At 66.1% G+C, this 55605-nt stretch carries 58 protein-coding genes and 1 pseudogene (1 of these 59 only partly in view); 14 read left to right on the forward strand and 45 right to left on the reverse strand.

All coding sequences use genetic code 11. The annotated features are described in order from the left end of the window. Positions 1–276 precede the first annotated feature (276 nt). The 11 genes and pseudogenes from AVAK2825_RS03535 to AVAK2825_RS03585 form a co-directional block, all read right to left on the reverse strand. Positions 277–1986, reverse strand: coding sequence for an ATP-dependent DNA ligase (locus tag AVAK2825_RS03535; protein ID WP_284394452.1), 1710 nt, complete (start codon positions 1984–1986; stop codon positions 277–279). A 377-nt stretch (positions 1987–2363) separates the two neighbouring features. Then, positions 2364–3407 (reverse strand): annotated as a pseudogene (locus AVAK2825_RS03540) (ligase-associated DNA damage response exonuclease); the annotation flags it as partial. 305 nt (positions 3408–3712) lie between these two features. Next, positions 3713–4129, reverse strand: a complete 417-nt coding sequence (locus AVAK2825_RS03545) for a F0F1 ATP synthase subunit epsilon (protein WP_092745245.1) — start codon at positions 4127–4129, stop codon at positions 3713–3715. Positions 4130–4250: 121 nt separating this feature from the next. Beyond that, positions 4251–5657 carry a F0F1 ATP synthase subunit beta gene (gene atpD, locus AVAK2825_RS03550; protein WP_272565773.1) on the reverse strand — a complete coding sequence of 469 codons (1407 nt, stop codon included), beginning with the start codon at positions 5655–5657 and terminating at the stop codon, positions 4251–4253. A gap of 36 nt (positions 5658–5693) precedes the next feature. Continuing rightward, positions 5694–6560 (reverse strand): F0F1 ATP synthase subunit gamma, encoded by an 867-nt coding sequence (gene atpG / locus AVAK2825_RS03555; RefSeq protein ID WP_284394457.1) that lies wholly within the window; start codon positions 6558–6560, stop codon positions 5694–5696. Between the two features lie 18 nt (positions 6561–6578). Beyond that, on the reverse strand, positions 6579–8132 hold the full coding sequence (gene atpA, locus AVAK2825_RS03560) for a F0F1 ATP synthase subunit alpha (protein WP_272565775.1): 1554 nt from the start codon (positions 8130–8132) through the stop codon (positions 6579–6581). A gap of 43 nt (positions 8133–8175) precedes the next feature. Continuing rightward, complete coding sequence (locus AVAK2825_RS03565) at positions 8176–8718, reverse strand: F0F1 ATP synthase subunit delta (protein WP_272565778.1); 543 nt, start codon at positions 8716–8718, stop codon at positions 8176–8178. Between the two features lie 11 nt (positions 8719–8729). Next, the gene (locus AVAK2825_RS03570) at positions 8730–9200 is read right to left on the reverse strand and encodes a F0F1 ATP synthase subunit B (protein WP_272565779.1); all 471 of its coding nucleotides are present in this window, start codon (positions 9198–9200) and stop codon (positions 8730–8732) included. A gap of 34 nt (positions 9201–9234) precedes the next feature. After that, the gene (gene atpE, locus AVAK2825_RS03575; protein ID WP_092745139.1) at positions 9235–9483 is read right to left on the reverse strand and encodes a F0F1 ATP synthase subunit C; all 249 of its coding nucleotides are present in this window, start codon (positions 9481–9483) and stop codon (positions 9235–9237) included. Between the two features lie 51 nt (positions 9484–9534). Next, positions 9535–10413, reverse strand: a complete 879-nt coding sequence (gene atpB / locus AVAK2825_RS03580; protein WP_092745138.1) for a F0F1 ATP synthase subunit A — start codon at positions 10411–10413, stop codon at positions 9535–9537. A 21-nt stretch (positions 10414–10434) separates the two neighbouring features. Continuing rightward, a complete protein-coding gene (locus AVAK2825_RS03585; RefSeq protein ID WP_284394464.1) occupies positions 10435–10902 on the reverse strand; it encodes an ATP synthase subunit I in 468 nt (155 codons plus the stop codon). A gap of 236 nt (positions 10903–11138) precedes the next feature. Here AVAK2825_RS03585 and AVAK2825_RS03590 point away from each other — a divergent pair, with 236 nt between their 5' ends. The 3 genes from AVAK2825_RS03590 to lipA are packed head-to-tail and all read left to right on the forward strand — an operon-like array spanning position 11139 to position 13154. Further along, on the forward strand, positions 11139–11453 hold the full coding sequence (locus tag AVAK2825_RS03590) for a YbeD family protein (RefSeq protein ID WP_272565783.1): 315 nt from the start codon (positions 11139–11141) through the stop codon (positions 11451–11453). 5 nt (positions 11454–11458) lie between these two features. Then, the gene (gene lipB / locus AVAK2825_RS03595) at positions 11459–12160 is read left to right on the forward strand and encodes a lipoyl(octanoyl) transferase LipB (RefSeq protein ID WP_284394471.1); all 702 of its coding nucleotides are present in this window, start codon (positions 11459–11461) and stop codon (positions 12158–12160) included. Positions 12161–12173: 13 nt separating this feature from the next. Next, the gene (gene lipA, locus AVAK2825_RS03600; protein ID WP_284394473.1) at positions 12174–13154 is read left to right on the forward strand and encodes a lipoyl synthase; all 981 of its coding nucleotides are present in this window, start codon (positions 12174–12176) and stop codon (positions 13152–13154) included. Between the two features lie 45 nt (positions 13155–13199). Here lipA and AVAK2825_RS03605 read toward each other — a convergent pair whose 3' ends face one another. Beyond that, entirely contained in the window at positions 13200–14537 is a 1338-nt protein-coding gene (locus tag AVAK2825_RS03605) for a heavy metal sensor histidine kinase (protein ID WP_284394475.1), read from the reverse strand. After that, the gene (locus AVAK2825_RS03610; RefSeq protein ID WP_284394477.1) at positions 14534–15211 is read right to left on the reverse strand and encodes a heavy metal response regulator transcription factor; all 678 of its coding nucleotides are present in this window, start codon (positions 15209–15211) and stop codon (positions 14534–14536) included. The genes AVAK2825_RS03605 and AVAK2825_RS03610 overlap by 4 nt, the downstream gene beginning before the upstream one ends. Before the next feature lie 165 nt (positions 15212–15376). Between AVAK2825_RS03610 and AVAK2825_RS03615 the strand changes: the two genes are divergently transcribed. The 5 genes from AVAK2825_RS03615 to AVAK2825_RS03630 all read left to right on the forward strand — a co-directional run bounded on the left by AVAK2825_RS03615 (position 15377) and on the right by AVAK2825_RS03630 (position 22360). After that, positions 15377–15706 carry a DUF4148 domain-containing protein gene (locus AVAK2825_RS03615; protein ID WP_272565794.1) on the forward strand — a complete coding sequence of 110 codons (330 nt, stop codon included), beginning with the start codon at positions 15377–15379 and terminating at the stop codon, positions 15704–15706. Between the two features lie 114 nt (positions 15707–15820). Next, positions 15821–16186: a cation efflux protein, CzcI family gene (gene czcI, locus AVAK2825_RS24775; protein ID WP_349817156.1), complete on the forward strand. Its 366-nt coding sequence runs from the start codon at positions 15821–15823 to the stop codon at positions 16184–16186. A 105-nt stretch (positions 16187–16291) separates the two neighbouring features. Next, positions 16292–17593 carry a TolC family protein gene (locus AVAK2825_RS03620; protein WP_284394479.1) on the forward strand — a complete coding sequence of 434 codons (1302 nt, stop codon included), beginning with the start codon at positions 16292–16294 and terminating at the stop codon, positions 17591–17593. A 9-nt stretch (positions 17594–17602) separates the two neighbouring features. Then, positions 17603–19177, forward strand: a complete 1575-nt coding sequence (locus tag AVAK2825_RS03625) for an efflux RND transporter periplasmic adaptor subunit (protein ID WP_284394481.1) — start codon at positions 17603–17605, stop codon at positions 19175–19177. 9 nt (positions 19178–19186) lie between these two features. Further along, positions 19187–22360 (forward strand): CusA/CzcA family heavy metal efflux RND transporter, encoded by a 3174-nt coding sequence (locus tag AVAK2825_RS03630; RefSeq protein WP_284394483.1) that lies wholly within the window; start codon positions 19187–19189, stop codon positions 22358–22360. A 41-nt stretch (positions 22361–22401) separates the two neighbouring features. On the opposite strand, the gene AVAK2825_RS03635 is transcribed toward AVAK2825_RS03630, so the two are convergent. From AVAK2825_RS03635 to kdpF, 7 genes are all read right to left on the reverse strand, one after another. Further along, positions 22402–23553, reverse strand: a complete 1152-nt coding sequence (locus AVAK2825_RS03635; RefSeq protein ID WP_284394486.1) for a pectate lyase family protein — start codon at positions 23551–23553, stop codon at positions 22402–22404. A gap of 162 nt (positions 23554–23715) precedes the next feature. Beyond that, entirely contained in the window at positions 23716–24426 is a 711-nt protein-coding gene (gene kdpE / locus AVAK2825_RS03640; RefSeq protein ID WP_272565805.1) for a two-component system response regulator KdpE, read from the reverse strand. Continuing rightward, positions 24423–27185, reverse strand: a complete 2763-nt coding sequence (locus AVAK2825_RS03645) for a DUF4118 domain-containing protein (RefSeq protein WP_284394488.1) — start codon at positions 27183–27185, stop codon at positions 24423–24425. The genes kdpE and AVAK2825_RS03645 overlap by 4 nt, the downstream gene beginning before the upstream one ends. A gap of 68 nt (positions 27186–27253) precedes the next feature. Further along, on the reverse strand, positions 27254–27826 hold the full coding sequence (gene kdpC / locus AVAK2825_RS03650; RefSeq protein WP_272565807.1) for a potassium-transporting ATPase subunit KdpC: 573 nt from the start codon (positions 27824–27826) through the stop codon (positions 27254–27256). Positions 27827–27847: 21 nt separating this feature from the next. Next, positions 27848–29944: a potassium-transporting ATPase subunit KdpB gene (kdpB, locus tag AVAK2825_RS03655; RefSeq protein ID WP_284394491.1), complete on the reverse strand. Its 2097-nt coding sequence runs from the start codon at positions 29942–29944 to the stop codon at positions 27848–27850. Position 29945: 1 nt separating this feature from the next. Continuing rightward, positions 29946–31760: a potassium-transporting ATPase subunit KdpA gene (gene kdpA, locus AVAK2825_RS03660; RefSeq protein WP_284394493.1), complete on the reverse strand. Its 1815-nt coding sequence runs from the start codon at positions 31758–31760 to the stop codon at positions 29946–29948. A gap of 1 nt (position 31761) precedes the next feature. Then, entirely contained in the window at positions 31762–31860 is a 99-nt protein-coding gene (kdpF, locus tag AVAK2825_RS03665) for a K(+)-transporting ATPase subunit F (RefSeq protein WP_272565812.1), read from the reverse strand. Between the two features lie 312 nt (positions 31861–32172). Here kdpF and AVAK2825_RS03670 point away from each other — a divergent pair, with 312 nt between their 5' ends. Then, on the forward strand, positions 32173–32982 hold the full coding sequence (locus AVAK2825_RS03670; protein ID WP_284394496.1) for a TorF family putative porin: 810 nt from the start codon (positions 32173–32175) through the stop codon (positions 32980–32982). A gap of 98 nt (positions 32983–33080) precedes the next feature. On the opposite strand, the gene ptsP is transcribed toward AVAK2825_RS03670, so the two are convergent. The 4 genes from ptsP to AVAK2825_RS03690 form a co-directional block, all read right to left on the reverse strand. Further along, positions 33081–34835, reverse strand: coding sequence for a phosphoenolpyruvate--protein phosphotransferase (ptsP, locus tag AVAK2825_RS03675; protein ID WP_284394498.1), 1755 nt, complete (start codon positions 34833–34835; stop codon positions 33081–33083). A 78-nt stretch (positions 34836–34913) separates the two neighbouring features. After that, the gene (locus AVAK2825_RS03680; protein ID WP_272549631.1) at positions 34914–35183 is read right to left on the reverse strand and encodes an HPr family phosphocarrier protein; all 270 of its coding nucleotides are present in this window, start codon (positions 35181–35183) and stop codon (positions 34914–34916) included. After that, positions 35152–35607, reverse strand: a complete 456-nt coding sequence (locus tag AVAK2825_RS03685; RefSeq protein WP_272565817.1) for a PTS sugar transporter subunit IIA — start codon at positions 35605–35607, stop codon at positions 35152–35154. Before AVAK2825_RS03685 ends, AVAK2825_RS03680 begins: the two co-directional genes overlap by 32 nt. Before the next feature lie 97 nt (positions 35608–35704). Next, entirely contained in the window at positions 35705–36250 is a 546-nt protein-coding gene (locus AVAK2825_RS03690; RefSeq protein WP_284394507.1) for a hypothetical protein, read from the reverse strand. A gap of 248 nt (positions 36251–36498) precedes the next feature. Here AVAK2825_RS03690 and AVAK2825_RS03695 point away from each other — a divergent pair, with 248 nt between their 5' ends. Together AVAK2825_RS03695 and AVAK2825_RS03700 are read left to right on the forward strand one after the other, a co-directional pair. Beyond that, positions 36499–37002 (forward strand): TlpA disulfide reductase family protein, encoded by a 504-nt coding sequence (locus tag AVAK2825_RS03695; RefSeq protein WP_272565820.1) that lies wholly within the window; start codon positions 36499–36501, stop codon positions 37000–37002. A 103-nt stretch (positions 37003–37105) separates the two neighbouring features. Further along, positions 37106–37597 (forward strand): GNAT family N-acetyltransferase, encoded by a 492-nt coding sequence (locus tag AVAK2825_RS03700; protein WP_284394511.1) that lies wholly within the window; start codon positions 37106–37108, stop codon positions 37595–37597. 209 nt (positions 37598–37806) lie between these two features. On the opposite strand, the gene AVAK2825_RS03705 is transcribed toward AVAK2825_RS03700, so the two are convergent. From AVAK2825_RS03705 to AVAK2825_RS03805, 21 genes are all read right to left on the reverse strand, one after another. Beyond that, on the reverse strand, positions 37807–38313 hold the full coding sequence (locus AVAK2825_RS03705; protein WP_272565822.1) for a peroxiredoxin: 507 nt from the start codon (positions 38311–38313) through the stop codon (positions 37807–37809). A gap of 131 nt (positions 38314–38444) precedes the next feature. Then, entirely contained in the window at positions 38445–38714 is a 270-nt protein-coding gene (gene rpsQ / locus AVAK2825_RS03710) for a 30S ribosomal protein S17 (RefSeq protein WP_092745113.1), read from the reverse strand. 9 nt (positions 38715–38723) lie between these two features. Beyond that, entirely contained in the window at positions 38724–38921 is a 198-nt protein-coding gene (gene rpmC / locus AVAK2825_RS03715) for a 50S ribosomal protein L29 (protein WP_272549639.1), read from the reverse strand. A gap of 16 nt (positions 38922–38937) precedes the next feature. Then, positions 38938–39354, reverse strand: a complete 417-nt coding sequence (gene rplP, locus AVAK2825_RS03720) for a 50S ribosomal protein L16 (RefSeq protein ID WP_056662458.1) — start codon at positions 39352–39354, stop codon at positions 38938–38940. Positions 39355–39356: 2 nt separating this feature from the next. Continuing rightward, positions 39357–40241 (reverse strand): 30S ribosomal protein S3, encoded by an 885-nt coding sequence (rpsC, locus tag AVAK2825_RS03725; protein ID WP_272565825.1) that lies wholly within the window; start codon positions 40239–40241, stop codon positions 39357–39359. A 16-nt stretch (positions 40242–40257) separates the two neighbouring features. Continuing rightward, the gene (rplV, locus tag AVAK2825_RS03730; protein ID WP_005796970.1) at positions 40258–40590 is read right to left on the reverse strand and encodes a 50S ribosomal protein L22; all 333 of its coding nucleotides are present in this window, start codon (positions 40588–40590) and stop codon (positions 40258–40260) included. A gap of 9 nt (positions 40591–40599) precedes the next feature. Beyond that, the gene (gene rpsS / locus AVAK2825_RS03735; RefSeq protein ID WP_272565826.1) at positions 40600–40878 is read right to left on the reverse strand and encodes a 30S ribosomal protein S19; all 279 of its coding nucleotides are present in this window, start codon (positions 40876–40878) and stop codon (positions 40600–40602) included. Positions 40879–40888: 10 nt separating this feature from the next. Continuing rightward, complete coding sequence (gene rplB / locus AVAK2825_RS03740; RefSeq protein WP_092745109.1) at positions 40889–41713, reverse strand: 50S ribosomal protein L2; 825 nt, start codon at positions 41711–41713, stop codon at positions 40889–40891. Positions 41714–41715: 2 nt separating this feature from the next. Beyond that, a complete protein-coding gene (gene rplW / locus AVAK2825_RS03745; protein ID WP_272549645.1) occupies positions 41716–42030 on the reverse strand; it encodes a 50S ribosomal protein L23 in 315 nt (104 codons plus the stop codon). After that, complete coding sequence (rplD, locus tag AVAK2825_RS03750; protein ID WP_092745107.1) at positions 42027–42647, reverse strand: 50S ribosomal protein L4; 621 nt, start codon at positions 42645–42647, stop codon at positions 42027–42029. The genes rplW and rplD overlap by 4 nt, the downstream gene beginning before the upstream one ends. After that, positions 42647–43318 carry a 50S ribosomal protein L3 gene (rplC, locus tag AVAK2825_RS03755; RefSeq protein WP_272549647.1) on the reverse strand — a complete coding sequence of 224 codons (672 nt, stop codon included), beginning with the start codon at positions 43316–43318 and terminating at the stop codon, positions 42647–42649. Before rplC ends, rplD begins: the two co-directional genes overlap by 1 nt. Before the next feature lie 218 nt (positions 43319–43536). Continuing rightward, entirely contained in the window at positions 43537–43848 is a 312-nt protein-coding gene (gene rpsJ, locus AVAK2825_RS03760; RefSeq protein ID WP_005796953.1) for a 30S ribosomal protein S10, read from the reverse strand. 24 nt (positions 43849–43872) lie between these two features. Then, complete coding sequence (gene tuf / locus AVAK2825_RS03765; protein WP_272549654.1) at positions 43873–45063, reverse strand: elongation factor Tu; 1191 nt, start codon at positions 45061–45063, stop codon at positions 43873–43875. Positions 45064–45282: 219 nt separating this feature from the next. After that, positions 45283–47385, reverse strand: a complete 2103-nt coding sequence (gene fusA, locus AVAK2825_RS03770; protein WP_272565827.1) for an elongation factor G — start codon at positions 47383–47385, stop codon at positions 45283–45285. A gap of 151 nt (positions 47386–47536) precedes the next feature. Further along, on the reverse strand, positions 47537–48010 hold the full coding sequence (gene rpsG, locus AVAK2825_RS03775) for a 30S ribosomal protein S7 (protein ID WP_056668881.1): 474 nt from the start codon (positions 48008–48010) through the stop codon (positions 47537–47539). A gap of 170 nt (positions 48011–48180) precedes the next feature. Continuing rightward, the gene (rpsL, locus tag AVAK2825_RS03780) at positions 48181–48558 is read right to left on the reverse strand and encodes a 30S ribosomal protein S12 (protein ID WP_010104110.1); all 378 of its coding nucleotides are present in this window, start codon (positions 48556–48558) and stop codon (positions 48181–48183) included. A gap of 135 nt (positions 48559–48693) precedes the next feature. After that, complete coding sequence (locus tag AVAK2825_RS03785) at positions 48694–49863, reverse strand: D-alanyl-D-alanine carboxypeptidase family protein (protein WP_284394566.1); 1170 nt, start codon at positions 49861–49863, stop codon at positions 48694–48696. A 100-nt stretch (positions 49864–49963) separates the two neighbouring features. Continuing rightward, positions 49964–50605, reverse strand: a complete 642-nt coding sequence (locus tag AVAK2825_RS03790) for an alpha/beta hydrolase (RefSeq protein WP_284394568.1) — start codon at positions 50603–50605, stop codon at positions 49964–49966. Positions 50606–50692: 87 nt separating this feature from the next. Beyond that, positions 50693–51052, reverse strand: a complete 360-nt coding sequence (locus AVAK2825_RS03795; protein WP_284394570.1) for a (2Fe-2S) ferredoxin domain-containing protein — start codon at positions 51050–51052, stop codon at positions 50693–50695. A gap of 9 nt (positions 51053–51061) precedes the next feature. Next, the gene (locus AVAK2825_RS03800; RefSeq protein ID WP_272565830.1) at positions 51062–52198 is read right to left on the reverse strand and encodes a VanZ family protein; all 1137 of its coding nucleotides are present in this window, start codon (positions 52196–52198) and stop codon (positions 51062–51064) included. A 23-nt stretch (positions 52199–52221) separates the two neighbouring features. Then, positions 52222–52650: a CopD family protein gene (locus tag AVAK2825_RS03805; protein WP_272565831.1), complete on the reverse strand. Its 429-nt coding sequence runs from the start codon at positions 52648–52650 to the stop codon at positions 52222–52224. A gap of 127 nt (positions 52651–52777) precedes the next feature. On the opposite strand from AVAK2825_RS03805, the gene hemB reads away from it, so the two are divergent. The 3 genes from hemB to AVAK2825_RS03820 form a co-directional block, all read left to right on the forward strand. After that, a complete protein-coding gene (hemB, locus tag AVAK2825_RS03810; protein ID WP_284394575.1) occupies positions 52778–53785 on the forward strand; it encodes a porphobilinogen synthase in 1008 nt (335 codons plus the stop codon). A 69-nt stretch (positions 53786–53854) separates the two neighbouring features. Beyond that, positions 53855–55033, forward strand: coding sequence for a magnesium transporter CorA family protein (locus tag AVAK2825_RS03815; RefSeq protein WP_284394577.1), 1179 nt, complete (start codon positions 53855–53857; stop codon positions 55031–55033). 107 nt (positions 55034–55140) lie between these two features. Continuing rightward, positions 55141–55605, forward strand: the start of a protein-coding gene (locus AVAK2825_RS03820) for an ABC transporter ATP-binding protein (RefSeq protein ID WP_284394579.1). It continues 531 nt past the right edge of the window; 465 of the gene's 996 nt are visible here — the first part of the coding sequence; its start codon is at positions 55141–55143; its stop codon lies beyond the right edge, outside the window.

The raw sequence follows: 55605 nt of genomic DNA on the forward strand, positions 1-55605 counted from the left end.
GCAGCGGCTGGCGCACGAACGGCCGCACCGGACGGAACGACGACCACCCGCCCGGCCGCGCCGCCGCGGAGCGCGCAGGCACGGCCCCCGCTCGCCGCGCGCACCGCAGGCAGCCCGCCGAAAAGCGCAGGCAAGCCGGGTGCGCCGCCTTGGCCCGGAGCGTTTTCTTGGGGTGCGTCACCGCAGGGTGCGCCGGCCGCCGGCCCACCGCCCGGCCCAGGAACGCCGCGGGCTCACGGCCATCGTCAATGCGCGGCATGGACGGGCCTCCCGCGATCACGCATCCGACCTCGGCAACAGCGCCGCCAGGGTGTCCACCGAATCCGCTTCGTCCACGGGCTTGTCCTCGCGCCAGCGCAGCATGCGCGGAAAGCGCACGGCGATCCCGCTCTTGTGGCGGCTGCTGCGGGCGATGCCCTCGAACCCCAGTTCGAACACCAGCGTGGGCCGCACGCTGCGCACCGGGCCGAAGGTCTCGACGGTGGTCTTGCGGATGACCGCATCCACCCGCGCCATCTCCGCATCGGTCAGGCCGGAATAGGCCTTGGCGAACGGCACCAGCGCGCGGCCCTCCGTGCCCGGCGGGCCGTCCCACACCGCGAAGGTGTAGTCGCTGTAGAGGCTGGCGCGCCGGCCGTGGCCGCGCTGAGCATAGATCAGCACCGCATCGATGCTCAAGGGGTCGATCTTCCACTTCCACCACGTGCCCACGTCCTTGGTACGGCCCACACCGTACTCGGCATCGCGGGCCTTGAGCATCATGCCCTCCACACCCAGCGAACGGGCCTGCTCGCGCTGGACCGCCAGATCCTGCCAGCTGTCGCCCTGCAGCACCGGGCTGGCCACCAGCGCCGGGTGCGCCACGCGCGCCAGCAGCGCATCGAGCCGCGCCCGCCGTTCGTGCTGGGGCCGCTGGCGCAGGTCCTGGCCGCCCTCCTCCAGCAGGTCGTAGGCGAGCAGCACCACGGGCAGCTCGCGCAGCAGCTTCGGTGTGAGGGTCTTGCGGCCGATGCGCTTTTGCAAGTCGGCGAACGGGCGCACGTGGGCCGCGGCATCGCCCTCGGCAGCGCGCCAGACGACGATCTCGCCATCGAGCACCGTGCCGTCGGGCAGCGCTTCCCCGAGCGCCTGCAGCTCTGGGAAGCGGTCGCTCACCAGCTCCTCGCCGCGCGACCAGACCCAGGTGCCGGCGCCGTCGCTGGCGCCCTCGGCGCGGGTGCTGCGCCGCACGATCTGGGCGCGGATGCCGTCCCACTTCCACTCCACGATCCACTGCGCGGGCGGGCCGAGCACCGTGTCGAACTGCGACACCGGCAGTTGCAGCGGGTGCGCCAGGAAGAACGGATAGGGATGGCCCCGGGCTTCGCCCTGCGCCGCGTCATCGCCGCCTTCGCCCTCGGCCGCGACCAGGCGCAGGTAGTCGGCCTCGCCCGGACGCGCCCCGATGTGCGTATAGCCCATGAGCCGCTGCGCGACACGCTTGGCATCCACGCCGCTCACCGCCGCCAGCGCCTGCGTGACCTGCAGGCGCGACACGCCCACGCGGAACGCCCCCGTGATGAGCTTGAAATACACCAGCCGCTCTTCGGGCGCGAGACCCGCCCACTGGGCCCGCAGCGTGGTCTCCAGCGCCTCGGGCGGCATGCCGCGCAGGGGCAGCAGGTGGTGCTCCATCCACTCGGCCAGCCCCAGCGCCTGCACGGCGGTGGGCGCGGGCAGCAGCAGCGAGATGGTCTCGGCCAGATCGCCCACGGCCTCGTAGCTCTCGTCGAACAGCCATTCGGGCAACCGGGCCGCATCGCGCGCCAGGGTGCGCAGCAGCTTGGTCGGCACCAGCTGGCGTGGCTTGCCGCCGGCCAGGAAATACACCGCCCACGCCGCATCCGCCGGCGCCGCGGCGCGCAGGTAGGCCTGCAGCGCGGCCTGCTTGGCCAGGCTGGAGGTGCTGGCGTCGAGCGCGCGGTAGAGCGCGGCGAAGTCCTTCATGGCGCAGACGAAGGGGGTCGGCGGGGCGCAACGGAGGACAGGGAGGGGGACTCGGCCTCGGAAGGGGCCGCGCCCTCCCCAGCGGCCGGCTCCGTGAGGGCGCCTTGATCGGGATCGATGGCCGCAGCGGTGCGTTTCGATCGGCCCCTGGGGCGGGGCCTCGGAGCACCGGACACGCCGTCCAGCGCTGCGGCCTGGGCGGCTGCGGCCACATCGCCCGGGCCTTCGCCGGCCTGCGCAGCGGGGTCGCTGGCATCGGACGGTGACCGGGCAGACCGCGCACCGTCGATCACCGGGGACGCATCTCCACCGGGCTGGGCGATCGCGGGCGTAGCCGCCTGCGCGGCACGGGCCGCGTCCACCGCCTCATCGGCCTGCGCGGGCACCGGCACGGCCGATGCCGGAGCGGCCTCCTGGTCATCCTCATCGCCGTATTCCGTGTGGAACGACTGCGCATCCAGCCCCTGTTCGCACAGCCAGCGCACCAGCACCGCCACGCTGCCATGGGTCACGAAAACGCGTTCGGCCCCGGTGGCCCCGATCGCCCGCTGCAGGCCGGGCCAGTCCGCGTGGTCCGACATCACGAACCCCCGGTCCACGCCCCGGCGGCGGCGCGTGCCGCGCAGCTGCATCCAGCCGCTGGCGAACGCATCGGCATGGCGGGCGAAGCGGCGCATCCAGGGCGTGCCCTGGGCGGACGGCGGGGCCAGGACCAGCGCGGTCTTGAGCATTTGGGCATCCACCCCCGGATCGGTCACGCGAAAGGTGGGCGGCAGGTCCACGCCGGCCGCGCGGTACACCGCATTGAGCGGCTCCACGGCCCCATGCACCACGATCGGACCGATGCTGCGGTCCACGCCGTGCAGGATGCGCTGCGCCTTGCCGAAGGCATAGCACAGCAGCACCGAGGGCCGGCCCTGGGCGGCATTGGCGCGCCACCAAGCATCGATGTCGGCGAACAGCACCGGCTGCGTGGGCCAGCGGTAGATGGGCAGGCCGAAGGTGGATTCGGTGATGAAGGTGTCGCAGCGCACCGGCTCGAACGGGGTGCAGGTGCCGTCGGCCTCGGTCTTGTAGTCGCCCGATGCGACCCACACCCGCCCGCCGTGCTCCAGCCGCACCTGGGCGGATCCGAGCACATGGCCGGCGGGGTGCAGCGACAGGCGCACGCCGTGGTGTTCGATGGCCTCGCCATAGGCCAGCGTCTGCAAGGCGATGTCGGCGCCCAGCCGGGCCCGCAGGACGCCCTCGCTGTCGGTATGGGCGAGGTAATGGGCGTGGCCCACGCGCGCATGGTCCGAATGGCCGTGCGTGATGACCGCCCGCTCCACCGGCCGCCAGGGGTCGATGTAGAAATCGCCCGCGGTGCAGTACAAGCCTTCGGGGCGCGCGACGATCAGATCGACGTCACCGCGCGCCATGTCCGGTGTCTTTCGCGAAAGGGGAGAAGCGCCTACGGGCGACCTGTCTGACCCCGTCGCCCAATGCGCCGTGCGTAGAAGGAAGTGCTGTGTGCGCTTGCATGCCGAATGCTATCGCCCACCCCTCTTTCGCCCGGGTGCGGAACGCCGCATGCCCGTGTCAGCCGACGCCTACCGTGCTGGTGGTGCCCCGGCCGCCCGGCCCGAGCCCGCCTGCACCGCCCTTTTGGCTCATTCATCACGGCCATGAAAAAAGCCGCCCACGGGCGGCTCTGTCGCGGACGGCAGGCAGGCCGTTCGTTCGGTCAGCGCTTTTGGCGGAACTTGCGCAGCGCAGCGATCTGCGCGGCCATCACGGCCAGTTCCGATTGCGCCTTGGCCAGGTCGAGTTCGCTCTTGGCGTTCTTGACGGCTTCTTCGGCCGCGGCCTTGGCCTGGTTGGCCTTCTCGTCATCCAGGTCCTTGCCGCGCACCGCGGTATCGGACAGCACCGTCACGCGGTGGGGCTGCACTTCCAGAATGCCACCGGCCACGAAGACGAACTCTTCGCCGCCATCGGCCATCTCGATGCGCACCGAGCCGGGCTTGATGCGCGTGATCAGCGGGGTGTGGCGGGGGTAGATGCCCAGTTCACCGGCTTCGCCGGGCAGAGCGACGAACCGCGCTTCGCCGGAGAAGATGGACTCTTCGGCGCTGACGACATCGACGTGAATGGTGTTCATGGGGTTCCTTCCAAAAGTCGGGAAAGCTGGAAATCGGCAGTCTGCTCGGTCGGCGCTCCGCAGGTGCCTGGAAGCACCCGCATGGCACGCTCACCCGTGGCAGGCCGCCGACCGCGCCGCCTTACGCGACCTTCTTGGCCTTTTCGAAGGCTTCGTCGATCGTGCCGACCATGTAGAACGCCTGCTCGGGCAGGTGATCGCACTCGCCGGCCACGATCATCTTGAAACCACGGATGGTTTCGGACAGCGGTACGTACTTGCCTGGCGAGCCCGTGAACACTTCGGCCACGTGGAACGGCTGCGACAGGAAACGCTGAATCTTCCGGGCGCGGGCCACGGCCAGCTTGTCCTCGGGAGCCAGTTCGTCCATGCCCAGAATGGCGATGATGTCGCGCAGTTCCTTGTAGCGCTGCAGCGTGCCTTGCACACCGCGGGCCACCGCATAGTGCTCTTCGCCCACGACTTGCGGGTCGAGCTGGCGGCTGGTGGAGTCCAGCGGGTCCACGGCAGGGTAGATCCCCAGGGAAGCGATGTCACGCGACAGCACCACGGTGGAGTCCAAGTGGGCGAACGTCGTGGCGGGCGATGGGTCGGTCAAGTCATCCGCTGGCACGTACACGGCCTGGATGGAGGTGATCGAGCCCACCTTGGTGGACGTGATGCGCTCTTGCAGGCGGCCCATTTCTTCTGCCAGCGTGGGCTGGTAGCCCACGGCGGAAGGCATGCGGCCCAGCAGTGCGGACACTTCGGTACCGGCCAGCGTGTAGCGGTAGATGTTGTCCACGAAGAACAGCACGTCGCGGCCTTCGTCGCGGAACGACTCGGCGATCGTCAGACCGGTCAGCGCAACGCGCAGGCGGTTGCCTGGGGGCTCGTTCATCTGGCCGTAGACCATGGCCACCTTGGACTCTTCGAGCTTCTCGAGATTCACCACGCCGGAATCGGCCATCTCGTGATAGAAGTCGTTCCCTTCACGGGTCCGCTCGCCCACCCCTGCGAACACCGACAGACCGCTGTGGGCCTTGGCGATGTTGTTGATGAGTTCCATCATGTTCACGGTCTTGCCCACGCCGGCGCCGCCGAACAGACCCACCTTGCCGCCCTTGGCGAACGGGCACACCAGGTCGATCACCTTGATGCCGGTTTCCAGCAGTTCCTGCGAAGGCGACAGTTCGTCGTACGCAGGGGCCTTGCGGTGGATGGACGCCGTGAGGTCCTGGCTGACCGGACCGCGCTCGTCGATGGGCGCGCCCAGCACGTCCATGATGCGGCCCAGGGTCGCCTTGCCCACGGGCACGGTGATGGGGTTACCGGTGTTGGTCACCACGATGCCGCGGCGCAGGCCGTCGGACGAGCCCAGGGCGATGGTGCGCACAATGCCGTCGCCCAGCTGCTGCTGCACTTCCAGCGTCAGGGTGGAACCGTCGAGCTTCAGGGCGTCGTAAATCTTGGGCATCTGGTCGCGCGGGAACTCCACGTCCACCACGGCGCCGATACATTGAACAATCTTGCCTTGCACTTGAGCCATTTTTTGCTCCAAATAAATGTGGGTTGAGCTGTCTGTTTACACAGCAGCAGCACCGGACACGATTTCCGAAAGCTCTTTCGTGATCGCTGCCTGGCGCGTTTTGTTGTAGACCAGCTTCAACTCGCCGATGACGCTGCCTGCGTTGTCGGTGGCAGCCTTCATGGCCACCATGCGCGCGGACTGCTCGGAGGCCATGTTTTCTGCCACGGCCTGGTAGATCAGGGATTCGACATAGCGCAGCAGCAGCTCGTCGATGACGCTCTGCGCATCGGGCTCATAGATGTAGTCCCAGCCGTGCTCCGTCTTCTCCGCTTCCATCTGCGAGGAAGACAGGGGGAGCAGACGCTCCACCACAGACTCCTGCCGCATGGTGTTGATGAACTTGGTGTACCCCAGGTACACCGCGTTGATCTTGCCTTCGGCATAAGCGTCGAGCAGCACCTTCACGGGGCCGATCAGCTTGTCCAGATGCGGGGTGTCGCCCAGACCGGTGACATGCGAAACCACCTTGGCACCGACGCGGTTCAGGAAACCCAGGCCCTTGTTGCCAATGGCCACGGCCTCGGTGGACACGCCAGCAGACTGCAACTCGCGCAGCTTGGTGGTCACGGCACGCAACATGTTGGTGTTCATGCCGCCACACAGGCCCTTGTCGGTCGTCACCACGATGACACCGGCCACCTTGGCATCGTTTTCCTTCATGAAAGGATGAACGTACTCCGGATTGGCCTTGCCGAGGTTGGCGGCGATGTTGCGGATCTTCTCGCTGTAAGGACGGGCCGAGCGCATCCGCTCTTGCGCCTTGCGCATCTTGGACGCGGCCACCATTTCCATGGCCTTGGTGATCTTCTTGGTGTTTTCCACCGATTTGATCTTGCCGCGTATTTCCTTGCCTGCTGCCATGATGATTCCTCGTTCGGTTTAGGCGAACGACTTCTTGAACGCGCCGATGGCGGCGGTCAATTCGGCTTCAGCGTCCTTGTCCATGGCCTTCGCCTGTTCCAGCTTGGCCAGCAGAGGGCCGTGGCTGGACTTCAGGAACTGGTGCAGGCCGTGTTCGAACTCGAGCACCTTCTTGACTTCGATGTCGTCCATGAAGCCCTTGTTCACTGCGAACAGCGTCGCACCCATCAACGAGATGGGCAGCGGGCTGTACTGGGCTTGCTTGAGCAGTTCGGTCACGCGGGCACCGCGATCCAGCTGCTTGCGGGTGGCTTCGTCCAGGTCGGAAGCGAACTGCGCGAACGCAGCCAGTTCCCGGTACTGGGCCAGGTCGGTACGGATACCGCCGGACAGGCTCTTGATGATCTTGGTCTGGGCCGCACCACCGACGCGCGACACCGAGATACCGGCATTGATGGCGGGGCGGATACCGGCGTTGAACAGGCTGGTTTCCAGGAAGATCTGGCCGTCCGTGATCGAGATCACGTTGGTCGGAACGAAGGCGGACACGTCGCCGGCTTGCGTTTCGATGATCGGCAGCGCGGTCAGCGAACCGGTCTTGCCCTTGACTTCACCCTTGGTGAAGGCTTCGACGTAGTCGGCGTTCACGCGGGCGGCACGCTCCAGCAGGCGGCTGTGGAGATAGAACACGTCGCCTGGGTAGGCTTCGCGGCCTGGCGGGCGGCGCAGCAGCAGCGAAACCTGGCGGTAGGCCACGGCTTGCTTGGACAGGTCGTCATAGACGATCAGCGCGTCTTCGCCGCGGTCGCGGAAGTACTCGCCCATCGTGCAGCCGGAGTAGGCCGACACGTATTGCATGGCGGCGGACTCGGAAGCCGAAGCGGCCACCACGATCGTGTATTCCATCGCGCCGGCTTGCTCCAGCGAGCGCACGACGTTCTTGATCGACGATGCCTTCTGGCCGATGGCGACGTAGATACACGTCACGCCCTGGCCCTTCTGGGCAATGATGGCGTCGATGGCGACGGCCGTCTTGCCGGTCTGGCGGTCACCGATGATCAGCTCGCGCTGGCCACGGCCCACGGGCACCATGGAGTCGATGGACTTCAGGCCGGTCTGCAGGGGCTGGTCCACCGATTTACGGGCGATCACGCCCGGAGCGACCTTTTCGATCACGTCGGTGAGCTTGGCGTTGATGGGACCCTTGCCGTCGATCGGCTGGCCCAGCGCGTTCACCACGCGGCCAACGAGTTCGGGGCCCACGGGCACTTCCAGAATGCGGCCCGTGCACTTGACGGTGTCGCCTTCGGAGATGTGCTCGTACTCGCCCAGAATCACGGCGCCGACGGAGTCGCGCTCGAGGTTCAGTGCCAGGCCGTAGGAAGGCGCACCGTCCTTGTTGGCCGGGAACTCCAGCATTTCGCCCTGCATCACGTCGGACAGGCCGTGCACGCGCACGATACCGTCGGACACGGATACCACGGTGCCCTGATTGCGGATATCGCTGCTGGCTGCCAGACCTTCGATGCGGCTCTTGATCAGTTCAGAAATTTCTGCGGGATTGAGTTGCATGACTCTTTCCTTCTTTCTTTGGTTAGCCGAGACCTCAAGCCGCTTACGCAGTGAGGGCCGCTTTCATTTGTTCCAGACGGGCTTTGACGGAGGTGTCGAGCACCTCGTCTCCCACGACTACGCGAACGCCGCCGATCAGGGATTCGTCCACCTGTACCGAGACATTCAGCTTGCGGCCGAAGCGCTTTTCGAGCACCGCGTCCAGGCCGGCCAACGCGGCGGCATCCAGCGCAAAAGCGCTGAACACCACGGCATCGGAAGAGCCGTTGCGCCGATTCACCAGCGCGCGGAACTGGGCCGCCACCTCGGGAAGCGCATCCACACGGCCGTTCTCGATGATGACGCGCAGGAAGTTGCGGGCTGCCTCGGGCAGCGCGCCACGAACCACGCCCGTGATGACGTCGAACACCTGTTCGGAGGTCACCTTGGGGTTGTCCGCCAGCTGGCGCAGTTGGGGATTGGCGGCAATCGCCGCCACTTCTTCCACCCAGGCCACGGTGCCGTTCAGGTCGGCACCCGGCTGGGACGTGCTGGCCTTGAACAGGGCTTCCGCGTAAGGGCGGGCAATGGTGGCGAGTTCTGCCATGTGCGCGCTCCTTACAGCTCGGTCTTCAGGCGGTTCAGCAGGTCGGCGTGGACGCCAGCATTGACTTCCTTGCGGAGAATCTGCTCGGCGCCCTTGACGGCCAGCGCAGCGACCTGCTCGCGCAGGGCTTCACGGGCCTGGATCGACTGCTGCTCGGCATCGGCACGGGCAGCAGCGACGATCTTGTTGCCTTCCTCGGTCGCACGGGCCTTGGCCTCGTCGATGATGGCCTGAGCGCGGCGCTCGGCGTCCGCAATACGCGATGCCGTTTCGTTGCGCGTCTGGGCCAGTTCCTTCTCGACGCGCTGGTTCACAGCGGTCAATTCGGATTTGGCACGGTCGGCGGCAGCGAGGCCATCGGCGATTTTCTGGGCTCGCTCGTCCAGTGCCTTCGCGATCGGGGGCCACACGAACTTCATCGTGAACAGCACCAGGATCAGAAAGACGATGGCCTGAACGAACAGGGTCGCGTTGATACTCACGGCAACACCTTTCTAGTTGGGCGTTGAACGGAGCTTAGGCCAGGACGAAGGGGTTGGCGAAAGCGAACAGCAGAGCGATGGCCACGCCGATCAGGAAGGCGGCGTCGATCAGACCGGCCAAGATGAACATCTTGGTTTGCAGTTCGTTGATCAGCTCAGGCTGGCGAGCGGACGCTTCGAGGTACTTGCCACCCATCAGTGCGATGCCGATCGAAGCGCCGATAGCGCCGAGACCCACGATCAGACCACAAGCCAGAGCGACGAGACCGAGAACGTTTTCCATGATGACTCCTAGGATGAAAAGAAAGGAAGGTTGAAAAAGAAAGGGAAAGGATCAGTGAGCTTCATGTGCCTGGCCGAGATAGATCAGCGCAAGCATCATGAAAATGAAGGCCTGCAGGGTGATCACCAGGATGTGGAAGATCGCCCAGATCGAGCCTGCAATGATGTGCCCCAGAGGGAGCAACACACCGGAAAGCGACATGGCAGCAGCACCGCCCATCAGGGCAATCAGCATGAACACCAACTCACCAGCGTACATGTTGCCGAACAGCCGCATGCCATGCGACACGGTCTTGGCAATGTATTCAATGATCTGCATGAGCAGATTGACCACGCCCAGGATCAGGGCGAAGACGGGATTCTTGCTGGTGCCGAACGGTGCGGTGACCAGTTCATGCGCCCAGCCGCCGAGGCCCTTGATCTTCACGCTGTAGTACAGGCAAAGCACCAGCACGGCGAACGACAGACCGAGGGTGGTGGACAGATCGGCAGTGGGCACCACGCGCAGGTAGGCATGGTGCGGATCATGGCCGGCGGCACCGTAGATCTGGGCCCAGATGGCGGGCAGCAGATCGACCGGCAGCATGTCCATGGCATTCATCAGGAAGATCCAGACGAACACGGTCAGCGCCAGGGGAGCGATGAACTTGCGGCTTTCGGCGTTGTGGATGTTGGCCTTGGCCTGGTTGTCCACCATCTCGACCAGGATCTCCACCGCAGCCTGGAAACGGCCCGGCACGCCGGAGGTGGCTGTGCGTGCGGCACGCCAGAAGACAAAAAGTGCGATGAAACCGAGAACCAAACCCACGATCACGGAATCGAAGTTCACCACGGAGAAATCGACAATGGACTTCTGCTTGATGTTCTGGAGATGCTGCAAGTGGTGAACGATGTATTCACTGGCAGTCGGTGCATGCGCTTCTGCGGCCATCGGACAACTCTTCTATCAATATCAATCGGTTTTTCGGACACCGGGCCGCACCATGAGGGCGATCCAGTACGTTTTCATCGTCACTACCATGCCGGCCAGCAATGCCAGCCAACTCAGCCCCGGAACCAGCCGGGGCGCCGCCGCCAGCATGGCAACGGTCATTGCAATCTTGACCAACTCCCAACCGAACAGGCCAGCCATCGCACCTCCCGCGGAAGTTTGATGCCGGGCCATGCCCCGCGCGAACAAGGCCGCAGGAATCACCACCGCCAGTGCGCCATATCCCGCGGACCAAGCCACAGAGGGCCTGCCGGAAACCAGCCATGCCACCAGGGCAGCCAGTGCTCCGACGAATGCCTGCCCCCAGACGATTCGCCACACGGAGATCCGCGGATGCCGGAGGCGCCACTGCGCAGCCTCTTCGGCTGACAGGGGCTTGAAGTCGGAATCTTCAGCCTCAGTTTCGTGGTCGGGAGCGTTTGTTTTCATTGAGGAATGACGCCCACTTTACAGACCGAAACTTTCACAAAGCCCCTGATTATAAGTAAAAACCACTTTCATCCGGCAATGACCTCTCAGGCCGGTATGAAAGTGTGCGCACGCGCGCTCCGTTGTGGTGACCGGCCAACGTGAACCGCCCTATCGCGGTGCAGACTTCGACCGAAAGATTGCCGCCCCGAACCCGTTCAAAATGGCACAAAGCCCGCCGTTTATAGACCATCGCCATGACACAGCCCCCTTCCACGCTCCCATCAGACGCCCCGTCCGCGACCGATCCCCGCAAGGATTCGCTCATCGAGTACCCCTCGTCGTTCCCCATCAAGGTCATGGGGCAGAAAGTGGATGGATTCGTCCACGCGGTGACGGAGCTGGCGCACCGCTTCGACCCGACCTTCGACGCGTCGACCATCGAACTGCGCGACAGCCGCGCCGGCAACTACCTGGGCGTCACCATCACGATCACAGCCACCAGCCGCGAACAACTTGACGACCTGTACCGGGCTCTGTCCTCGCACCCGATGGTCAAGGTGGTGCTCTAAGTCCCATGGAGATTCGCCACCTGGGCCTCGTGGACTATCGGGAGACGCTGCAGGGCATGCAGGCGTTCACGCAGGAGCGCACGACCCAGACTCCCGATGCGCTGTGGATCTGCCAGCACCCGCCGCTCTACACGCAGGGGCTGGCCGGCAAGGCCGACCATGTGCTGGTCCCTGGCGACATTCCCATCGTCGCCACCAACCGGGGCGGGCAGGTGACTTTCCATGGCCCGGGGCAGGTCGTGGCCTATCCGTTGCTGGATTTGCAGCGCGCAGGTTATTTCGTCAAGGAATACGTCTACCGCATCGAAGAATCGGTGATCCGGACGCTGGCCCATTTCGGCGTCACCGGGCACCGCGTGGGCGGGGCCCCGGGCATCTACGTGCGCCTGGACAACCCGGCAGGCCATGCCCAGCTGCCGCAGCGGCCACGCAAGGCCGAGGGTCTGCCAGCCACGCAAGCCCATGACGCCCCTGACTTCACCGGGCTGGGCAAGATCGCCGCACTGGGCATCAAGGTGTCGCGCCACTGCACCTACCACGGCGTGGCACTCAACGTGGACATGGACCTGGAACCCTTCTCGCGCATCAACCCTTGTGGCTACGCAGGGTTGCAAACGGTGGACCTTTCTACAATCGGGGTCCACACCACCTGGGAAGAAGCCGCCGAAGTGCTGAGCCAGCAGCTCGCCATTCGCCTGGCCCCCTGACCACTACCCTGCCATGAGCACTCCTGAAGTCGTGCGCGAAGCGCAAACCACCGCTGCCTACAACCCGCTGGCCAAGCAGAAGGCAGCCGCCAAGCTGTCGCGCATTCCGATCAAGGTCGAGCAAGGCGAAGTGCTCAAGAAGCCCGAGTGGATCCGGGTGAAGGCGGGCAGTCCCACCACGCGCTTCTACGAGATCAAGGACATCCTGCGCGAGAACAAGCTGCACACGGTGTGCGAGGAAGCCAGTTGCCCCAACATCGGCGAATGCTTCGGCAAGGGAACGGCCACGTTCATGATCATGGGCGACAAGTGCACGCGCCGCTGCCCGTTCTGCGACGTGGGGCATGGCCGGCCCGACCCACTGGACAAGGACGAGCCACTGAATCTGGCCAAGACCATCGCTCAGTTGCGGCTGAAGTACGTGGTGATCACCAGCGTGGACCGCGATGATCTGCGCGATGGCGGCAGCGGGCACTTCGTGGAGTGCATCCAGCACATCCGCACTCTCTCCCCCTCCACCCAGATCGAGATCCTCGTGCCGGACTTCCGCGGACGGGATGACCGCGCGCTGGAGATCCTCAAGGCCGCGCCGCCCGACGTGACGAACCACAATCTGGAGACGGCACCACGCCTGTACAAGGAAGCCCGGCCCGGCAGCGACTACCAGTTCAGCCTGAACCTGCTCAAGAAATTCAAGGCATTGCATCCTGGCGTGCCGACCAAGAGCGGCATCATGGTGGGCCTGGGCGAGACGGACGAGGAGATCCTCCAGGTCATGTCCGACATGCGCGCGCATGACATCGACATGCTGACCATCGGCCAGTACCTCTCGCCCTCCAACAGCCATTTGCCGGTGCGCCGATACGTGCACCCGGACACCTTCAAGATGTTCGAGGAAAAAGCCTACGAAATGGGCTTCAGCCACGCGGCGGTGGGTGCGATGGTTCGCTCCAGCTACCATGCAGACCAGCAGGCGCACGCGGCCGGCGTGTAACACCCGGATCGGAGCAACGGAAGGCCTCCGGTTGAAGCCCGCAACTCAGGACGTCGCGGGCGGTTCTGCGGGCGATGCACTGACGGTGAAGCCGATGCGCGTGACCTGCGCCGTGCTGCTGGCAAAGGTTTTTCCGCCATGCATTCGCGCGATGGCGTCCACGATGGCCAAGCCGAGGCCGTGGTGCTGGTCCGAACCATCGCGGGCCGATGTCGCCCGGTAAAAGCGCTCGAACAGCCTGTCGAGCGCCTCCGGTGCGATGCGGGGGCCCTCATTTTCAACGGTGATCTCCGCGCCGTCGCCCCACGGGCGGATGGCCACGACGATGGTGGAGTCCTTCGCTGCATAGCGGATGGCATTGCCCAACAGGTTGGACAAGGCCCGGCGCACCAGCGGCACGTCCACCGCTGCGGTGGCATCCCCCACGACCGTGCCCCGTAATCCAGCCTCCTCCATCAAGGCTTCATGGAACTCCAGCACGGCGCAGGCCTGCTCTGCAAGGCGGGCCGGCTGCCGTGAGCGCAAGAACTCTCCGCGATCGGCCCGCGACAGAAATAACATGTCGGCCACGATGCCTGAGAGCCGCCGGATCTCTTCCAGGTTCGACACCAGCAGCAACTGCATGTCCTGGGCGGAGCGAGGGCGGGCCAGCTCGACCTCCGCCGAGGCAATGAGGTTCGCCAGGGGCGTGCGCAACTCGTGGGCCACATCGGCATTGAAGGCCTTGGACTGCGAATAAGCCTGTTCGACCCGGGCCATGAGCGCATTGAATTGCACGATCCAGGGACGAAGCTCCTGGGCGAATTCAAGAGGATCGATGGGTGCACTGGCAGCGTCCGGCGTGATGCGGGCGGTTCGCTCCGCCAACTTGCGCAGCGGCCGAAGGCCATGGCGCACGAGCAGCGCCCCCGTCAGCGAGACCAGCAGCGTGCCCAGCACCACGGCCAAGGCCAACGTCCCGCCCAGCCGGCGCAGAAGGCGCGCGTCCTGCGTCGTATCGATGCCGATGCGCACGTTGAAGGGGGGGCCGCTGTCCTGCGGCGCCACCCGGTGATCGGCCCAGACCCATTCGCCCGAAGTGGCCGGGGTGGAGCGGAACACCTGCGCGCCATCGCGGCCGATGGACACGCTCACGTTGCCATGGGAGGAAAAGTAATCTTCCAGCTTGTGCTGCAAGAACAGCGCCCCGCCCCCTTGGCTGCGCTCGTTCAGCAGATGGGATGCCAGTCGTGCCTGCTGATCCAGCTCCTCCTGCGCCTTCTGTCGAAAATTCCACGCCGTGACGACATAGACGGAGACGCAGAGCACGCTGAGGCCGATCAGCGTCTGCAGGGCCAGCCAGAGGGACAGCCGGCGCTGTATCGATGACGGGAAAGGACTCATGGCGTTCCCCGGTCCTCCAGGACGTAACCCATTCCGCGCACCGTGTGCAAGAGCCGCCGCGCAAACGGATCGTCCAGCTTGCTGCGCAGGCGTCGCACGGCCACCTCCACCACATTGGTTTCGCTGTCGAAGTGCATGTCCCACACTTGCTCGGCGAGCGTTGTTCGAGAGAGCACGCGCCCCTGGCGGCGCATCAGCAAGGCGAGCAAGGCGAACTCCTTGGCGGTCAGGTCGATCCGCACGCCTTCACGGTGGCATTTGCGTGCAACCAGATCGAGTTCCAGGTCGGCCAGTTTCAACACGGTGTGCTCCTGCAGCGGCCCCCTGCGCTGCAAGGCCTGCACCCGCGCCAGCAGTTCGGAGAACGCGAAGGGCTTGACCAGATAGTCGTCAGCGCCCTGCTGCAAACCTCTGACGCGATCCTCGACCTGATCGCGGGCCGTGACCATCAATACGGGCACGTCCTTGCCCTGCCGAATGGCGGCCAGCACGCCGAAACCATCCACCCCGGGCAGCATCACGTCGAGCAGGATGACCGAGTAATCGCCTTGCGTGGCGAGGTACCGGCCCTGGATGCCGTCCCTGGCAATGTCGACTATGTAGCCGTTTTCTTCCAAGCCTTTTTTGACGTAATCGCCCAGCTTGGGCTCGTCTTCGATGACCAGTATGCGCATCGGGCCATCGTATCGCCCGGGGACCGTTTGGAAGATGACGAATTCGTCATCTTGCCGTCGGTGAATCGGCCGACTGGGTTTTTACAGTGACTTCACGCCGGCACAACGTTCGGCTGCATCCCGGTCCGGCGGTTCGGGCCGGATGCCCAACCCAGGAGATTGACCATGACCCGTTCCCCCGCCGTTTTTCTGTTCGCCGCCATGTCGGCTGCATGGGTGCCCTTGAGCGCTTCGGCGGCCAGCACCTTGCACAGCGCACCCACCGAAGCCGGCTACACCGTGCATCCGCAGCATGCCGCCCAGGCAAAGTCGCGGGCGCAGGTTCTGTCGGAGCTGGCCACTGCCCGCACCGACGGCACCCTGGTGGCCATGCAGTGGGGCCTGGAGGTGCCCAGCAAAGAGGCCAATGCCCCGAGCGCGCTGACACGCGAGCAAGTGCGCCTGGAGGCCGAGCGCGCCGCCAAGGGCAACCTGCTGCGCTATGGCGACCATTGAGCCCGCCACCGCACCCATGCCAATGCCAATGCAGGGCGCCTGTCCACCCGGAGGCTTCGGGCAATGCCCAGCCCCGTGCCAGGCCCTTGCGGCCCACCGATATACTGCCGCCCGATGCGCCGCTGGCTGATGATTCTTTTGCTTTTCGCGATGCCGTTCCAGCTGAGCTGGGCGGCTGCCGCAGGCTATTGCCAGCACGAAAGCAATGCCAGCGCCTCGCATTTCGGACACCACGAACACCACCACGCCGCTTCCAACGGTGCGTCGGCACAAGACGCCGATATGCCCTCGGACCCCTTGCCAGGAGGTCCGGACAATGATTGCCTGACCTGCCACACCTGCACGGTGCAGCCCCTGGCCCATACCGCCAACGTAGCGGCCACGGCCGGGCCCGCAGCCCGCCCCCCGTCCTTCACCGAGTCTTATCGCTCCCACGTGGGAGGCATCCCCACGCGCCCTGCCTGGCCCGTGCTCGCCTGATTCGGCGAGAGACACGGCACGGCCTTCCCTCTTTGATCACAGCCCTTCGCTGAGAACTCTCGCCGAATTCGTTCGCCCGTTGTTGTTGCAACCCAGGAGAATTCGATGCACAGGCATTTCGTGTTGCTGGCCGCCATGGCTTTCGCGGCATTTCCGGTCTTTTCGCACAGCCAGACCACCCCGCTTCCCCCCCCGTCCACGGTGCAGCCACGCACCGTGGAATCGTCCGAGCCCTTGAGCCTTGCCACCGCGGTGACACTGGCATGGCAGAACAACCCCGACCTGTCCGCCGTGGCGCGTGCGCGCGACGCGGCGGATGCTTCCATCCGTCAGGCGGGCGCACGGCCCAATCCCGTGCTGGAGACCACGGTGGAGGACCTGCGGCAGGAGCGCCGCACGACGACCGTGCAGATCAGCCAGCCGATCGAGTTGGGCGGCAAGCGAGCCGCCCGCATCACAGCCGCCGAGCGGGCGCGGGACCAGGCCGCCGCCTCGGCCATGGCGCGCAGATCGGAGCTTCGCGCGGGCGTGATCACCGCCTTCTTCGAAGTCCTGGCCGCGCAGGAGCGCGTCCGCATGGCCCAGGACTCGGTCACGCTGGCACAGCGGGCGGTGCATGCCGCGGCCAGCCGGGTGGCGGCCGGCAAGGTCTCGCCCCTGGAAGAAACGAAGGCCAAGGTGGCCGAGTCCGGCGTGCAGGTGGAGCGCCTGCAGGCCGAGGGTGCACTGCGGACGGCAAGGCAGCAATTGGCCACGCTGTGGGGCAATCCGAAGCCCGCCTTCGCCCATGCCGTGGGACAGCTCGATGCCTTGCCCACCCCACCGTCCAGCCTGGAGATCGAGCAGCGGATGCATGGCGCACCCTCTTTGGTTCAGGCACGGCTGGAAGTCGATCGGCGCAGTGCGCTCACGGCCCTGGAGCAGGCCAAGCGGGTGCCTGACATCGCGGTGACGCTGGGCAGCAAGCGAAGCCCGGACGTGGGCGGAAACCAGTGGGTGGTGGGCGTGTCCATTCCCCTGCCTATTTTCGACACCAACCAGGGCAACCTGGCCGAAGCGTTGAGCCGCGAGGAGCAGGCGCGCGACGAACTGCTGTCCACCGAACTGCGCACGGCCGCCGAAGCGGCAGCGGCATTGGAGACCCTCCACGCGTCGCGTCTCGAGGCCGAAACACTGCAGCGCGACGCCCTTCCCGGCGCAGAGAGCGCCTATCAGGCCGCGACCAAAGGGTTCGAACTGGGCAAGTTCAGTTTTCTGGAAGCCCTCGATGCACAGCGCACGCTGCTGCAGGTGCGCACGCAAACGCTGCGCGCCCTGGCCGCCGCGCACCGCGCCGCCAGCGACCTGGACCGCTTGCTGGGGTATGCCGGCGACGACCTGCCCTCCCCCATTTCATTTGCCCGCTGAAAGTCCGCCATGAACAAACGACTGAACCCATCGACCGGCAAAGCCGGCAAGCGCCAATGGTGGGTGGTGGCCGCCATTCTGGTGGTCACGCTGATCGCCGGCGCCCTGATCCTGCGGGGCAGCCCCGCCTCCTCCCAGGGTGGCCACGCCGAGGCAGATGGCCATGCGTCCCACGCGGAGGAAGCGTCCCATGGCTCCTCCAGTGAGAAAAGCGCCAGCCAGGATACCCATGCAGAGGAGGAAGCGGCCAAAGGCCCGCACGGGGGCCAGCGCTTCACGGAAGACGGCTTCAGCCTCGAGGCAAAAGTGTCGGAAGACGGCGGCACCCCGCATCTCGCGGTCTGGATTTCCGAGCAAGGCAAACCGGTGAAAGCGGATGCCGCCCAGTTGTCCGCCACGCTGACGCGACCGGGAGGGGAACGGGAAACGCTGTCGTTCACCGCCGATGGCGAAGGATTGAAGAGCGTGCAGGCCATCGAGGAGCCGCATGTATTCGAGATCACCCTCTCCGTCCAGAAAGACGGCCGTGCATACGCCTCCACGCTGCACCAGGAAGAAGGAAAAATTCCCCTGACAGAAGCGCAGGCCAAGGCCGCCGGCATTGCGATCGACACCGCGGGCCCCGCGCGCATCCGTGCCACGCTGCAGTTGCCGGGCGAAATCAAATTCAACGAGGATCGCACCGCCCACGTGGTGCCGCGGCTGGCGGGCGTGGTGGAAAGCGTCTCGGCCCAGCTCGGCCAACAGGTCCGCAAGGGGCAGGTACTGGCCGTGCTGTCGAGCCCGGCGCTGTCAGAGCAGCGCAGCGAGCTGCAGACCGCACAGCGCCGGGCCGAACTGGCCCGGACCACGTACGAGCGCGAGAAGAAGCTGTGGGAGGAAAAAATCGCGCCGGAGCAGGACTACCTGCAGGCGCAGCAGTCCCTGCGCGAAGCGCAGATCGCGGTCGCCAATGCACAGCAGAAGCTCTCTGCCATCGGTGCCACGCCTGCCGCATCGGCCCTGGGCCGCTATGAACTGCGCGCACCTTTCGACGGCATGGTGGTCGAAAAGCACCTGTCGCTGGGCGAGTCCGTGAAGGAGGACGCGAATGTCTTCACCCTCTCCGACCTGTCCACCGTGTGGGCCGAAATCAGCGTGGCCGCGCAACACTTGCCGTTGGTGCGCGTGGGCGAACGGGTGACCGTGCGCTCCACCGCGTTCGATGCGAAGGCGGAGGGCGAGGTCTCCTATGTCGGCGCCCTGATCGGCGCGCAGACGCGCATGGCCACGGCCCGCGTGGCGGTGGCGAATCCGCAGAAGGTCTGGCGGCCCGGACTGTTCGTGGAGGTCGAACTGGTGTCGTCCGAAGCGACACCGCCGGTCACCGTGCGGACCGATGCGGTGCAGACCGTCGATGACAAAACCGTGGTCTTCGTCCGGGCCGAGGGCGGCTTCATTGCCCAGGCGGTTCAACTGGGTCGCACGGATGGCCAGCGGGTCGAGGTCGTCAAAGGGTTGGCAGCCGGCACGGCCTATGCCGCGGCCGGCAGCTTCGTCGTGAAATCCCAGCAGGGCAAGAGCTCGGCGTCGCACTCGCACTGAAGGTGGCCCATGTTTGAACGTGTCATTCAGTTTTCCATCGCGCAGCGCTGGCTCGTGATGCTGGCCGTGCTCGGCATGGCGGCCCTGGGCCTCTACAGTTACCAGAAGCTGCCCATCGATGCCGTGCCGGACATCACCAACGTCCAGGTGCAGATCAACACCGCGGCGCCCGGCTACTCTCCCCTGGAAGTGGAGCAGCGCGTGAGTTTTCCCGTGGAGACCGTCATGGCGGGGCTGCCCGGGCTGCAGCAGACCCGCTCGCTGTCACGCTACGGGCTGTCGCAGGTGACCGTGATCTTCCAGGACGGCACCGACATCTACTTCGCGCGGCAACTCGTGAACGAGCGCATCCAGTCGGCCCGCGGCCAGATGCCGGAGGGCGTTCACCCGGTCATCGGACCCATATCGACAGGCCTGGGGGAAATCTACCTTTGGACGGTGGAGGCCCAGGACGGAGCCCGCAAGCCGGATGGGCAACCCTACACCTCCACGGACCTGCGCGAGATCCAGGACTGGATCATCAAGCCGCAGCTGCGCAACGTGCCCGGCGTGACCGAGATCAACTCGATTGGCGGGTATGCCAAGGAGTACCAGATCGCCCCCAGCCCCGACAAGCTGCTGGCGCATGGCCTCACGATGGGGGACCTGGTCACGGCGCTCGAACGCAACAACGCGAACGTGGGAGCCGGGTACATCGAGCGCCGCGGAGAGCAATACCTGATCCGCGCTCCCGGGCAGGTGCAGTCGATGGACGACCTGCGCAACGTCATCCTCGGCAACGCGGGCGGCGTGCCGCTGCGCGTCAGGGATGTGGCCGAGGTCGGGCTGGGCAAAGAACTGCGTACCGGCGCCGCCACCGGCAACGGCCGAGAGGTCGTTCTGGGCACGGTGTTCATGCTCATCGGCGAGAACAGCCGCACGGTCTCCCAGGCCGTGGACCGCAAGATGAAGGAGATCAACCGGACCCTGCCCGCCGGCGTGCATGCGGTGACGGTGTACGACCGCACGGTGCTCGTGGACAAGGCCATCGCCACCGTGAAGAAGAACCTCTTCGAGGGCGCGGTGCTGGTGATCGTGATCCTGTTCCTCTTCCTGGGGAACATCCGCGCGGCGTTGATCACGGCCATGGTCATACCGCTGTCGATGCTGTTCACCTTCACCGGCATGGTGAACCAGAAGGTCAGTGCCAACCTGATGAGCCTGGGTGCGCTGGACTTCGGCATCATCATCGACGGCGCGGTGGTGATCGTGGAGAACTGCGTGCGGCGCCTCGCCCACGCACAGCAGCACAAGGGCTGGCCGCTGACGCGGGCGGAGCGTTTTCACGAAGTATTCGCGGCGTCGCAGGAAGCGCGGCGGCCGCTGCTGTTCGGCCAACTCATCATCATGATCGTGTACCTGCCGATCTTCGCGCTCACCGGGGTGGAGGGCAAGCTGTTCCATCCGATGGCGTTCACAGTAGTCATCGCGCTGGTCGGTGCGATGGTGCTGTCGGTCACCTTCATTCCTGCCGCCGTCGCGCTGTTCATCGGCAAGACGGTGGGCGAGAAGGAAAACCGGCTCATGGGCTGGGCCCGCCGCGCCTACGCGCCGCTGCTGGACCGCGCCATGGGCGCCAAGCCTGTGGTCATCGCACTGGCACTCGCGGCCGTGCTGCTGTCCGGCCTGCTGGCGACGCGCCTGGGCACCGAGTTCGCACCCAGCCTGGGCGAGGGCGATTTCGCCATGCAGGCGTTGCGCATTCCCGGCACCAGCCTGTCGCAGTCGGTGGCGATGCAGCAGCAGCTGGAGAGTACGCTGAAGGCGAAGTTTCCCGAGATCGAGCGGGTTTTTGCCCGCACCGGAACGGCCGAGATCGCGTCGGACCCGATGCCGCCCAACATCTCGGATGCCTACATCATGCTCAAGCCTCAGGACACCTGGCCTGCGCCGGCCAAATCGCGAGAGCAGCTCCTTGCGGCCATCCAGGCCGAGGTGGAGCAACTGCCGGGCAACAACTACGAGTTCTCACAGCCCATCCAGTTGCGGTTCAATGAACTCATCTCCGGCGTGCGCAGCGATGTGGCGGTCAAGATCTTCGGCGACGACATGGCCGTGCTCGATCAGACCGCCCAGAAGGTCGCAGAAGTGCTCAACCGCATCGATGGCGCCACTGAGGTCAAGGTGGAGCAGACGAGCGGCCTGCCGGTGCTGACGGTGAACATCGACCGCGCCAAGACCGCCCGCTACGGACTGAATGTGGGCGATGTCCAGGAGGCCGTGTCGATTGCCGTGGGCGGGCGCGAGGCCGGCACCCTTTTCGAAGGCGATCGGCGCTTCGGCATCCTCGTGCGGCTGCCGGAGCACATCCGGACCGACCTGGCGGCCATCCAGCGGCTGCCGGTCGCACTGCCTCGCGGCGGCGACGCCGCGGACGCCCGCGCCCGCTTCATCCCGCTGAGCGAAGTGGCCACGCTGCAGTTGGCACCGGGCCCCAACCAGGTCAGCCGGGAGGACGGAAAACGCCGCATCGTCGTGAGTGCCAACGTGCGGGGCCGGGACCTGGGCTCCTTCGTGGCCGAGGCGGAGCAGGCCATGCAAGCCGTCCAGATCCCGGCGGGCTACTGGACCGCCTGGGGCGGCCAGTATGAAAACCTGCAGTCGGCCACCCAGCGCCTTCAGGTGGTCGTGCCGGTCGCGCTGCTGCTGGTCTTCACCCTGCTGTTCGCCATGTTCGGCAATGTGAAGGACGGGCTGGTCGTGTTCACCGGCATCCCGTTCGCCCTCACCGGCGGCATCGTGGCGCTGTGGCTGCGCGACATCCCGATCTCGATCTCGGCCGCGGTCGGATTCATCGCGCTGTCGGGCGTCGCCGTGCTGAACGGGCTGGTGATGATCTCCTTCATCCGCGGCCTGCGCGAGGGCGGCACGCCGCTGGACACTGCCATCCGTGAGGGGGCGCTCACCCGATTGCGGCCCGTGCTCATGACGGCGCTGGTGGCCTCGCTGGGCTTCGTTCCCATGGCCATTGCCACCGGCACCGGAGCGGAGGTGCAGCGGCCGCTGGCCACAGTGGTCATCGGCGGCATTCTGTCCTCGACCGCGCTCACGCTGCTGGTGCTGCCGCTGCTGTACCGGATCGTGCACCGGCGCAGCGAAGAAGAGGATGCCCAAGCCGCCGCCCACTTGCCGTCTACGGCCTGAGCACGCCCGCCTGCCTGCCTCTGCAGGCCGGCGGGCTTCGCTCAGTTCACCGTCAGCTTGCCGGGGCCTGCGTTGGACAGCACTTTCGCCTTGACGCTCGAGGCGGCGTCCAGGGTGTATCCGCCCGCATAAGGAATCGTCCAGCCCGCCGCAGGAAAGCCGCATTGGGCTGCGAGACCGAGCGCAACGCCGTTGAGCAGCGACCCGGTATCGCGGATGGCGCCCGTCCTGGAAGCCGCACCAGGGTTCTTCACCACATCGGCGCAGGTGGCCGCACCGGGCACTTCGAACACGTTGTTTTCCGAGAGGATCTGCGCCTTGTAGCCCACGCCCAGGCTGTAGTTGTGCTTGTAGGGCGCGTCCGATTTGCTGCCGGTGTAGTAGTTGTTGTACACGTGAACCCTGCCGTAGCGCACGCGAGGCGCGCGCTCCACGACCTGGCTGTAGAGGTTGTGGTGGAAGGTCACCGTGAGATGGCCCTCCTCATCGGTGCTGCTGTCCGAGGCGCCCACCAGGTGGGTTTTGTCGTGCCGGTCGAACACGTTGTTGGACACCGTCACGTAGTCGCTCGCGTGGATCACGTCCAGCGCACCGTCGTGGCATTGCTGGGGCTGGCCCTTTTCGATGGGAGCCTGATCGTCGGTGACGGGCGCGTCGGTGAACCGGTTGTGGTCCACCCAGATGCGTTGCGAACTGTAGATCGTGACCGCATCGAAGTCGGAGTTCCAACGCCCCTCGCTGCTGCTCCAGACCGGCGACAGATCGCAGGGAGCGACGATGGTCAGATTGCGCAGGATGACGTTGGAAACCCGCTTCATCAAGATTGCGGCGTTGACGATCCGGGCATCGCTTCCCGCCCCGATCAACGTGGTGTTGCTCGGAATCGTGATGAGATTGCGCGCAGCCTGATCGGCCCGGCTGGTGAAAGGCCCTCCGTTGTCCGTGGCGGCCATGTCGATGGTGCCGTACACCACGATGATTTTCGGTTGGACACCGCCCGCGCTGAGCGCGGCACTCAACTGGGATGGCGAACTGACCTTGCTCAGGTACTTCGCCGTGGCGCCCGCGCCGCCCGTGGTGCCGCCGCCCTGGCTGGCCCAGCCGTCGGGCGGTGCCGTGTCGGTGGTGTTGTCGGCATGCGACGCGCCGGACAGCGCGGCGATCAAGAGCGCAGCGAGAGAGCGTTGAATCACGATGGAGTCCTTTGGATTGGAAGAACAGAGCGCCACGAACCCCGGCCCCTCTGGCGCGGGGACGGCCATTCACCCGTGACTGTAGCAACGCGCAGCCCTGTCTTCGTCGCACCGACCCGAAGCACCTGCCCGACAGGCGAACTCGGCCCGCGGATGCGGGGCTCACACCGCGAGCCGATACCCCACGCCGGTCTCGGTCAGCAGATGGCGCGGCTGAGCCGGGTCCGCCTCCAATTTCTGGCGCAGGTGGCCCATGTAGATGCGCAGGTAGTGGTTCTGGTCCGAACGCATGGGGCCCCACACCTCGCGCAGCAGCTGCCGCTGCGTGATCACGCGGCCCGCATTGGCCACCAGCACGGACAGCATGCGGTACTCGGTGGGCGTGAGGTGCACCTCGGCATGGCCGCGCCGAACCACCCGGGCGTTCCGGTCCACCTCGATGTCGCCGAAGCGGAACACGGGCTCCTCGGCCACCGGGGTGAGCCCGTTGCCGCTGGCGGCGCGCGGGCGGCGCAGGTTGGCGCGCACACGCGCCAGCAGTTCGCCGGTGCCGAACGGCTTGGTGAGGTAGTCGTCGGCGCCCGCATCCAGGGCCGCGATCTTGTCGGCCTCGTCGGTGCGGGCCGACAGCACGATGATGGGCACCGCCGACCAGCTGCGCACATCGCGGATCAGGCCCACGCCATCGCCATCGGGCAGCCCCAGATCGAGCACCAGCAGGTCCGGCTGCCGCGTGCCGGCGGCCGACAGCCCCTCGCGCAGCGTGGCCGCCTCATGCACCTGCCAACCCTCGGCTTCGAGCGCACTGCGCACGAAGCGGCGGATCTGCGGCTCGTCCTCGATCACGATCACCGTTCGCAAGGCCAGGGTCATGGCGTTTCCGGCGCACCGGGCTCCAAGGGTTCGTCCAGGGGAAGCGGGGGCTCGTCACGCCGCGGCAGGGTCACGGTGAACTCCGCCCCGCCGCGCTCGGCGCTGGCGGCGGAGATGTCGCCGCCGTGCGCCTGCACCACCGCCTTGCAGATGGCCAGCCCCAGGCCCACGCCGGGCGTGGCCGACTCCGACTGGCCACGGGTGAATTTCTCGAACAGCGTGTGCTCCTGCCCCCGCAGCGCCACCGGCAGGCCCAGCCCATGGTCGCGCACGGCCAGCCGCAGCGTGGTGGGCGTGGTGCTGGCGGACACCTCGATGGGCGGCGCGCCGTATTTGGCGGCGTTTTCCAGCAGGTTGACCAGCACCCGCTCGATGAGCACGGCATCGAATTCCACCAGCGGAAGGTCCGCCGGCAGGTGCGTGACCACCGGCAAGTGCCCCAGCGCAGGGCGTGCGGCCCGGATCGCGGTGCCCACCACCTCCTCGACCGACTGCCAGTCGCGCCGCAGGTTCACGCTGCCGCCGGCAATGCCGCTCTCCAGCCGTGCCATGTCGAGCAGGTTGCTCACCAGCGCGTGCAGCTGATGGGCCTGCGCCACGATGGCGCGGCCGGCCTCGGCCTGGCCTTCGGCCGACTGCGCGGGCAGCGACTCCGCCAGCGCGATCAGCGCGGTGAGCGGGGTGCGCACGTCGTGCGAAATGGCGCCCAGCAGGGCATTGCGCAAGCGCTCCGATTCCATGTCCACCACCGCGCGCTGCGCCACGTCCACGTAGTGCACCCGCTCCAGGGCGATGGCGATCTGCCGGGCCAGCGTATCGAGCTGCTGCGCCTGCTCGGGAATCAGCAGCCAGCGCGGCTGCGCGGGCTCCAGCGCCAGCACGCCCCGCACGCGCATGGGCGCCTTGAGCGGCACATAGCGCCAGGTCTGTGCGGCCAGCGTGGCCGTGGTCAGGCCGGCGCTCTGGCCCTGGCGCAGCGTCCAGTCGGCCACGTTCGCGTCGAATCCGGGCGGCAGCCCCTCGGGCATGGCCAGGCGGTCGCTCTCGTCCAGCGCGAGCACCGCCGCGCGCCCGCCGAAGTGCTTTTGCACCGCGGCGGCGCCGATGGCGGTGATCTGCTCCACCTGCAGCGCGGCGGACAGTTCGCGCGTGAGGTCGAACAACGACTGCGCGCGCCGCTCGCGGCTGGCCGACACGCCCGCCGCGAAGCGCAGCCCCGCAGTGAGCTGCCCCACCAGCAGTCCCACCATGAGCATGACCCCGAAGGTGACGAGGTACTGCACGTCGCTCACGGCGAACGACATGCGCGGCGAGACGAAGAAGAAATCGAACGCCAGCACGTTGACCAGCGCCGCGAGGGCCGCCGGCGCCCGGCCGAACCGCATGGCCACGCCCACCACCCCGAGCAGGTACAGCATGACGATGTTGGCCAGCTCGAACACCCCGGACAGCAGGTGGGTGAGCAGGGTGACGGCCACGCTCACGGCCAGTGACCACACGAAGCCCGGCCAGCGGGCCGGATGGCGCTCCTCGCTGTCGAGCGCTTCGGTGCCGGCCCGCCCCCAGTCCGCCTGCGCGAGTCGCCGCGAACTGCCGGCGCGCCCGGCCTCCACGATGTCGAGGGCCGGGGCCGCAGCGGCCAGGACTTGCGCCACGGGCTGTGCGGGCCACCAGCGCCGCCAGCCGGCGGCCTGGGCCGGGCGACCGACCACGAGCGTGGCGCAGTTGAGCCGGTGCGCATGCTCCGCCAGCACCGGAGCGACCTCGCCACCGGTCAGCACCGCCGTTTCCGCGCCCAGGCCCTCCGCCAGCTGGAGCACGGCCAGCACGCGGTCCCGGCGCCGGGCATCGAGCCGCTGCAGCCGCGGCGTTTCCACATAGGCCGCGTGCCAGCGCACATTGAGCTGGCCGGCCAGCCGCGCCGCGGTGCGCACCGTCTGGGCCGCATCCTCGCCGGGCCCCACGCAGGCCAGCAAGGCGCCGGAGGTGTTCCAGGCCGGTGGCACGCGGTCGCCGCCCGCGCCGGACTGCTCCACGCGCCAGCCGCGCACGTCGTCCTCGACATGCTCGGCCGTGCGCCGCAGCGCGATCTCGCGCAGCGCGATCAGGTTGCCCTTGCGAAAGAAGTTCTGCGCCGCCCGCTCGGCCTGCTGCGGCAGGTAGACCTTGCCGGCGGCCAGGCGCGCGGCCAGTTCGTCCGGGGTGGCATCGACCAGCACCACTTCGTCGGCCTCGTCCAGCACCGTATCGGGCACGGTCTCGTGCACGCGCACGCCGGTGATGGCTCCGACGGTGCCGTTCAGGCTTTCCAGGTGCTGGACGTTGAGCGCGGTCCACACCTCGATCCCGGCGGCGAGCAGCTCCTGTACGTCCTGCCACCGCTTGGCATGCCGGGACCCGGGCGCATTGGAGTGCGCCAATTCGTCCACGAGCAGCACGGCCGGCTGGCGCGCCAGCGCACCGTCGAGGTCGAACTCGGTGCGCTGGCGGCCCCGGTAGTCCAGGCTGCACAGCGGCAGCACCGGCAGGCCCTCGACCAGCGCGGCGGTCTCGCTGCGGCCATGCGTCTCGACCACCCCGATGAGCACATCGCGCCCCGCCTTGCGCTCGCGCTGCGCCGCGCTCAGCATCGACCAGGTCTTGCCCACGCCCGCGTTGGCACCAAAATAGATACGCAGCTTGCCGCGCTGGGTGCGCTCTTCCTCCGCGCGCATCTGGGCGATGAGCGCATCGGGGTCCGGGCGGGCGATGTCAGGCATGGGTGAAGGAACGTGCGGGCCCTATTGTGGCGGGCGTTGCGCCGGGATCGGCGCACGCGCCATGGGGCTCACCGCTCGGCATCGAGCGCGAGATTCAGGGCGAGCACGTTCACGCCCGGATCGCCGAGGAGCCCCAGGAACGGGGCATCGGTGTGCGCGTCGATCAGGGCCTGCACGCGCTCCACCGGCCAGCCCCGCGCCTTGGCCACGCGACTGGCCTGGTAGCGCGCGGCGGCGGGGCTGATGTGCGGGTCGAGCCCGCTGGCGGAAGCCGTGACCAGATCCACCGGCACGGGCGCGGCATTGCCGGGATCGGCCTCGCGCAGCGCCTGGACGCGAGCGGTGACGGCTTCCGTGAGGGCGGGGTTCAGCGGGCCCAGGTTGGAGCCGCCCGACGCGCTGGCGTTGTAGGGCATGGGCGCGGTCGCCGAGGGGCGGCCCCAGAAGTGCTTCGGGTCGGTGAAGTTCTGCCCGATCAGGGACGAGCCCACGGCCTGCCCGCCGCGCAGCACCAGGCTGCCCGCGGCCTGCTGCGGAAACGCGGCCTGCGCCACACCCGTGACGATGAGCGGATAGACAACGCCCGTGATCACGCTCAGCAGCACGAAAAGGGTCAGCGCGGGACGGAGGATTTTGGTCATGTCGATGCTTCCTTGCACAGTTCAAACGAGGCCCACGGCCACCAGCACCCAGTCGATGAGCTTGATGCCGATGAACGGCACCACCAGCCCGCCCAGGCCATAGATCGCCAGATTGCGGCGCAGCAGCGCGGCGGCGCCCACCGGGCGATAGCGCACGCCCTTGAGCGCCAGCGGGATCAGGAACACGATCACCAGCGCGTTGAACACCACCGCCGACAAAATGGCCGAGGAGGGGCTCGCCAGCCGCATCACGTTGAGCGCGGCCAGCTGCGGGTAGGTGGACACGAAGATCGCCGGAATGATCGCGAAGTACTTGGCCACGTCGTTGGCGATGGAGAACGTGGTGAGCGAGCCGCGCGTCATCAGCAGGGCCTTGCCGGTCTCCACCACCTCCAGCAGCTTGGTGGGGTTGGAGTCCAGGTCCACCATGTTGCCGGCCTCCTTGGCGGCCTGCGTGCCGCTGCCCATGGCCACGGCCACGTCGGCCTGGGCCAGTGCCGGTGCATCGTTGGTGCCGTCGCCGGTCATGGCCACCAGGCGGCCCTCGGCCTGGTACTGGCGGATCAGCGCCAGCTTGTCCTCGGGCGTGGCCTCGGCCAGGAAGTCGTCCACCCCCGCCTCGGCGGCGATGGCAGCGGCGGTCAGCTTGTTGTCGCCCGTGATCATCACCGTCTTGATGCCCATGCGCCGCAGTTCGGCGAAGCGCTCCTTGATGCCGGTCTTGACGATGTCCTTGAGCTCGACGATGCCCAGCACCTGGGCGCCCTCGGCCACCGCCAGGGGCGTGCTGCCGCGCCGCGCCACGTCGTCGGCCGCGCGCACCACCTCGGCCGGCACGCTGCCGCCCAGCGCCTGGATGTGGCGCACCATGGCCTGCACCGCGCCCTTGCGCAACGCCACCTCGGGTGCGCCGGCCGTGGCGGGCAGGTCCACGCCGCTCATGCGCGTCTGCGCCGTGAAGGGCACCAGGCGCACGCCGGGCGCAGCGGCCTCGTCGGGCACGCCGCTGCGGCGCGCCAGCTCGACGATGCTGCGGCCCTCGGGCGTTTCATCGGCCAGCGACGCCAGCATGGCGGCACGGGCCAGGCGCTCCTTGGGGGTGCCCGGAGCGGGCAGGAACGCGCTCGCCTGGCGGTTGCCGTGCGTGATGGTGCCGGTCTTGTCCAGCAGCAGCACATCCACGTCGCCCGCGGCCTCCACCGCGCGTCCGGAGGTGGCGATCACGTTGGCCTGCATCATGCGACTCATGCCCGCCACGCCCACGGCCGACAGCAGGCCGCCGATGGTGGTGGGAATCAGGCACACGAGCAGCGCCACCAGCGCGGTGAGCGACACGACCGTGCCCGCCCCTGACGCACCCACGCTGAAGATCGAGAACGGCAGCAGTGTCACGGTGACCACGAGGAACACGATGGTGAGCGCCACCAGCAGGATGGTGAGCGCCACCTCGTTGGGCGTCTTCTGGCGCTTGGCGGCCTCGACCATGCCGATCATGCGGTCTAGGAACGATTCGCCCGGGTTCACCGTCACGCGAACCACCAGCCAGTCCGACAGCACGCGGGTGCCGCCCGTGACGGCCGAGAAGTCCCCGCCCGATTCACGCACCACCGGCGCGGATTCACCGGTGATGGCGCTCTCGTCCACCGATGCGACGCCTTCGATCACTTCGCCGTCCAGCGGAATCACGTCGCCCGCATCCACCTGCACCACGTCGCCGCGGCGCAGGTTGGTGGCCTGCTCGGGCAGGAAGGTCGCGCCATGGCGCGGCTCGGCGAGCTTCTTGGCCCAGGTGTCCTTGCGCAGGCCGCGCAGCGATGCGGCCTGCGCCTTGCTGCGGCCCTCCGCCAGCGCCTCAGCGAAGTTGGCAAACAGCACGGTGAACCACAGCCAGACGGCGATCGCCAGCACGAAGGCCGGGCGCATGCCCGTGTCCTGCGGCACCGTGAGCGCATGCAGCCAGAGCAGCGTGGTGAACAGGCTGCCGATGAACACGATGAACATCACCGGATTGCGCCACTGCACGCGGGGATCGAGCTTGGCGAACGATTGCCACAGCGCGGGCTTGACCAGCGCCGCATCGAACAGCGAAAGGGAAAGGGATGTCTTGGGGGTTGTCATGTCAGGGCCTCACTGGGGTCCACAGCATCAGGTGTTCCACGACGGGGCCCAGCGCCAGGGAAGGAACGTAATTGAGCAGGCCCACCAGCAGCACGGTGGCGATCAGCAGGGCCACGAACAGCGGCCCGTGCGTGGGCAGCGTGCCGGCGGTGGCGGGCAGCCGCTTCTTGGCCGCGAGCGAGCCCGCGATGGCCAGCACCGGCACGATCACGCCGAAGCGCCCGAACCACATGGCCAGTCCCAGCAGCACGTTGTAGAACGGCGTGTTGGCCGACAGGCCTGCGAAGGCGCTGCCGTTGTTGTTGCCCGCCGAGGTGAGGGCATAGAGGATTTCGGAGAAACCATGCGCACCCGGATTGGCGATGCCCGCCTTGCCGGACTCTGCGATCACCGCCACCGCCGCACCCACCAGCACCAGGATCGGGGTGACCAGGATGGCCACCGAGGTGAGCTTCATCTCGCGCACTTCGATCTTCTTGCCCAGGTACTCCGGCGTGCGGCCGATCATCAGCCCCGCCATGAACACCGCGAGGATGGCGAACACCAGCATGCCGTACAGGCCCGTGCCCACGCCGCCGAAGACCACCTCGCCCAGTTGCATCAGCACCATCGGCACCAGCCCGCCCAGCGGGGTGAACGAGTCGTGCATCGCGTTCACCGCGCCGCACGAGGCGGCCGTCGTCACGGCGGCGAAGAGTGCCGATGCGGTGATGCCGAAGCGCACCTCCTTGCCCTCCATGTTGCCGCCGGACTGCAGCGCCGTCGCCGCCTGGTCCACCCCCAGCGCGGCGATGCGCGGGTTGCCGGCCTGCTCGGCGGGAATGACCACGGCCACCGCCACGGCGAACATCACCGTCATGGCCGCCAGGATCGCCAGGCCCTGGCGCGGATCGCCCACCACCCGGCCGAACGTGAAGCACAGCGCGGCGGGGATCAGGAAGATCGCCAGCATCTGCACGAAATTGGCCAGCGGCGTGGGGTTCTCGTACGGATGGGCCGAGTTGGCATTGAAGAAGCCCCCGCCATTGGTGCCCAGCATCTTGATGGCCTCCTGCGACGCCACCGGCCCCATGGCCAGCGTTTGCGTGGCGGTGCTCGCGCTCTCCGTCACCGGGTTGCCGGCCGCGTCTTTCACGGGCTGCCCGTCGGCCGTCAGCTTCGGGTTCTGGTAGGCCGTGGCCTCCAGCGTGGCGACGTCCCGGGACGGCGAGAAGTTCTGGATCACGCCCTGCCCCACCAGAAACACGGCGATCACCAGAGACACCGGCACCAGCACCCAGGTGTTGATGCGCACCATGTCGGCCCAGAAGTTGCCCACCAGCCCCTGGCCGTCCGTGCGGCGCGCGGCAAAGCCCCGGGCCAGCGCGAAAGCGACGGCGATGCCCGTGGCCGCCGACAGGAAGTTCTGCACCGACAGCCCCAGCATCTGCGTCAGATAGCCCATGGTGCCCTCGCCCGCATAGCCCTGCCAGTTGGTGTTGGAGACGAAGCTCACCGCGGTGTTGAAAGCCGAGTCGGGCGACACGGCGGCCATGCCCTGCGGGTTGATCGGCAGCCAGGCCTGCAGGCGCTGCAGGCCGTACACGACCACGGCACCGATGGCATTGAACGCCAGCAAGGCCAGCGCGTAGTGGCGCCAGTGCATGCTCTCTTCGGGCCGCACGCCGGCCACGCGGTACAGCGGTGACTCGGCGCGGTGCATCCACTGCGGCAGCCGACCATCGCAGATCGCGGCCAGCCATCGGCCCAGGGGCCAGGCCAGCACGAGAAGCACGAGGAGGAACAGGGCCAGCAGGCCCCAGGCGGACGCGTCCATGTCAGAACTCCTCGGCGCAGATGAGCGCGAACACCAGGTACGCGAACAGGACGACGGCCACGATCGCACCGAAGCCGTAGAGCACGTCGAGCGCGATCACCGCGATGCTCCCTTGGGGCCGTCGAACCGGCCCAGCAGCACCACGGCCTCCGCCATGGCCACCCACAGCGCCACCAGCGCTGCAATCCACACGATGTCCATCTCTCACTCCTGCATCAAAACGATGGAATCGATTCTCGGAAGGCGCCCGTAAAAAGGGTGCACAGACTGGGGCACGGGGCGTAAACGCGCCGTAAAAATGCGTGGCGGCGGGGTGCCGTTACCGATTCTTGATGGGCGGCGCCATGCTTTTGACACCGTTTTTACGGGTGCCTGCCTACGCTTTGCGCTTTTCCAACGACCGCGTGAAGCCATGACCCCTTTCCCCGTTTTCAGAGCCCTTCCCCTGGCCGCCGCCCTGTGCGCGGCCCTGCCGCTGCTGGCCCGCGCCCAGTTCACGGGCAACCTTGCCCTCACGTCGAACTACAAGTTCCGCGGGCAAGACCAGGACATGCTCCGTTCGAACCAGTTCGCCAAGACCGGCGCCTTCAAGCCGGCGGTGCAGGGCGGCGTCGACTACGCCTTCGGTGACAGTGGCTGGTACGTGGGCAACTGGAACGCCAGCGTGAACTGGCTGCGCGGCAACCACCTGGAGAGCGACCTCTACGGCGGCTACAAATGGAAGGCCGGTACCACCGATCTCGACGTGGGCGCCCTCGCCTACCTCTACCCCGGCAACCGCAACGGCAACACCACCGAGCTGTATGCCAGCGCCACCCATGCCGACGAGGCCCTGGGCACGTTCACGCTCAAGTACTCGCACACGGTGTCGGACGACTATTTCGGCTATGCGGGCGCCCGGGCGGGCTCGGGCCTGTCGGGGCGCAACACGGGCTATGTGAACCTGGCGTACAACCACGCACTGGGCCCGCAGCTCAGCTTGAAGGCCGCCATCGGCTATACGCGAATGGCCGGAGACATCCGCCGCCTGGGATGGCCCAGCTACGTCGATTACCAGGTCGGTGCGGCCTACGACTTCGGCGGCGGGCTCTCGCTCACCGGGGCATTGCAGGGGGCCAACCGGCAGGCCGCCTATGCGGCCGCAACCGGCCCGGCAGCGGATGCCGCGCGCTACTCGCCCAACAAAGGGCGCCTCATCGTCACGCTGGCCCAGGTTTTCTGACGGGAGCGCCGCCGGCAAGGCTGGCGCAGCGGCATCCGGTCAAACAGGCCCGATGCCGGGAGATTCATTGCCTCTTTAGCTATTAAATTTATAGCAAATTATTCGGCCAGCAGCGCGGCCGGGTCGTCCGAGGCAAGCACGCCCTGCGCCCACGGCCCGAGTTTGCGGGTGTCGGCGCGCAGCACCTCCTGCTTGACCGCGAGGATCTGCGCCGGGTGCATGGAAAAGCTGCGCAGGCCCAGGCCCAGCAGCAGCCGCGTCATGGAGACGTCGCCCGCCGTCTCACCGCACACGCACACGCTCTTGCCCTGGCGCTCGCCCTCGGCAATCACCTGGGCCACCAGCTGCAGCACGGCGGGGTGCAGGGGGTCGTAGAGGTGGGCCACGGCCTCGTCGGCGCGGTCGATGGCCAGGGTGTACTGGATCAGGTCGTTGGTGCCGATCGACAGGAAGTCGAAATACTTCAGGAAGCTGCGCACCATGAGCGCGGCGGCCGGCACCTCGATCATCGCCCCCAGTTGCACCGGCCCATGCGGCACGCCGCGCGCCTCCAGCTCGGCGCGGGCCATCTCCACCTGGGCGAGGGTCTGCTGGATCTCGCTCACGTGCGCGAGCATCGGGAACAGCAGGTTCACCGGGCCATGCACGGCCGCGCGCAGCACGGCGCGCAGTTGCGTGCGGAACATGGCCGGATCGGCCAGGCTCCAGCGGATGGCGCGCAGGCCGAGCGCGGGGTTCAGGTAGCTGTCCTTGTAGCCCTTGTCGAGCGGCTTGTCGGCCCCCACGTCGATGGTGCGCAGCGTGACGGGCATGCCGTTCATGCCCTGGACCGCCTCGCGGTAGGCCTGGTACTGCTCTTCCTCGCCCGGCAGGTTGCCGTTGCGCCCCATGAACATGAATTCGCTGCGGAACAGGCCCACGCCCGCAGCGCCGCCGCGCAGCGCAGCGGCCGCGTCGGCAGGCTGCTCGATGTTGGCCAGCAGCTCGATCTTCTGCCCATCCAGCGTGACCGCCGGGGTATGGCGCAGGCGCGACAGGCGCTCGCGCTCCAGCGTGGTCTGGCGCTGGCGGAAACCGTATTCGGCCAGGATGATGGGCGACGGGTCCACGATCATCACGCCGGCATCGCCGTCGATGATGACCCAGTCGTCCTGCCGCACCAGCTGGCTGGCGGCCCGCGCGCCCACCACCGCGGGGATGTCCATGCTGCGCGCCACGATGGCCGTGTGCGAGGTCTTGCCGCCCACGTCCGTCACGAAACCGGCGAACACGCTCTTCTTGAACTGCAGCATGTCGGCCGGCGACAGGTCGTGGGCCACCAGCACGAGGGGCACGTCCACCGTGTCGTCCAGCAGCAGGTCCTGCTGGTTGCTGCGGCGCGGGCTGCTGGGCGGCGGCGCCACCGGGCTGGCCACGCCTTTCATGTGGCGCAGGACGCGCTCCACCACCTGCTCCAGATCGGCCTTGCGCTCGCGCAGGTACTCGTCCTCCATCTCGTCGAACTGGCGCGCGATGACCTCCAGTTGGGTGGTCAGCGCCCATTCGGCGTTGTAGAGACGGTCGGTGATCCAGTGCTTGACGCCGCTCACCAGCGCCTCGTCCTGCAGCAGCATCATGTGCACGTCGAGCAGCGCCGCCAGCTCGGGGGGTGCATCGTGCGGCATCTCGGCCTGCAGGCGCTGCAGCTCCTCCACCACGGCGTTGCGGCCGTTGCGCACGCGCACGATCTCCGCGCCGACCTGGTCCGCCTCGATGAAATAGTGCGCCACGTCCACGCGGCTCGAGGCGACCAGCACGGCGCGCCCGATGGCGATGCCGCGGGCGACCGCCAGACCGTGGACGGCGAACGTCATGGCGCTGGCGCTCCTGGCCTGCCCGCGGCGTGCGCAGGCTGGCAGGCGGCGCGGCAGGCGATCAGCGCGGGCCGCACATCACTCCCCTTCGCCGAACTTGCCGTCGATCAGGGCCCGAAGCGCATCCATGGCTTCCTGCTCCTGCGCGCCGTTGGTCTCCAATTCGACCGTCGAGCCCAGCCCGGCGGCCAGCATCATGACGCCCATGATGCTTTTGGCATTGATGCGCCGCTCGCCCTTGGCCAGCCAGACATCGCACGGAAAACTGCCTGCCAGCTTCGTGAGCTTGGCGGACGCCCGGGCATGCAGGCCCAGCTTATTGCTGATGGTGATGGTCGTCTTGATCATGGTGGGAACGTCGTATCTGGTTCTGCGGGGCCGAGATCGCCACCTGCATCACGCCCTGGGTGCCGCCGACCACCGCGCGAGAAACGAGCGCCTCCAGCGGTTCGTGCCGGTAGCTCACGGTGCGCAGCAGCATGGGCAGATTCACGCCGGTGACCAGCCGCGAATGCTCGCCATCCACCAGGCGCTGCGCGACATTGCACGGTGTGGCGCCGAACACATCGGTCAGCACCAGCGTGGGCGAATCGCCTTCGTGCGAGGCCAGCAGGATGCGTGCGGTGGCCAGGGTCTCTTCGGGCGGCGTGTGGGGATGCACGTCGAACGCGAGCACCTCCTCGCCACAGTCGGGAAACACATGGAGAGCGCACTCGCGCAGCGCATGGGCCAGCGGGGAGTGGGCGATGATGAGGATGCGCGTGCTGCTCATGGGGCGATGGAGTGAACCGCATTATGGCGCCGCGTGCCGCCCTCGATGGGCATTCGCAGCCCGCGCGCAAGGCCTGAGGAAGGAGAGGCGACTCCGATCATGGCAGCACCAGTCCGGCAAAGAACGTGTCCGCGACCGCCATGCGCGGGGCGGCCGTATAGACCACCGCGTGGTACAGACGGGTCTGCCGCCCTTCCATGCGGGCAAACCAGACGGCTTGCGCGGTCACCGCACCGCCGTCGCCGCGCCGCCCCTGGACTTGCAGCCGCACCGACTGCGGCAGGTCCAAGGCACCGGCCGGCACGAAGGCAACAGCACCTGCCTCGGCATCCCCTGCCGCCGGCGCCTGCATGCGTGCCAGCACTGCCGCCCGCCACTGCGCGAGGACAGCGCCCGCCTGCGAGGGGTCTTCGACCACCATGTGCGAAACGGCAAACGTCGCACCATCGGCCTCGCAGCCCACCATGGCCAGATCCGCGGGCCGCCCACCCAGATCCACCGGCCGTGTGGCGTGATCCGGCTTGCAAGGCAGCAGCACCGTGAGGCCGGCGCTTTCCAGTGGCACGCTGCGCCAGTTCAGCGCGGGGCTGCAGCCGACAAGGCACAGGGTCAGTGCGGTGGCGATAGCGATGGAGCGATGCATCCGTGCATTATCCGGAGAGCCGCAATGGGCCGGTCGTGGCTTGTTCGTGCCTTTGGAAATCCGAGCGCTCGGCAGCCCCCTGCCGTGGGCGGGGCGGTGACCCCTCCAAGTTGCACGGGGCTTTGGCTTCGCAGGATCAGCGAACTTTTGCAGGGCCTTGCGCTCCATCACCCCGAAGATCCGGGCCGTCCGGCAAAATGTCGACAGACAACTGCACGCACCGTGCAGGCACAGGTGGAAAGAGCGCAATGGGCATCAAGCATTGGTTGGGCGCCGCGGCAGTGGCGGCATTCGCAGGCATCGGCGCCTTCGTGTTCCTGGGCGCCGGCACGTCCCAGGCACCTCAGTCGACCTTCGTGCTGCTGGATGGCTCCAAGAAGACCACCGCCGATCTGCATGGTCAGGTCACCCTGGTCAACTTCTGGGCCACCAGCTGCGTCACCTGCGTGGCCGAGATGCCCGAGGTCGTGGCAACCTACCAGAAGTACCGGGCACAGGGCTTCGACACCTTGGCTGTGGCCATGAGCTACGACCCACCGAGCTATGTGGTGAATTTTGCCGAAACCCGCCAACTGCCGTTCAAGGTCGCCATCGACAACACGGGCGCGGTGGCCCAGGCCTGGGGCGACGTCAAGCTCACCCCGTCCACCTTCATCGTCAACAAGCGCGGCGAGATCGTCAAGACCTATGTCGGGGCTCCCGACTTCCCCGAACTCCATCGGCTCATCGAGCGCCTGCTGGCAGAGACCTGATCCCCGCTCCACGGCTGCCGCTCCCATCCGCGACCAGCCGTTGATTGAATGGGTCAGGCAGAGCCCGCTACACTGGCAGTTCCTTTGTTCCTAGCAACCGCCTGTGGACCAGCCTTCCGTGGCCCTGCTGACGCCGACCCTCCCTGCAGAGATGGACGCTGTGCGCGACATCTTCCGGGAATATGCCGACAGCTTGGGCATCGACCTGTATTTTCAGAACTTCGAGGCCGAACTGGCCACCCTGCCGGCGGACTATGCCCCGCCGCGCGGCCAGATCCTGCTGGCTGAAGTGGACGGAGCCATCGCGGGCTGCTGTGCGCTGCGCCCCATGGACAACGCCGATTACCCCAACGCCAGCGAAATGAAGCGCCTGTATGTGCGCAAGGCATTCCGTGGTTTCGGTCTCGGCCGGCAACTGGCAGAGGCCATTCTCGATGCGGCGCGGCAAGCGGGATATGCCTGCGTGCTGCTCGATACGCTTGATGGCATGGAATCGGCTCGTGCGCTGTATGCCGACCTGGGCTTCGAAGAAATTCCGCCCTACTATCACAACCCCATCGCAGGGTCGCACTACCTCAAGGCGGATATCGATTAAGGCACAGCGAGCGCGCGAAGGGGCGGAGCATCCCGGCGCCTTCGCCGCCATGGCCAGCGTGGTGCTTGGCACAACGGTCCGTATCGACCCCGGGGACCGTCCTGCCATCACCAGCGCCATGCGATGAGGTCACCAAACAAACCGCATCGCGCTGGACACGGAACGGGCAATGTCCTCTCCCGTCCCCGAACCAGCGGCACCTTTTGTGTTCAGCCCTTGGCCTGTGCCAACAGCGTCGCCGCGTCGCTCACTTCAAACTTGCCGGGCGCTTCGATGTTCAGCGATGCCACCTTGCCATCTTTCACCAGCATCGAATACCGATTGCTGCGCAGGCCCAGACCCTTGCCGTTCAGATCCAGCGTCAGGCCCGTGGCCTTGGCAAAAGCGGCATCGCCGTCCGCCAGCATGCGCACCTTGCCCTGGGTCTTCTGATCGCGCGCCCAAGCGCCCATCACGAACGCGTCATTCACGCTCAGGCACCAGATCTCGTCCACACCCGCGGCCTTGAAGGCCTCGGCCTGCTCCACATACCCGGGAACATGCTTGGCGGAACAGGTTGGCGTGAAGGCACCTGGCACGGCAAACAGCGCGATGGTCTTGCCGGTGGTGGCCTGGTCCACTGCGACAGGGTTGGGGCCGAGGCTGCAACCGTCGCCTTCGACTTCGGAATATTCCATCAAGGTGATGGCAGGCAGGGTTTCACCGACTTTGATCATGCTGGGCTCCTAGGGTGTGGAATGAGGGACCTGCAGAACGCGGGCCCCAAAAAACAAAACGACCCAGCATTGTGGGTCGTTTTGAGCGGCTTTGCAGCCAACAAGCCCGTAGGCTTGTAAGGATCTGCCAATCAGACCAGTGCGGCCTTCTGGACCAGACGGGTGGCAACCCAGTTCTTGGTCTTGGAGATCGGACGGCTTTCCGTGATCTCGATGGTGTCACCCAACTTGTACTCGCCCTTTTCGTCATGGGCGTGGTACTTGCTGGATTTCGCCACGATCTTGCCGTAGAGCTCGTGCTTCACACGGCGCTCGACCAGCACGGTCACGGTCTTCGTACGCTTGTCGCTGACCACCTTGCCAATCAAGGTGCGCTTGAGGGATTTTTTAGCTTCCGTCATGTGGGCTCCTTACTTGGCGGCTTGCTTTTCAGCAAGAATGGTCTTGGCACGAGCGATATCCCGACGGGTGATACGCAGCGTATTGGTGTTTGCCAGTTGTTGCGTGGCCTTCTGCATGCGCAGACCGAAGTGGGCCTTTTGCAAGGACTTGATTTCGGTTTCGATGCCAGCGACGTCTTTTTGGCGCAGTTCAGCAGCTTTCGTCATTTCGATTCTCCTGAATTTAAGCGCCAATTTGACGAGCCACGAACGTGGTGCGCAGCGGCAGCTTGGCAGCAGCCAGGCGGAACGCTTCACGGGCCAGTTCTTCAGGCACACCGACGATCTCGAACACCACCTTGCCGGGCTGAATTTCAGCCACGTAATACTCGGGGTTGCCCTTACCGTTACCCATCCGAACTTCGGCGGGCTTGGTAGAGATCGGCTTGTCGGGGAACACGCGGATCCAGATACGGCCGCCACGTTTCACGTGACGGGAGATCGCACGGCGTGCGGCCTCGATCTGGCGGGCCGTCAGACGGCCACGGTCCGTGCACTTCAGGCCGAAGTCACCGAAGGCCACCGAATTGCCACGGGTGGCAACGCCGGTGTTACGGCCCTTCTGCTCTTTGCGGTACTTGCGGCGAGCGGGTTGCAGCATCTTTATTCTCCTTTGCCGTCCGCTGCTGTAGCGGGCGCGTCAACCTTGCGAACGCGCTTAACGGCGGTGTTATCGGCGCCACCGGCACCGGCGGGCTTGTCGCTACCGTCTGCAGGTGCCGCATTGGCACCGGCTGGACGGCGTGGACCACCACGGCCTGCACCCGGACGATCGCCACCTGGGCGGCCATCGCGACGCGGGCCACGGGGACGACGCTCTTCTTCTGGACGCGGTGTTTCCACTGCGGGCAGATCGTTGCGGCCCAGCGTATCGCCCTTGTAGACCCAGACCTTGACGCCGATGACGCCGTAGGTGGTCTTGGCTTCGGACGTGCCGTAGTCGATGTCGGCGCGCAGGGTGTGAAGCGGCACGCGACCTTCGCGGTACCACTCGCAACGGGCGATTTCAATCCCGTTCAGACGGCCGGACGACATGATCTTGATGCCCTGGGCACCCAGACGCATGGCGTTTTGCATGGCGCGCTTCATGGCGCGGCGGAACATGATCCGCTTTTCCAGCTGTTGCGTGATGCTGTCGGCGATCAGCTTGGCATCGATTTCGGGCTTGCGCACTTCTTCGATGTTCACTGCGACCGGCACGCCCAGACGCGTAGCGAGTTCCTTCTTCAGGTTCTCGATGTCTTCGCCCTTCTTGCCGATCACCACGCCCGGACGTGCCGAGTAGATGGTGATGCGGGCATTCTTGGCGGGGCGCTCGATCAGGATGCGCGAGACGGCAGCGTTCTTCAGCTTGGCCTTCAGGTATTCGCGCACCTTGATGTCTTCGGCCAGCATGCCGGCGAAGTCACGGTTGCTCGCGTACCAACGGCTGGCCCAGTTGCGGCTGACCGCCAGGCGGAAGCCGGTAGGATGGATTTTCTGTCCCATAGTCTTCCTCGGGCCTTCAGTTGCCAACCGTCACGTACACATGGCACGTGGGCTTGCTGATGCGATTGCCGCGGCCTTTGGCGCGCGCGGTGAAACGCTTGAGCGTGGTGCCTTGTTCGACGTAGATGGTCTTGACCTTCAGTTCGTCGATGTCGGCGCCGTCGTTGTGCTCAGCGTTGGCGATGGCGGACTCCAGCACCTTCTTGACGATTCCCGCAGCTTTTTTCTGCGTGAACGTCAGGATGTTCAGAGCCTGGTCGACCTTCTTGCCGCGGATCAGATCAGCGACCAGACGGCCCTTGTCGACCGACAGACGGACGCCCCGGAGGACTGCACGTGTTTCAGACATGGTCGTTCCTTACTTCTTCTGGACTTTCTTGTCCGCGGGGTGACCCTTGAAGGTGCGCGTCAGGGCGAATTCGCCCAGCTTGTGGCCCACCATCTGGTCGGTAACATACACCGGTACGTGCTGCTTGCCGTTGTGCACGGCAATGGTCAGACCGATGAAATCGGGCAGAACCATGGAGCGACGCGACCAGGTCTTGACTGGTTTCTTGTCCTTGGTCGCAATGGCCTTTTCGACCTTTGCCATCAAGTGGTGGTCAACAAACGGACCCTTTTTGAGAGAGCGAGTCATTTGTTATCCCTTACTTCTTGCGACGCGACACAATCATCACTTGTGTGCGCTTGTTGTTGCGGGTGCGATAACCCTTGGTCAGATTGCCCCAAGGATCGACTGCATGGCGGCCTTCGCCGGTGCGGCCTTCGCCACCACCGTGAGGGTGATCCACCGGGTTCATGGCCACGCCACGAACCGTTGGGCGAATACCCATCCAACGCTTCACACCGGCCTTGCCGAGTTGGCGCAGGCTGTGCTCTTCGTTGGCGACTTCGCCGATGGTTGCACGGCACTCGATGTGGATCTTGCGCACTTCGCCAGAGCGCATGCGCACCTGGGCGTACGTGCCTTCACGGGCCAGCAGCGTTGCGGAAGCACCTGCCGAGCGTGCGATCTGTGCACCGGCACCGGGCTTGAGCTCGATGCAGTGGATGGTCGAACCCACGGGGATGTTGCGGATCGGCAGCGTGTTGCCTGCGCGGATCGGGGCTTCGGAGCCGCTCAGGAGCGTGCTGCCGACTTCCAGACCACGGGGGGCAATGATGTAACGGCGCTCGCCGTCGGCATAGCACACCAGAGCGATGTGGGCCGTACGGTTCGGATCGTATTCAATGCGCTCGACCTTTGCAGGGATGCCATCCTTGTTGCGGACGAAATCCACCACACGGTAGTGGTGCTTGTGACCGCCGCCCTTGTGGCGGGTCGTGATGTGACCGTTGTTGTTGCGACCGGCCTTCTGGAACTGCGGCTCCAGCAGCGGCGCATACGCCTCACCCTTGTACAGGTGGTCACGGGTAACCTTCACCACGGCACGTTGGCCGGGCGAAGTGGGTTTCATTTTGATGACGGCCATGATTACGCGGCCTCCCCGGACAGGTTCAGCTCTTGACCTGGTTGCAGCGTGACATAAGCCTTGCGCACGTTGTCGCGACGGCCCATGGTCTTGCCAAAACGCTTGGCCTTGCCTTTGGTGTTCACCACAGAAACGCCCTTGACCTCGACCTTGAACATCAATTCCACAGCGGCCTTGATTTCTGGCTTGGTTGCGTTCTGCAGCACCTTGAACGTCACAGCATTGGACTTCTCGGCAACCATGGTGGCCTTTTCGGACACGATGGGAGCGACCAGCACTTGCATCAGACGACCTTCGTCAAACTTGGGCGTGCTCATGCGAACATCTCCTTGAGTTTGTCGATCGCGCCCTTGGTGACGAGCACTTTCTTGTAGTGCACCAGCGACACGGGGTCTGCGTAACGGGGTTCAACGATGAACACGTTCTTCAGATTGCGCGAAGCAAGGTACAGGTTTTCGTCCACTTCGTCGGCGATCACCATCACCGACTGCAGGTTCATCGCCTTGAACTTGTCGGCGAGCACCTTGGTCTTGGGGCTTTCCAGCGTCAGCGAGTCCACCACGGCCAGACGGCCTTCACGGGCCAGCTGCGAAAAGATCGCAGCCATGCCGGCGCGGTACATCTTCTTGTTGATCTTCTGCGTGAAGTTTTCTTCAGGCAGATTCGGGAAGATGCGACCGCCCCCACGCCACAGAGGCGAGGAGGTCATACCGGCGCGAGCGCGGCCAGTGCCTTTTTGCTTGAAGGGCTTCTTGGTGGAGTGCTTGACCTGCTCGCGGTCTTTTTGAGCACGCGTGCCTTGGCGGGCATTGGCCTGGTAAGCCACCACGATCTGGTGAACCAGATCTTCGTTGTATTCGCGACCGAACACGGTTTCGGGCGCATCGAACTTCGATGCGGCCTGGCCTTGGTCATTCAGGAGTTCGAGCTGCATTAGTTCGCTCCCTTGGAAGCTTTGGCCTTGACTGCCGGACGCACCGTCACGAACCCACCCTTGGAGCCCGGAATGGCGCCCTTGATCAAGAGCAGTTGACGCGCTTCGTCGATGCGGATGACATCGAGGTTTTGCGTGGTCTTGGTGACATCGCCCAGGTGGCCGGTCATGCGCTTACCGGGGAACACGCGACCGGGGTCTTGTGCCATACCGATGGAGCCAGGCACATTGTGCGAACGGCTGTTACCGTGCGATGCGCGCTGCGAAGCCATGTTGTGGCGCTTGATCGTGCCAGCGTAGCCCTTGCCGATCGACGTGCCTTGCACGTCCACCTTTTGGCCCACAGTGAACAGCGTCACGGGGACGGTAGAACCGACGGCGTACTGGGCGGCGACGTCAGCGGTCACGCGGAATTCGCGGATCACTTCACCGGCTTCGACGCCGGCCTTCGCCAGATGGCCCGCTGCGGGCTTGGTCACGCGCGATGCCTTGCGCGAACCAAACGTGACCTGCAAGGCCACGTAGCCATCGTTCTCTTGGGTTTTAACCTGGGTCACGCGGTTGTTGGACACATCCACCACCGTGACGGGCACTGCGTCCCCGTCATCGGTGAACAGACGCATCATGCCCACCTTGCGGCCCAGCAACCCTTGGGAGTTGCTTTGACTCATTGATTTTCTCCAAAACTTTCACCGCCTCGACTTCAATTGGCCAAAGCGTTTGCACAACGTTTGCACCGCCGTGCGCGAAAGAAGGTTGATAAAACTCCGCCGCCGTCACGCAAAGCGCAAAAAAGGCGAAGCCGCAAAGTATAACGCGGACTGCTTTTGCAAGCAAGTCCGCGTTATGTGTTGGTGCGCAGCAACCGCCGCGCCCCGGAGCCGGCAGATTACTGCAGCTTGATTTCGACGTCCACGCCAGCCGGCAGGTCGAGCTTCATCAGCGCGTCCACCGTCTTGTCCGTCGGATCGACGATGTCCATCAGGCGCTGGTGCGTGCGGATTTCGAGCTGGTCGCGGCTGGTTTTGTTGACGTGCGGCGAACGCAGGATGTCGAAACGCTTCATGCGCGTCGGCAGGGGCACGGGGCCCTTGACGATGGCGCCGGTGCGCTTGGCGGTATCAACGATCTCGGCAGCGGACTGGTCGATCAGCTTGTAATCAAACGCCTTCAGGCGGATGCGGATTTTTTGCTTGGACATGGCAAGTTCCTTTGTGCCTGAGGCTTAAGCAATGATCTTGGCCACGACGCCGGCGCCGACGGTGCGACCGCCTTCACGGATGGCGAAGCGCAGGCCTTCTTCCATGGCGATGGGGTTGATCAGCTTGACGGTGATCGACACGTTGTCGCCGGGCATGACCATTTCCTTGTCGGCTGGCAGCTCGATGGCGCCAGTCACGTCGGTCGTGCGGAAGTAGAACTGAGGACGGTAGTTGTTGAAGAAAGGCGTGTGACGGCCACCTTCGTCCTTGGACAGCACGTACACCTCGGCGGTGAAGTGCGTGTGCGGCTTGATGGAGTTGGGCTTGCACAGCACTTGGCCGCGTTCCACGTCTTCGCGCTTGGTACCGCGCAGCAGCAGGCCGACGTTGTCGCCAGCCTGGCCTTGATCCAGCAGCTTGCGGAACATTTCCACGCCCGTGCAGGTGGTCTTTTGCGTGTCGCGGATACCGACGATTTCGATTTCTTCGCCGACCTTGATGATGCCGCGCTCGATACGGCCCGTCACCACGGTGCCGCGACCGGAGATCGAGAACACGTCTTCCACGGGCATCAGGAATGCGCCGTCCACAGCGCGCTCGGGCGTGGGGATGTACGAGTCCAGGGCTTCGGCCAGCTTCATGATGGCTTCTTCACCCAGGGCGCCCTTGTCGCCTTCCAGGGCGAGCTTGGCGGAACCGCGGATGATGGGGGTGTCGTCGCCTGGGAAGTTGTACTTGTCCAGGAGTTCGCGCACTTCCATTTCGACGAGCTCGAGCAGCTCTTCGTCGTCGACCATGTCGCACTTGTTCAGGAACACGATGATGTAAGGCACGCCCACTTGGCGGGCCAGCAGGATGTGCTCGCGGGTCTGGGGCATGGGGCCGTCAGCGGCCGAGCACACCAGGATGGCGCCGTCCATCTGGGCAGCGCCGGTGATCATGTTCTTCACATAGTCGGCGTGACCGGGGCAGTCCACGTGGGCGTAGTGGCGGTTGGCCGTTTCGTATTCCACGTGGGCGGTGTTGATCGTGATGCCGCGGGCCTTTTCTTCGGGCGCTGCGTCGATCTGGTCGTATGCCTTGGCTTCGCCGCCGAACTTGGAGGACAGCACCGTGGCGATGGCCGCCGTCAGCGTCGTCTTGCCATGGTCCACGTGACCGATGGTGCCCACGTTCACGTGGGGCTTGGTACGTTCGAACTTACCTTTTGCCATTTTGAATCTCCAAAGAGCAATGCCTGTGTCAGGGTTTAACGTCTGCACCCGATTGCTGAGTCGTCCCGCACAGGGCAACAGGACGGCACCGGGTCGCAGATTGCAAGGATCTTGCTGCTACTTTTTTCATAGTTGCCAGCGCTTACTCGATAAGCACTGGCAACCAATTCCATAAAACCAACCGAAAGGGGCCACCGAAGCCGCCCCTCTCTTTGCCAATTACTTGGCGCGTGCAGCCATGATGGCTTCCGACACGTTGCGAGGGGCTTCGCTGTAGTGTTTGAATTCCATCGAGTAGGTGGCGCGGCCTTGCGTTGCGGAGCGCAGCGAGGTCGAGTAGCCGAACATTTCCGACAGGGGCACTTCGGCCTTGATGGCCTTGCCGCCGCCGACCATGTCGTCCATGCCCTGCACCATGCCACGGCGGGACGACAAGTCGCCCATCACCGTACCGGCGTAGTCTTCCGGCGTTTCGACTTCCACGGCCATCATGGGCTCGAGAATCACGGGGTTGGCCTTGCGGCAACCTTCCTTGAAACCGAAGATGGCGGCCATCTTGAACGCGAGTTCGTTCGAGTCCACATCGTGGTACGAACCGAAGTGCAGCGTGACCTTGACGTCCACCACCGGGTAGCCGGCCAGCACGCCTTGCGTGACGGCTTCGTTGATGCCCTTTTCCACCGCGGGGATGAATTCGCGAGGAACCACACCGCCCTTGATGGCGTCGACGAACTCGATGCCCTTGCCGGCTTCGTTCGGTTCGATCTTGAGCACGACGTGGCCGTACTGGCCCTTACCACCGGACTGGCGAACGAACTTGCCTTCGGCCTCTTCCACCGTCTTGCGGATGGTTTCGCGGTAGGCCACTTGAGGCTTGCCCACGTTGGCTTCCACGCCGAATTCGCGCTTCATGCGGTCCACGATGATTTCCAGGTGGAGCTCGCCCATGCCGCCGATGATGGTCTGGCCGGATTCTTCGTCGGTGCTGACGCGGAACGAAGGATCTTCGGCAGCCAGACGACCCAGCGCGATACCCATCTTTTCCTGGTCGGCCTTCGACTTCGGCTCCACGGCCTGACGGATCACGGGCTCAGGGAACACCATGCGCTCCAGCGTCACGATGGCCGAGGGATCGCACAGGGTTTCACCGGTCGTCACGTCTTTCAGGCCCACGCAGGCGGCGATGTCTCCAGCGCGGATCTCATCGACTTCTTCGCGGTTGTTGGCGTGCATCTGCACGATACGGCCAATGCGCTCCTTCTTGCCGCGCACGGGGTTGTACACCGTGTCGCCCTTGGACAGAACGCCGGAATAAACGCGCACGAACGTCAGCTGACCCACGAACGGGTCGGTCATCAGCTTGAACGCCAGGGCAGAGAACTTTTCCGAGTCGTCGGCCTTGCGGCTCGTCGGCTGCTCGTCGTCGTCGGTGCCGCCCACGGGAGGAATGTCCACCGGCGAAGGCATCAGTTCGATCACGGCGTCCAGCATGCGCTGCACACCCTTGTTCTTGAAGGCCGTACCGCACAGCATGGGCTGGATTTCGCAAGCGATGGCGCGCGTGCGCAGGCCGAGGGTGATTTCCTCTTCGGAAAGATCACCTTCTTCCAGATACTTGTTCATCAGGTCTTCGGAAGCTTCAGCAGCCGCCTCGACCATCTTCTCGCGCCATTCCTTGGCCGTTTCCAGCAGGTCGGCGGGGATCTCTTCGAAGGTGAACTTCATGCCTTGCGAGGCTTCATCCCAGATGATGGCCTTCATCTTGCGCAGGTCGACCACGCCCGTGAAGTTTTCTTCGGCACCGATCGGGATCACGATCGGCACGGGGTTGGCCTTCAGGCGCAGCTTCATCTGCTCGACGACCTTGAAGAAGTTGGCACCGGTACGGTCCATCTTGTTCACGAACGCGAGGCGAGGCACCTTGTACTTGTTCGCTTGGCGCCACACGGTTTCCGACTGTGGCTGCACGCCGCCCACGGCGCAATACACCATGCAGGCGCCGTCCAGCACGCGCATGGAACGTTCCACTTCGATCGTGAAGTCCACGTGGCCGGGGGTGTCGATGATGTTGATGCGGTGCTCGGGGAACGAACGGTCCATGCCGCTCCAGAAGCAGGTGGTGGCAGCCGAGGTGATCGTGATGCCGCGCTCTTGCTCCTGCTCCATCCAGTCCATGGTGGCTGCGCCGTCATGCACTTCACCGATCTTGTGGTTCACACCGGTGTAGAAAAGAATCCGCTCGGTCGTCGTGGTCTTGCCAGCGTCGATGTGGGCCGAGATACCGATATTGCGGTAGCGCTCGATGGGGGTCTTGCGAGCCATGGTAAATCCTTGGTTGAACGTTGTGTTCGTTGTGATGGGCCACCCGCTTTTGCGACGCAGCACCACAATTTGCCGGCGACCTGAATCAAGATAAGGCCGCAGGCAGAAAATGCCAGCGGCCTTACGTTTGCACCGGAGAAAGCCTGGAGGCTTAGAAGCGGAAGTGGCTGAATGCCTTGTTGGCTTCGGCCATGCGGTGCACTTCGTCACGGCGCTTCATCGCGCCGCCACGGCCTTCCGTGGCTTCCAGCAATTCGTTGGCCAGGCGTTGCGCCATCGACTTTTCGCCACGCTTGCGGGCGGCTTCCTTGATCCAACGCATCGACAGCGCCAGACGGCGCACGGGGCGCACTTCCACAGGCACCTGGTAGTTGGCACCACCCACGCGGCGGGACTTCACTTCGACCATGGGCTTCACGTTGTTGATGGCAACGGTGAACGCTTCCAGAGGGTCCTTGTCAGGGTGCTTCTTCTCGATCAGTTCCAGAGCGCCGTAAATGATGCGCTCTGCCACTGCCTTTTTGCCGCCTTCCATGATCACGTTCATGAATTTGGACAGCTCTACATTGCCGAACTTGGGATCCGGCAGGATTTCACGTTTGGGGACTTCGCGACGACGTGGCATTTTTTCACCTCATGTTTGCTTCAGTTGGCATCTTTTCAGACACCGCGAGAGCCATTCAGGACTCCCACTTACTCGACCCACGCAAGACAGTTGCGCTTGGGGTCACTACGCTGGATCACCGCGCCACGCGGGAAACAGCACCGGATATCTTTTGCAAAAAAGCGCAGGGCTTACTTGGCCTTGGGCTTCTTGGCACCGTACTTGGAGCGCGCTTGCTTGCGGTCTTTCACGCCTTGCAAGTCGAGCGAGCCACGCACGATGTGGTAACGCACACCGGGCAAGTCCTTGACACGACCGCCGCGAACCAGCACGACGCTGTGTTCCTGCAGGTTGTGGCCTTCGCCGCCGATGTAGGAAATGACTTCGAAACCGTTGGTCAGGCGAACCTTGGCGACCTTCCGCAGCGCGGAGTTAGGCTTCTTTGGCGTCGTGGTGTACACACGGGTGCACACGCCGCGGCGCTGAGGAGAGTTTTCCATCGCGGGGCTCTTCGACTTGATCTTTTCGACCTCGCGACCCTGACGGACCAGTTGATTGATGGTTGGCATGAATACGTCCCTAAACGTGAAATGCTTCGTGAAAAACGAAAACGTGAATCCCTTCGGAAATTCCGAAAAGCCTTCTAATGTAGCAGGTTGGCGCTGACGGGGCAATCGCGGGGCGGCCAACCGGCCGCCGCCGTGTCACTTGATCCACAGGCGGATGGCATCCCAGGCGCGGCCGAAGATGCCGGCCTGCTCCACCGTCTCCAGCGCCACCAGCGGCACTTCGGCGATGGGCTGCTCGCCCAGCGACACCTTCAGGGTGCCGATCGACTGACCCTTGGTGAACGGCGCCACGAGCGGGTCGGTGCGCACGATCTGCGTCGTGACCTTGCCGGCGCTGCCCGACGGCACGGTGACGACGATGGCATCCGGGCGGCCGATCTGGATGGTGTTCTGCTTGCCCTTCCAGACGGCCGGCGTGGCGGCGGGCTGGCCGGCGTCAAACAGCTTGACGGCATCGAAGGCTGTGTAGCCCCAGTTCAGGAGTTTCTGGCTCTCGTTCGCCCGGGCGTTCTCGCTGGAGGCGCCCAGCACGATGGACAGCAGACGGCGCTGGCCGACGTTCGGAAAGTCGCGCTTGGACGTGGCCACCAGACAGTAACCGGCAGCGGCCGTGTGGCCGGTCTTGAGGCCGTCCACCGTGGGATCGCGGAACAGCAGCGAATTGCGGTTGGTGCCATTGGAGGGCGGCGTGCCCGGGTACGCATAGTGCTTGGTCGCGTAGTAATGCATGTACTCGGGGAATTCCTGCATCAGGCGGGTGGCCAGCACGCCCAGGTCGCGCGCGGTGGTCGTGTGGCCCGGCTCGGTCAGGCCTTCGGGGTTCTTGTAGGCCGTGTTCTTCATGCCCAGGGCCTTGGCCTGGTCGTTCATTAGCTTGACGAAGTTCTCGGCCGTGCCGCCGACGCCTTCGGCCAGGGCCATGGTGGCGTCGTTGCCCGACTGCACGATCATGCCCTTGATGAGGTCTTCCACCGGCACCTGCATCTTGGGATCGATGAACATGCGCGAGCCGGGCATCTTCCAGGCGAGCACGCTCACGGGCAGCTTCTGCTCCAGCGTGATCTTCTTGGCGCGCAACGCGTCGAAGACCAGGTAGCCCGTCATGAGCTTGGTGAGCGATGCCTGCTCGACCGGTGCGTCGATGTCCTTGGCGGCGAGCACCTGGCCGGCGGTCACATCGAGCAGCAAGTAGTTGCGCGCAGCGATCTCGGGGGGCTGGGGGGCCTGGCCCTGCGCCCAGAGGGCGGCAGGCGCCAGCACGGCGACAAGAACGAAGGAACGCAGCGTGGAGAGGAAGGGCTTCATGGAAACAGGCATTCGGGGCAAGAAAACAAACCAAACGGTCAAAAACGGCGGCGGGGATGGCGCGCCGTGCGGTGCCCGGTAGGGAGCGTCTGGAGGGCGGTCAGTTCCCCGCCAGCAGGTGGCGGGACACCAGGTTTTTCAGGAGCGGCAATTGTCCGTGAAAGAAATGACCGCCGCCGGGCACGACTGTGACGGGGAGTATCTGCGGCCGCGCCCAGTCCATGACGGCCGACAGCGGCACGGTGTCGTCCTGCTCGCCGTGCACGACCAGCGTGCGCTCATGCGCCTCGGCCGGCACGGGCGCCACGGTGAAGCGGCTGGCGGCGGTGCCGACCAGGACCACCCGCTCGATGCCGCGCTGGCCCCACAGGCGCTCCAGCGCATGGCTGGTGACGAAGGCGCCGAACGAGAAGCCCGCCAGGGCCAGCGGCCCCTCGGGCGCTGCCTGGCGCACCACCTCCAGGAAGTCTTCCAGCTCGCCCTGGCCCGCGTCGTGCGTGCCGGCGCTGGCGCCCACGCCCCGGAAATTGAAGCGCACCGCGGTCCAGCCGCTGTGCACGAAGGCGCGCGCCAGGGTCTGCACCACCTTGTTGTCCATGGTGCCGCCGAACAGCGGGTGCGGGTGGGCGATCACCGCCACGCCGCGCGAGGGCGCGCTGTCCGGCGCCTGGGCCGCATCGCGTGCCGCTTCGATGGCGCCGGCAGCGCCGGTGAGGGTCAGGCGTTCAGTCTGGGCATTCACTGGATTTGCTATCAAATAAATAGCTGTCAGGACAATAAAATCTAGGGCAGACAGCCAAAAACACTTAAAAACCGATCGGCGCGCGAATCAGCGCCCGAGTTCCGGCGGCGTGAGCAGGCGTTCGACGACCTGACCGTTCTTCAGGTGCGATTCCACGATTTCGTCGATATCGCTGCCATCCACGAAGGTGTACCAGGTGCCCTCGGGATAGACCACGGCGACGGGCCCGCCGGCGCAGCGGTCCAGGCAGCCGGCCTTGTTCACCCGCACCTTGCCGGGGCCGGACAGGCCGGCCGCCTTGACCTGGGACTTGCAGCGGTCGAACGCGGCCTGCGCACCGTGGTGGGCGCAACTGTCCTTGCCGTTGGTGCGGTCGTTCAGGCAAAAGAAGATGTGGCGGGCGTAGTAGCCAGGCTGCGCGGCTGGCGGCGTGGGGGTGTCGGTCATCCGGGCATTTTAGGAGCCGATGCGAACAGGGGTATCCGCGTGGCCCTCGGCCGGGTCCCGGTCGCGCCGGGCCACGCGCTGCACCACATAAACCAGGGTGGCGTAGGGCCAGAGCCAGCCCAGCCATTGGCCCAGGCCGTAGAAGCGGATGAAGCGGCCCTGCTCCCAGGCCTGCAGGGTGTCGGCGAAATAGGCGCTGGTGGGTGCCTGGTTGAGGATGTTCAGGTGCAGCATCAGCAGCAATAGCAGCACGGCGGCGCTGGCCCGGCGGGGCAGGCCGGCCAGCATCAGCGCAACGGCCATGCCGGCCCACACGCCCACGCGGGCCGGGGTGCCGAGCCACTCCCAGGCATGCGCCGGGCCGTAGCTGAGCGCGGAGGACAGCGCGGTCACCGACACGCCCGCCACCACCGTGGCCAGCGAGAACGCCACACGGCGGCCGATGTGGCGGATCACGCAGTAGCCCAGCAGGCAGGGCACGAGCAGGCCCAGCATCACGGCCAGCAGTTCGGCACTGGGCGACAGGGCTTCCAGCGGCGTTTCGCGCAGCGGCAGCCAGTCCAGGAACGGGGTGTCGGCCAGCAGGTCTTCCAGCGCGATCTCGAGGCGTTCCCACATCTGGCCCAGCCCGAACGGCACGGCGGCGGGAAACAGCAGTGCCACCGGCCACAGCGCGAGCAAGGCCAGCGCCCCGCTGGCGTCGGCGACGAACCACCGCGCCCGCAGCCGGCTCCAGCGGGCCAGCGCGCCCAGCCGCTCCAGCAGCGCCGCCAGCAGCGCGCCGCCCAGCGTGCCGAGCGCGTTCAGCATCAGGTCCATGTTGGAGGGCACGCGCCGCGGCAGGTAGATCTGCAGGAACTCCATCAGCATCGAGAGCAGCGCGCCCGCCAGCGCGGCCACGGGCACCGCAGAGCGCGGCCAGCCGGTGCGCAGCAGGGCCAGCGCCAGCAGAAAGCCGAACGGCGCATAGCCGGCGATGTTGATGTTGACGTCGAACCACGTCCAGTACGGCGGGGGGATGCGGGCGGTAAGGAACACCCACGGCGAGATGCCCTGCTCGCGCCAGCCGTCGAAGGGGAACAGGCTGGCGAAGACCACGAGGGCCGCGTAGATCAGCGCCAGGGGCCAGGCGGAGGTCTTGTGCACGGCGGGAGCGCGCGGCCGGCGCGTCAGAAGGGTTTGACGACGACCAGCACCACCGCGGCCACCAGCAGCAGCACCGGCACCTCGTTGAACCAGCGGAACCAGCGGTGGCTGCGCCGGCTCTGGCCGCTGGCCAGCTTGCGCAGCAGCACGCCGCAGGCATGGTGGTAGCCCACGGCGAGCACCACGACCAGGAGCTTGGCGTGCATCCAGCCGTTGCCCGGCCCGCGGCCGATGCCGTACCCCAGGTAGAGCCACAGCCCCAGCGCGATGGCCGGCACGGCCAGGAAGGTGGTGAAACGCAGCAGCTTGCGCGCCATGAGCAGGAGCCGGTCTCGCTCGGCGGCCGAGCCCGGTGCCACCATGGCCAGGTTGACGAAGATCCGAGGCAGGTAGAACAGGCCGGCGAACCAACTGGCCACGAAGACGATGTGAAAGGCTTTGACCCAGAGCATGGGGGGCAGTGTACGTGCCGTGCCGGGCCGTCCGGCGGAGTCCGACGCGCAAAAACCACGGCGGCCGGCGTCACGTCGAAGGGCCGGGCGGAGACCGCCCCGGCGCAATGTGGCGCACAATTTCGGGATGCATCTGTCCAGCCCCACCCCCTTCCCCCAGAACCGCCCGCGCCGCCTGCGCCGCGATGCCTTCACCCGCAACCTCGTGCGCGAGCATGCCGTCACGCCGCACGATCTGATCTACCCCGTGTTCGTGCACGAAGGCCAGGGCCGCAGCGAGGCCATCGCGTCGATGCCGGGCGTGGAGCGCCTGAGCCTGGACCTCCTGCTGCCGGTGGCCGAGGATTGCGTGAAGCTGGGCATTCCGGTGCTGGCGCTGTTTCCGGCCATCGACCCCGCGCTCAAGGCGCCGGACGGCAAGGAGGCGCTCAACCCCGAAGGCCTGATTCCCCGCGTGGTGCGGGCGCTCAAGAAGGAATTCCCCGCGCTGGGCGTGATGACCGACGTGGCGCTGGACCCCTACACGAGCCACGGCCAGGACGGCGTGCTCGATGCCACCGGCTACATCATCAACGACGAAACGGTGGAGATCCTCACCGGGCAGGCGCTCACGCATGCCGAGGCGGGCGTGGACATCGTGGCGCCCAGCGACATGATGGACGGGCGCATCGGTGCGATCCGCGAGGCGCTCGAAGTGCAGGGCCACATCCACACGCGCATCATGGCCTACAGCGCCAAGTACGCGAGCGCCTTCTACGGCCCGTTCCGCGATGCCGTGGGCACGCGCGGCGCCCTGGGCAAGGCCGACAAGAACGTGTACCAGATGGACCCGGGTAACACCGACGAGGCGCTGCGAGAGGTGGCCCTCGATATCGCCGAAGGCGCCGACATGGTGATGGTCAAGCCCGGCATGCCGTACCTGGACGTGGTGCGCCGCGTGAAGGACGAGTTCCGCGTGCCCACCTTCGCCTACCAGGTGAGCGGCGAGTACGCCATGCTCAAGGCCGCGGCCGCCAACGGCTGGCTCGACCACGACGCGGTGATGATGGAAAGCCTGCTGGCCTTCAAGCGCGCCGGCGCCGACGGCGTGCTGACGTATTTCGCCCGCGACGCGGCGCGGCTGCTGCAAAAGTAAGCGACCGCCCCCCGGCCGCCTGCCCGCAGGGCCGGCGCCGGCGTCTTCCCCGCCCCGCCCCAGGCCTCCATGCGCATCTTTCACATCCACCAGGGCAACGCCACCGAGCTGGCCGCCCTGCCCTCCCAGCCCCCGGCCGCCGGCTTTTACTGGATCTCGTGCACCCGCGCGGCCTTCGGCGAGCAGTTGGGCCTGCTGCAGGCCGCGCTGCAGGCCACCACCGGCCTGCAACTGGTGGACCTGCACGTGTCCGACCTGCTGAACGCGCAGCTGCCATCGCACTACGACTACACCTCGCAGTACGACCTGCTGGTGTTCCGCCGCCTGGCGGCCGCCGGCCCGGGCGCGGCACCGGCCAGCGCAGCCGGCGCGGCAACCGCAGCAAGCCCGCAGGCCGCGCCTCCCGCCGCGCCGGGCCGCATGACGGGCCCGCCGGTGCTGCGCCGCATCGACACCAGCCCTGTGGGATTCGCCGTGTTCGACCAGGTGCTGCTGTCGGTGCACCCGGCCGACTGCGCGGTGCGCGATGCCTATGCGGCGCGGCTGCTGGCCACCGCGCGGGGGGAGGCCCGGGGCGATGCGCCGCGCGACCACCGGCCGCCGGGCTCCTCGCCCGTGGCGCGCCTGCCGACCTCGCCCGCCGATCTGATGATGCGCGTGGTCAACCTCATCGTGGACGGCTACCTGGATTTGCGCCGGGAACTGAGCCGGCAGCTCGACCACTGGCAGGCCGAGCTGCTCAAGCCCCGCGCGCGCTTCGCCAACTGGAGCGCGTTGCTTGAGGCCCGGCTGGCGCTGCACCAGCTCGACGAAATCTGCGAGGACCAAAACACCGCCGTGCAGGACTGGATCGATGCGGTGGAGACCTGGCCCGAGCCTGAAACCCCGGCGCTGCAGCGCGAGCTGGACCTGCTCAAGGTGCGCAGCCGCGACGTGCTGGAGCACATCGAGCGCGTGGTGCACCACGTGCGCCGGCTGGAGCAGAGCACCGAGACGGCGGTGCAGATGCATTTCAGCGTGCAGAGCAACCGCACCAACGACATCATGCGCACGCTCACGGCGCTCACCGCCGTGTTCCTGCCGCTGAACCTCATCGCTGGCATCTTCGGCATGAACTTCGAGTTCATTCCGCTGGTGCACAAGCAGGACGGCTTCTGGTGGGCGATGGGGTCGATGACGGTGATCGCGGTGGCGCTGATCGCGCTGTTCTGGCGCAAGCGCTACCTGGCCCGCACGGGCCACCACTGAGCGGGCACGGGGCGCCGCGCCCTGCGCGCCGATAGAATCGGCGCCCCTTCGCACATCGCTCCCGCCCACGCCCTTGCGGCCCGCCCGCAGCGGCGCCCCCCGTTCCCATGGCCCACATCCTCGTCGATCAGCTCGTCAAGACCTACCGCATCGCCGAGCGCGCGCCGGGCTTGGGCGGCGCGCTGCGCGGGCTGCTGCACCGGCGCACGCGCACGGTGGCGGCGCTGTCGGGGGTGTCGTTCACGCTCGAGCGCGGCGAGCTGCTGGGCTTCATCGGGCCGAACGGCGCGGGCAAATCGACCACCATCAAGATCCTGTCCGGCATCCTGCGGCCCGACGGCGGCCGCGTGGAGATCGACGGCCGCCACCCCAGCGACGACCGCGAGCGCCACGTCGCCCGCATCGGCGTGGTGTTCGGCCAGCGCACCCAGCTGTGGTGGGACCTGCCGGTGGGCGAGGGGTTCGATCTGCTGCGCGACATCTACCGCGTGGACGAGCGGCGCTACCGCCGCGCACGCGACGAGCTGGTCGCGCTGCTGTCGCTGGAAGGCGTGCTGGCCCAGCCCGTGCGC

This window comes from Acidovorax sp. SUPP2825, from assembly GCF_030158995.1.
Lineage (GTDB): Bacteria > Pseudomonadota > Gammaproteobacteria > Burkholderiales > Burkholderiaceae_C > Paracidovorax.

Coding starts and splice junctions, on each gene's coding strand:
- AVAK2825_RS03535 (WP_284394452.1), bottom strand. CDS start 1,986: ATGAAGGACTTCGCCGCGCTCTACCGCGCGCTCGACGCCAGCACCTCC.
- AVAK2825_RS03545 (WP_092745245.1), bottom strand. CDS start 4,129: ATGAACACCATTCACGTCGATGTCGTCAGCGCCGAAGAGTCCATCTTC.
- atpD (WP_272565773.1), bottom strand. CDS start 5,657: ATGGCTCAAGTGCAAGGCAAGATTGTTCAATGTATCGGCGCCGTGGTG.
- atpG (WP_284394457.1), bottom strand. CDS start 6,560: ATGGCAGCAGGCAAGGAAATACGCGGCAAGATCAAATCGGTGGAAAAC.
- atpA (WP_272565775.1), bottom strand. CDS start 8,132: ATGCAACTCAATCCCGCAGAAATTTCTGAACTGATCAAGAGCCGCATC.
- AVAK2825_RS03565 (WP_272565778.1), bottom strand. CDS start 8,718: ATGGCAGAACTCGCCACCATTGCCCGCCCTTACGCGGAAGCCCTGTTC.
- atpE (WP_092745139.1), bottom strand. CDS start 9,483: ATGGAAAACGTTCTCGGTCTCGTCGCTCTGGCTTGTGGTCTGATCGTG.
- atpB (WP_092745138.1), bottom strand. CDS start 10,413: ATGGCCGCAGAAGCGCATGCACCGACTGCCAGTGAATACATCGTTCAC.
- AVAK2825_RS03585 (WP_284394464.1), bottom strand. CDS start 10,902: ATGAAAACAAACGCTCCCGACCACGAAACTGAGGCTGAAGATTCCGAC.
- AVAK2825_RS03590 (WP_272565783.1), top strand. CDS start 11,139: ATGACACAGCCCCCTTCCACGCTCCCATCAGACGCCCCGTCCGCGACC.
- lipB (WP_284394471.1), top strand. CDS start 11,459: ATGGAGATTCGCCACCTGGGCCTCGTGGACTATCGGGAGACGCTGCAG.
- lipA (WP_284394473.1), top strand. CDS start 12,174: ATGAGCACTCCTGAAGTCGTGCGCGAAGCGCAAACCACCGCTGCCTAC.
- AVAK2825_RS03605 (WP_284394475.1), bottom strand. CDS start 14,537: ATGAGTCCTTTCCCGTCATCGATACAGCGCCGGCTGTCCCTCTGGCTG.
- AVAK2825_RS03610 (WP_284394477.1), bottom strand. CDS start 15,211: ATGCGCATACTGGTCATCGAAGACGAGCCCAAGCTGGGCGATTACGTC.
- AVAK2825_RS03615 (WP_272565794.1), top strand. CDS start 15,377: ATGACCCGTTCCCCCGCCGTTTTTCTGTTCGCCGCCATGTCGGCTGCA.
- czcI (WP_349817156.1), top strand. CDS start 15,821: ATGCGCCGCTGGCTGATGATTCTTTTGCTTTTCGCGATGCCGTTCCAG.
- AVAK2825_RS03620 (WP_284394479.1), top strand. CDS start 16,292: ATGCACAGGCATTTCGTGTTGCTGGCCGCCATGGCTTTCGCGGCATTT.
- AVAK2825_RS03625 (WP_284394481.1), top strand. CDS start 17,603: ATGAACAAACGACTGAACCCATCGACCGGCAAAGCCGGCAAGCGCCAA.
- AVAK2825_RS03630 (WP_284394483.1), top strand. CDS start 19,187: ATGTTTGAACGTGTCATTCAGTTTTCCATCGCGCAGCGCTGGCTCGTG.
- kdpE (WP_272565805.1), bottom strand. CDS start 24,426: ATGACCCTGGCCTTGCGAACGGTGATCGTGATCGAGGACGAGCCGCAG.
- AVAK2825_RS03645 (WP_284394488.1), bottom strand. CDS start 27,185: ATGCCTGACATCGCCCGCCCGGACCCCGATGCGCTCATCGCCCAGATG.
- kdpC (WP_272565807.1), bottom strand. CDS start 27,826: ATGACCAAAATCCTCCGTCCCGCGCTGACCCTTTTCGTGCTGCTGAGC.
- kdpB (WP_284394491.1), bottom strand. CDS start 29,944: ATGACAACCCCCAAGACATCCCTTTCCCTTTCGCTGTTCGATGCGGCG.
- kdpA (WP_284394493.1), bottom strand. CDS start 31,760: ATGGACGCGTCCGCCTGGGGCCTGCTGGCCCTGTTCCTCCTCGTGCTT.
- AVAK2825_RS03670 (WP_284394496.1), top strand. CDS start 32,173: ATGACCCCTTTCCCCGTTTTCAGAGCCCTTCCCCTGGCCGCCGCCCTG.
- ptsP (WP_284394498.1), bottom strand. CDS start 34,835: ATGACGTTCGCCGTCCACGGTCTGGCGGTCGCCCGCGGCATCGCCATC.
- AVAK2825_RS03680 (WP_272549631.1), bottom strand. CDS start 35,183: ATGATCAAGACGACCATCACCATCAGCAATAAGCTGGGCCTGCATGCC.
- AVAK2825_RS03685 (WP_272565817.1), bottom strand. CDS start 35,607: ATGAGCAGCACGCGCATCCTCATCATCGCCCACTCCCCGCTGGCCCAT.
- AVAK2825_RS03690 (WP_284394507.1), bottom strand. CDS start 36,250: ATGCATCGCTCCATCGCTATCGCCACCGCACTGACCCTGTGCCTTGTC.
- AVAK2825_RS03695 (WP_272565820.1), top strand. CDS start 36,499: ATGGGCATCAAGCATTGGTTGGGCGCCGCGGCAGTGGCGGCATTCGCA.
- AVAK2825_RS03705 (WP_272565822.1), bottom strand. CDS start 38,313: ATGATCAAAGTCGGTGAAACCCTGCCTGCCATCACCTTGATGGAATAT.
- rpsQ (WP_092745113.1), bottom strand. CDS start 38,714: ATGACGGAAGCTAAAAAATCCCTCAAGCGCACCTTGATTGGCAAGGTG.
- rpmC (WP_272549639.1), bottom strand. CDS start 38,921: ATGACGAAAGCTGCTGAACTGCGCCAAAAAGACGTCGCTGGCATCGAA.
- rplP (WP_056662458.1), bottom strand. CDS start 39,354: ATGCTGCAACCCGCTCGCCGCAAGTACCGCAAAGAGCAGAAGGGCCGT.
- rpsC (WP_272565825.1), bottom strand. CDS start 40,241: ATGGGACAGAAAATCCATCCTACCGGCTTCCGCCTGGCGGTCAGCCGC.
- rplV (WP_005796970.1), bottom strand. CDS start 40,590: ATGTCTGAAACACGTGCAGTCCTCCGGGGCGTCCGTCTGTCGGTCGAC.
- rpsS (WP_272565826.1), bottom strand. CDS start 40,878: ATGACTCGCTCTCTCAAAAAGGGTCCGTTTGTTGACCACCACTTGATG.
- rplB (WP_092745109.1), bottom strand. CDS start 41,713: ATGGCCGTCATCAAAATGAAACCCACTTCGCCCGGCCAACGTGCCGTG.
- rplW (WP_272549645.1), bottom strand. CDS start 42,030: ATGAGCACGCCCAAGTTTGACGAAGGTCGTCTGATGCAAGTGCTGGTC.
- rplD (WP_092745107.1), bottom strand. CDS start 42,647: ATGCAGCTCGAACTCCTGAATGACCAAGGCCAGGCCGCATCGAAGTTC.
- rplC (WP_272549647.1), bottom strand. CDS start 43,318: ATGAGTCAAAGCAACTCCCAAGGGTTGCTGGGCCGCAAGGTGGGCATG.
- rpsJ (WP_005796953.1), bottom strand. CDS start 43,848: ATGTCCAAGCAAAAAATCCGCATCCGCCTGAAGGCGTTTGATTACAAG.
- tuf (WP_272549654.1), bottom strand. CDS start 45,063: ATGGCAAAAGGTAAGTTCGAACGTACCAAGCCCCACGTGAACGTGGGC.
- fusA (WP_272565827.1), bottom strand. CDS start 47,385: ATGGCTCGCAAGACCCCCATCGAGCGCTACCGCAATATCGGTATCTCG.
- rpsG (WP_056668881.1), bottom strand. CDS start 48,010: ATGCCACGTCGTCGCGAAGTCCCCAAACGTGAAATCCTGCCGGATCCC.
- rpsL (WP_010104110.1), bottom strand. CDS start 48,558: ATGCCAACCATCAATCAACTGGTCCGTCAGGGTCGCGAGGTCGAAAAG.
- AVAK2825_RS03785 (WP_284394566.1), bottom strand. CDS start 49,863: ATGAAGCCCTTCCTCTCCACGCTGCGTTCCTTCGTTCTTGTCGCCGTG.
- AVAK2825_RS03795 (WP_284394570.1), bottom strand. CDS start 51,052: ATGACCGACACCCCCACGCCGCCAGCCGCGCAGCCTGGCTACTACGCC.
- AVAK2825_RS03805 (WP_272565831.1), bottom strand. CDS start 52,650: ATGCTCTGGGTCAAAGCCTTTCACATCGTCTTCGTGGCCAGTTGGTTC.
- hemB (WP_284394575.1), top strand. CDS start 52,778: ATGCATCTGTCCAGCCCCACCCCCTTCCCCCAGAACCGCCCGCGCCGC.
- AVAK2825_RS03815 (WP_284394577.1), top strand. CDS start 53,855: ATGCGCATCTTTCACATCCACCAGGGCAACGCCACCGAGCTGGCCGCC.